Source organism: Teichococcus deserti (genome assembly GCF_001982615.1).
In the GTDB taxonomy this organism is placed as follows: domain Bacteria; phylum Pseudomonadota; class Alphaproteobacteria; order Acetobacterales; family Acetobacteraceae; genus Pseudoroseomonas; species Pseudoroseomonas deserti.
In genome coordinates this window covers 1-44487 of the sequence record NZ_MLCO01000173.1, presented here as the reverse complement: position 1 = coordinate 44487, position 44487 = coordinate 1, and the positions used below count along the sequence as shown (strand labels likewise).

Annotated in this window: 42 protein-coding genes and 1 pseudogene; 12 read left to right on the top strand and 31 right to left on the bottom strand. The window is 72.7% G+C overall.

Annotation, left to right across the window (positions count from 1 at the left end):
• Positions 1-79 precede the first annotated feature (79 nt).
• Complete coding sequence (locus BKE38_RS17130) at positions 80-649, bottom strand: YciE/YciF ferroxidase family protein (protein WP_076958489.1); 570 nt, start codon at positions 647-649, stop codon at positions 80-82.
• Between the two features lie 280 nt (positions 650-929).
• Between BKE38_RS17130 and BKE38_RS17125 the strand changes: the two genes are divergently transcribed.
• Positions 930-1235 (top strand): hypothetical protein, encoded by a 306-nt coding sequence (locus tag BKE38_RS17125; protein WP_076958488.1) that lies wholly within the window; start codon positions 930-932, stop codon positions 1233-1235.
• A 43-nt stretch (positions 1236-1278) separates the two neighbouring features.
• On the opposite strand, the gene BKE38_RS17120 is transcribed toward BKE38_RS17125, so the two are convergent.
• The 10 genes and pseudogenes from BKE38_RS17120 to BKE38_RS17075 all read right to left on the bottom strand — a co-directional run bounded on the left by BKE38_RS17120 (position 1279) and on the right by BKE38_RS17075 (position 12730).
• Positions 1279-1629, bottom strand: a complete 351-nt coding sequence (locus tag BKE38_RS17120) for a hypothetical protein (protein WP_076958487.1) — start codon at positions 1627-1629, stop codon at positions 1279-1281.
• Between the two features lie 121 nt (positions 1630-1750).
• Positions 1751-2779 (bottom strand): ABC transporter ATP-binding protein, encoded by a 1029-nt coding sequence (locus BKE38_RS17115; RefSeq protein WP_076958486.1) that lies wholly within the window; start codon positions 2777-2779, stop codon positions 1751-1753.
• Positions 2776-4509 (bottom strand): ABC transporter permease, encoded by a 1734-nt coding sequence (locus BKE38_RS17110; RefSeq protein ID WP_076958485.1) that lies wholly within the window; start codon positions 4507-4509, stop codon positions 2776-2778. The genes BKE38_RS17115 and BKE38_RS17110 overlap by 4 nt, the downstream gene beginning before the upstream one ends.
• Complete coding sequence (locus BKE38_RS17105; protein ID WP_083747620.1) at positions 4506-5846, bottom strand: ABC transporter substrate-binding protein; 1341 nt, start codon at positions 5844-5846, stop codon at positions 4506-4508. Before BKE38_RS17105 ends, BKE38_RS17110 begins: the two co-directional genes overlap by 4 nt.
• 104 nt (positions 5847-5950) lie before the next feature.
• Positions 5951-7300 (bottom strand): NADH-ubiquinone oxidoreductase-F iron-sulfur binding region domain-containing protein, encoded by a 1350-nt coding sequence (locus tag BKE38_RS17100; RefSeq protein ID WP_076958484.1) that lies wholly within the window; start codon positions 7298-7300, stop codon positions 5951-5953.
• On the bottom strand, positions 7297-8910 hold the full coding sequence (locus tag BKE38_RS17095; RefSeq protein ID WP_076958483.1) for an FAD-binding protein: 1614 nt from the start codon (positions 8908-8910) through the stop codon (positions 7297-7299). Before BKE38_RS17095 ends, BKE38_RS17100 begins: the two co-directional genes overlap by 4 nt.
• Positions 8907-9587, bottom strand: a complete 681-nt coding sequence (locus BKE38_RS17090) for a 4Fe-4S dicluster domain-containing protein (protein ID WP_076958482.1) — start codon at positions 9585-9587, stop codon at positions 8907-8909. The genes BKE38_RS17095 and BKE38_RS17090 overlap by 4 nt, the downstream gene beginning before the upstream one ends.
• 30 nt (positions 9588-9617) lie before the next feature.
• Positions 9618-11102, bottom strand: a pseudogene (locus BKE38_RS33325) (DASS family sodium-coupled anion symporter).
• 391 nt (positions 11103-11493) lie between these two features.
• Entirely contained in the window at positions 11494-11949 is a 456-nt protein-coding gene (locus tag BKE38_RS17080; protein WP_076958481.1) for a nuclear transport factor 2 family protein, read from the bottom strand.
• Positions 11950-11974: 25 nt separating this feature from the next.
• On the bottom strand, positions 11975-12730 hold the full coding sequence (locus tag BKE38_RS17075; RefSeq protein WP_076958480.1) for an SDR family oxidoreductase: 756 nt from the start codon (positions 12728-12730) through the stop codon (positions 11975-11977).
• Positions 12731-12826: 96 nt separating this feature from the next.
• Between BKE38_RS17075 and BKE38_RS17070 the strand changes: the two genes are divergently transcribed.
• Entirely contained in the window at positions 12827-13762 is a 936-nt protein-coding gene (locus tag BKE38_RS17070; RefSeq protein WP_076958479.1) for a LysR family transcriptional regulator, read from the top strand.
• A gap of 50 nt (positions 13763-13812) precedes the next feature.
• Here BKE38_RS17070 and BKE38_RS17065 read toward each other — a convergent pair whose 3' ends face one another.
• Positions 13813-14343, bottom strand: coding sequence for a cytochrome b (locus BKE38_RS17065; RefSeq protein WP_076958478.1), 531 nt, complete (start codon positions 14341-14343; stop codon positions 13813-13815).
• On the bottom strand, positions 14340-15443 hold the full coding sequence (locus BKE38_RS17060) for a catalase family peroxidase (protein ID WP_076958477.1): 1104 nt from the start codon (positions 15441-15443) through the stop codon (positions 14340-14342). Before BKE38_RS17060 ends, BKE38_RS17065 begins: the two co-directional genes overlap by 4 nt.
• A gap of 157 nt (positions 15444-15600) precedes the next feature.
• On the opposite strand from BKE38_RS17060, the gene BKE38_RS17055 reads away from it, so the two are divergent.
• Both BKE38_RS17055 and BKE38_RS17050 read left to right on the top strand, forming a co-directional pair.
• Positions 15601-16161 (top strand): sigma-70 family RNA polymerase sigma factor, encoded by a 561-nt coding sequence (locus BKE38_RS17055; RefSeq protein ID WP_076958476.1) that lies wholly within the window; start codon positions 15601-15603, stop codon positions 16159-16161.
• Positions 16158-16808, top strand: coding sequence for an NrsF family protein (locus BKE38_RS17050; protein WP_076958475.1), 651 nt, complete (start codon positions 16158-16160; stop codon positions 16806-16808). The genes BKE38_RS17055 and BKE38_RS17050 overlap by 4 nt, the downstream gene beginning before the upstream one ends.
• A 434-nt stretch (positions 16809-17242) precedes the next feature.
• Here the strand turns inward: BKE38_RS17050 and BKE38_RS17045 are convergent, their stop codons facing one another.
• The 5 genes from BKE38_RS17045 to coxB are packed head-to-tail and all read right to left on the bottom strand — an operon-like array spanning position 17243 to position 22710.
• Complete coding sequence (locus BKE38_RS17045) at positions 17243-18322, bottom strand: c-type cytochrome (protein WP_083747618.1); 1080 nt, start codon at positions 18320-18322, stop codon at positions 17243-17245.
• A complete protein-coding gene (locus BKE38_RS17040; RefSeq protein ID WP_242662435.1) occupies positions 18319-18918 on the bottom strand; it encodes a cytochrome c oxidase assembly protein in 600 nt (199 codons plus the stop codon). The genes BKE38_RS17045 and BKE38_RS17040 overlap by 4 nt, the downstream gene beginning before the upstream one ends.
• Complete coding sequence (locus BKE38_RS17035; RefSeq protein WP_076958473.1) at positions 18918-19322, bottom strand: hypothetical protein; 405 nt, start codon at positions 19320-19322, stop codon at positions 18918-18920. The genes BKE38_RS17040 and BKE38_RS17035 overlap by 1 nt, the downstream gene beginning before the upstream one ends.
• Positions 19323-19333: 11 nt before the next feature.
• Positions 19334-21847, bottom strand: coding sequence for a cytochrome c oxidase subunit I (ctaD, locus tag BKE38_RS17030; RefSeq protein ID WP_076958472.1), 2514 nt, complete (start codon positions 21845-21847; stop codon positions 19334-19336).
• Positions 21844-22710, bottom strand: coding sequence for a cytochrome c oxidase subunit II (gene coxB / locus BKE38_RS17025; RefSeq protein ID WP_242662433.1), 867 nt, complete (start codon positions 22708-22710; stop codon positions 21844-21846). The genes ctaD and coxB overlap by 4 nt, the downstream gene beginning before the upstream one ends.
• A gap of 572 nt (positions 22711-23282) precedes the next feature.
• Here coxB and BKE38_RS17020 point away from each other — a divergent pair.
• Positions 23283-24371 (top strand): catalase family protein, encoded by a 1089-nt coding sequence (locus BKE38_RS17020; protein ID WP_076958470.1) that lies wholly within the window; start codon positions 23283-23285, stop codon positions 24369-24371.
• A 194-nt stretch (positions 24372-24565) separates the two neighbouring features.
• On the opposite strand, the gene paoC is transcribed toward BKE38_RS17020, so the two are convergent.
• The 4 genes from paoC to BKE38_RS17000 form a co-directional block, all read right to left on the bottom strand.
• On the bottom strand, positions 24566-26761 hold the full coding sequence (gene paoC / locus BKE38_RS17015) for an aldehyde oxidoreductase molybdenum-binding subunit PaoC (protein WP_076958469.1): 2196 nt from the start codon (positions 26759-26761) through the stop codon (positions 24566-24568).
• A gap of 4 nt (positions 26762-26765) precedes the next feature.
• Positions 26766-27716, bottom strand: coding sequence for an FAD binding domain-containing protein (locus BKE38_RS17010; protein WP_076958468.1), 951 nt, complete (start codon positions 27714-27716; stop codon positions 26766-26768).
• Positions 27713-28366, bottom strand: a complete 654-nt coding sequence (gene paoA, locus BKE38_RS17005; RefSeq protein ID WP_076958467.1) for an aldehyde dehydrogenase iron-sulfur subunit PaoA — start codon at positions 28364-28366, stop codon at positions 27713-27715. Before paoA ends, BKE38_RS17010 begins: the two co-directional genes overlap by 4 nt.
• A 165-nt stretch (positions 28367-28531) precedes the next feature.
• Positions 28532-29317: an SDR family NAD(P)-dependent oxidoreductase gene (locus tag BKE38_RS17000; RefSeq protein ID WP_076958466.1), complete on the bottom strand. Its 786-nt coding sequence runs from the start codon at positions 29315-29317 to the stop codon at positions 28532-28534.
• Between the two features lie 669 nt (positions 29318-29986).
• On the opposite strand from BKE38_RS17000, the gene BKE38_RS16990 reads away from it, so the two are divergent.
• Positions 29987-31108 carry a glycosyltransferase family protein gene (locus BKE38_RS16990; RefSeq protein ID WP_106409242.1) on the top strand — a complete coding sequence of 374 codons (1122 nt, stop codon included), beginning with the start codon at positions 29987-29989 and terminating at the stop codon, positions 31106-31108.
• On the opposite strand, the gene BKE38_RS16985 is transcribed toward BKE38_RS16990, so the two are convergent.
• Together BKE38_RS16985 and BKE38_RS16980 are read right to left on the bottom strand one after the other, a co-directional pair.
• Positions 31093-31800, bottom strand: coding sequence for a PIG-L deacetylase family protein (locus BKE38_RS16985; RefSeq protein WP_106409241.1), 708 nt, complete (start codon positions 31798-31800; stop codon positions 31093-31095). The genes BKE38_RS16990 and BKE38_RS16985 overlap by 16 nt on opposite strands.
• Complete coding sequence (locus BKE38_RS16980; RefSeq protein ID WP_076958464.1) at positions 31794-32900, bottom strand: acyl-CoA dehydrogenase family protein; 1107 nt, start codon at positions 32898-32900, stop codon at positions 31794-31796. Before BKE38_RS16980 ends, BKE38_RS16985 begins: the two co-directional genes overlap by 7 nt.
• Positions 32901-33001: 101 nt before the next feature.
• Between BKE38_RS16980 and BKE38_RS16975 the strand changes: the two genes are divergently transcribed.
• Positions 33002-35293, top strand: coding sequence for an FdhF/YdeP family oxidoreductase (locus BKE38_RS16975; RefSeq protein WP_076958463.1), 2292 nt, complete (start codon positions 33002-33004; stop codon positions 35291-35293).
• Here BKE38_RS16975 and BKE38_RS16970 read toward each other — a convergent pair.
• The 5 genes from BKE38_RS16970 to BKE38_RS16950 all read right to left on the bottom strand — a co-directional run bounded on the left by BKE38_RS16970 (position 35290) and on the right by BKE38_RS16950 (position 39073).
• The gene (locus tag BKE38_RS16970; protein ID WP_076958462.1) at positions 35290-35514 is read right to left on the bottom strand and encodes a hypothetical protein; all 225 of its coding nucleotides are present in this window, start codon (positions 35512-35514) and stop codon (positions 35290-35292) included. The two genes, BKE38_RS16975 and BKE38_RS16970, sit on opposite strands and share 4 nt — an antisense overlap.
• A gap of 653 nt (positions 35515-36167) precedes the next feature.
• Complete coding sequence (locus tag BKE38_RS16965) at positions 36168-37064, bottom strand: SDR family oxidoreductase (RefSeq protein ID WP_076958461.1); 897 nt, start codon at positions 37062-37064, stop codon at positions 36168-36170.
• Positions 37061-37300, bottom strand: a complete 240-nt coding sequence (locus tag BKE38_RS16960; RefSeq protein WP_076958460.1) for a hypothetical protein — start codon at positions 37298-37300, stop codon at positions 37061-37063. Before BKE38_RS16960 ends, BKE38_RS16965 begins: the two co-directional genes overlap by 4 nt.
• 46 nt (positions 37301-37346) lie before the next feature.
• Positions 37347-38630 carry a PQQ-dependent sugar dehydrogenase gene (locus BKE38_RS16955; RefSeq protein WP_076958459.1) on the bottom strand — a complete coding sequence of 428 codons (1284 nt, stop codon included), beginning with the start codon at positions 38628-38630 and terminating at the stop codon, positions 37347-37349.
• Positions 38630-39073, bottom strand: coding sequence for a DUF2231 domain-containing protein (locus tag BKE38_RS16950; RefSeq protein WP_076958458.1), 444 nt, complete (start codon positions 39071-39073; stop codon positions 38630-38632). The genes BKE38_RS16955 and BKE38_RS16950 overlap by 1 nt, the downstream gene beginning before the upstream one ends.
• Before the next feature lie 517 nt (positions 39074-39590).
• Here BKE38_RS16950 and BKE38_RS16945 point away from each other — a divergent pair.
• Positions 39591-39875, top strand: a complete 285-nt coding sequence (locus BKE38_RS16945; protein WP_076958457.1) for a hypothetical protein — start codon at positions 39591-39593, stop codon at positions 39873-39875.
• Between the two features lie 70 nt (positions 39876-39945).
• Complete coding sequence (locus tag BKE38_RS32190) at positions 39946-40110, top strand: hypothetical protein (protein WP_165694212.1); 165 nt, start codon at positions 39946-39948, stop codon at positions 40108-40110.
• An 82-nt stretch (positions 40111-40192) separates the two neighbouring features.
• Here the strand turns inward: BKE38_RS32190 and BKE38_RS16940 are convergent, their stop codons facing one another.
• Both BKE38_RS16940 and BKE38_RS16935 read right to left on the bottom strand, forming a co-directional pair.
• Positions 40193-40963 carry a sulfite exporter TauE/SafE family protein gene (locus BKE38_RS16940; RefSeq protein ID WP_076958456.1) on the bottom strand — a complete coding sequence of 257 codons (771 nt, stop codon included), beginning with the start codon at positions 40961-40963 and terminating at the stop codon, positions 40193-40195.
• Between the two features lie 433 nt (positions 40964-41396).
• Positions 41397-42077 carry a FadR/GntR family transcriptional regulator gene (locus BKE38_RS16935; protein ID WP_242662419.1) on the bottom strand — a complete coding sequence of 227 codons (681 nt, stop codon included), beginning with the start codon at positions 42075-42077 and terminating at the stop codon, positions 41397-41399.
• 64 nt (positions 42078-42141) lie between these two features.
• Between BKE38_RS16935 and BKE38_RS16930 the strand changes: the two genes are divergently transcribed.
• The 3 genes from BKE38_RS16930 to BKE38_RS16920 all read left to right on the top strand — a co-directional run.
• The gene (locus BKE38_RS16930; protein WP_076958454.1) at positions 42142-43032 is read left to right on the top strand and encodes a fumarylacetoacetate hydrolase family protein; all 891 of its coding nucleotides are present in this window, start codon (positions 42142-42144) and stop codon (positions 43030-43032) included.
• Between the two features lie 91 nt (positions 43033-43123).
• Positions 43124-44104, top strand: a complete 981-nt coding sequence (locus BKE38_RS16925; RefSeq protein ID WP_207553592.1) for a tripartite tricarboxylate transporter substrate binding protein — start codon at positions 43124-43126, stop codon at positions 44102-44104.
• Positions 44105-44278: 174 nt separating this feature from the next.
• Positions 44279-44487, top strand: a 209-nt coding sequence (locus tag BKE38_RS16920; protein ID WP_207553591.1) for an aldo/keto reductase, incomplete at its 3' end; no start/stop codon positions are given.

Genomic DNA, 44487 nt, shown 5'->3' with positions numbered 1-44487 from the left:
CAGGTCGGGAGGACGCAGGGGGGAGAGGGGCGCGCGCCCGGTCGCCGCGGCCAGTGGCTGCGGCCGGGCGCGCGCGGGGTCAGGCCTTGGACTTGGCCTTCGACTTCGACCGGGGCGCCGCGGCGGCGTCGTCCGCGTCATCCTCCCCGGCGCCGTCCTCCTCGCCGGCGGCGCCATAGGGCAGCCCCTCGGCGAGCTCGGTCAGCAGGGCGTCGGTCCGCTTCTCCTCCTGCAGGGTCTCGTCGAGCAGCTGCCCGGCCTCGTCCAGGCCGAGCTTCTGCGCCCAGCTCTTCAGCAGGCCGTAGCGGGCGATCTCGTAATGCTCGACCGCCTGGGCGCAGCCGACCAGCACATGGTCCGCCGCCTCGGTGCCGGCGAAATCCTCGAGATCCTCCTCCATCTCGGCGCTCAGCCCCTGCATCGCCTCGCAGGTCTTGGCGCGGGCCGGCTTACCGAGCAGCTCGAAGACGCGGACCAGGCGCTCCACCTGGTTGGCGCTCTCCTCGGCATGGGTGGTGAAGGCGTCCTTCAGCGCCGGCGCCTCGGCGGCCTTGGCCGCCTTCTTCAGCGCGCGCACCGACTGCTTCTCGGCGTAGTAGACATCCTTCAGGGTCTCGTAGAAGGCGTCGTTCAGCGTCTTCTCGGCCATGCCGATGGGTCTCCTTCCGCGCCGGCCCTGATTGGCCGGGGATGAGGCGGAAACGCGCGGAACGGCGATCGGTCTAATAGTGACGTCGATTTTTAATCGATCTCTTCTTATGCCAGAGCTTCTGCTTCCAGTATCTTCGGCGAATTCTTTAACATATGTTGGACCAGCGCGGCGTCACCTTGGCGCTCTTCGTGAACAGCGGCCGGCCCCGGAAGACGCGGCGCCGCCGCGGCAGCCCGTCATCTGGCCTTCCGGGGGCCGCGCGCCTATCCTGCGCCGCATGCCCCGCTCCCCTGCCGCCGATCTCGCCCCCCTCATCAAGCTGATGCAGGCGGGCGTCCCGCCGAACCGCGCCGCCACCGAGCTGACCCGCGTCCTGGCGCTGTGGAAGGCCGAGCTGAAGGAGGATGGCGAGCAGTTCCAGGACCGCCTCGCCGGCCTTGCCGAGCAGATGCTGGCCGGCATCGAGGAGATGCACGAAGGCATCGCCGAGGCCAGCGACAAGGGCAAGCCCACGCTGCGGCGGATCCTGGCGACGCATGAGGCGGTGCTGCAGGTGGTGCGCGAGGCACAGGGGGCCGGCTGAGGCCCGCCTGCGCTTCGGCAGGCGGGCTGCCGCGCCCGCCCGGTCACCAGCCGCCGTGGCGCGGGCCGTAGCCGTTCTGGTGGCGCCAGGCGCGGCGCTGCTCGCGCTCCTGCTCGATGCGCCAGGCCTCGCGCCGCGCGGCCTCGGCGATGCGCGCCTCGTCCTGTTCCCGGCGCCAGGCGCGCCATTGCTGCCGCCGTTCCCAGCCATTGTCATAGCCGCGCGGGTCCCAGTACTGCACCGTCTGGTATTGCGCAGCCAAGGCCATGCCGGGCGGGACCATGCCGGGCGGGGCGACGAAGGGGAGCGGCGCCGCCGCGGCGCCGGGCGCCCCCAGGGTCAGCGAGCTGGCGACGAGGGTGGCGGCCATGGCCGCGATGACGATCCGACGCATCTGAACCTCCCCGGAGGAAAACTCCGATGCCGGCAGTCTCCGCGGGCAGCGTGTCCGGGATCAGGCCGAAGCAAGGCCGCCGCAAGGCAGCGGCGGACCGGCCGCGCCCGCCCCGCCGTGCCTAGATCACCGAGACCTGCCGCGGATCCACCACCAGCTGGATCGCCTCGCCCGGCGCCAGCGGCGCGCGGCCGCGCTGGTGGCTTTCCTCGGCGATCAGGGTCAGGCCGTCGAGGTCCAGCGTGTAGCGCAGATGGCCGCCCAGGAACTCGGCGCGCAGCACCCGGGCGGGCAGGGCGCCGGGCTCGGCGACCCGCGCCAGGCGCAGGCTCTGCGGCCGCAGCGCCAGGGTGGCGGGGCCGTCGGCGGCGGGCTCGGCCAGCGGCAGCACGGCGCGGCCGGCGCGGAAGATGCCGCCACTCACCTCGCCCTCGATCAGGTTGGCGGTGCCGAGGAAGCCGGCGACGAAGCGGTTGACCGGGCGGTCGTAGAGCTCCGCCGGCGGGCCCACCTGCAGCACCTTGCCGCCGTCGAGCACGGCCATGCGGTCGGCGGCGGCATTGGCCTCCTCCTGGTCATGGGTGACCAGGATGGTGGTCAGGCCGAGGCGTCGCTGCAGCGCCACCAGCTCCTGCCGGACGCCGGCCCGCAGCGCGGCGTCGAGGTTGGAGAGCGGCTCGTCGAGCAGCAGCACCTCGGGCTCGATCGCCAGCGTCCGCGCGATGGCGACGCGCTGCTGCTGGCCGCCCGAGAGCTGCGCCGGGCGGCGGTCGATCAGATGGACCAGCCCCACCAGGTCGAGGGCCGCGCGCACCTTGCGGTCGCGCTCGGCGCGCCCGACGCCGCGGCGCTCCAGCCCGAAGGCCACGTTCTGCCCGACCGTCATGTGCGGCCACAGCGCGTAGTTCTGGAAGACCAGCCCGACATTGCGGCTCCAGGGCGGGGTGCGGGTCATGTCGCGGCCGCCGATGACGATGCGGCCCTGATCCGGCGTGCCGAAGCCCGCGATCAGCCGCAGCAGCGTGGTCTTGCCGCTGCCCGAGGGGCCGAGGAAGGCGAAGAACTCCCCCTGGCGCACCGAGAGCGAGACATCCTCCAGCACCCGCGTGGCGCCGTATCCAAAGGACACGGCCTCGACCTCGACGCTCATGCGGCCTCCTGGGCTTCGGATGTTCTGGCGCGGCGGCTGCGCTCGCGCTCGGCGACCGCATGCGCGGCCCAGGTGCAGAGGGCGACGGCCAGCACGGCGATGACGCCGAGCGCGGCGCCCGGGCCGCGGCCGGCAGCACTCTGCATGTAGATGTAGATCCCGTAGGAGAGCGGCGCGTCGACGTCGCGCGTCACCAGGACCAGGGTGGCGGAGAGCTCCACGGCGGCGGTGGCGAAGCTGGTGACGAAGGCCGCCGCCAGCCCGCCGGCCATCAGCGGCACGGTGATGCGGGCCAGCGTCGCGGCCTTGCCGGCGCCGACATTCTCCGCCGCCTCCTCCAGGCTGCGATGCACCTGGCGCAGCGCGGCCGTCGCGCCGCGCAGGGCATAGGGCAGGCGGCGGATGGCGAGGACGATGATCAGCATGCCCCACCAGGTGGCCAGCGAATCACCGCCGGGCAGCCGGGTGTCGAAATAGGTGCGCAGGATGCCGATGCCCAGCACCAGCCCGGGCACGGCCAGCGCCGACATCGCGGCGAGGTCGAGCAGCGCTCGCCCGGGCAGCTTCGTGCGATGCACCAGCCAGGCGATCACCACCCCCAGCACCACGTCGATCAGCGCCGCGATGCCGCAGAACAGCAGGGTGTTGGTCAGGAATTGCGGCGTCTCGCGCAGCACGGTGCCGTAATGCGCCAGGGTGAAGGCGTCGGGCAGCGGGCTGAAGGACCAGATGGTGGCCAGGCTCAGCAGCAGGATGCCCAGATGCGGCGCCAGCACCAGGAACAGCACCGGCACGACGAAGAGCCAGGCGAGCAGCTTGCCTTGCCCCGTCATGCGCCGCTGCGACAGCCCGCCGCCGCCGCGCTGCGCCGTCGCATAGTCGCGCCCGCGCAGCAGCAGGCCGGAGCCGACCATGGCCGCCAGCGACACCGCGATCAGGATGACGCTGATCACATAGCCCATCGGGTCGGCCAGCCCGACCGAGGTGACGCGCAGATAGGCCTGCGGCGCCAGCATGTTGGTGACGTTGAGCAGCAGCGGCGTGGCGAGATCGTCGAAGACCTTGACGAAGACCAGGCTGGCGCCGGCCAGATAGCCCGGCAGCGACAGCGGCAGCACGATGGTGCGCAGCAATGTCAGGCCGCGCGCGCCGAGATTCTGCCCGGCCTCCTCCATCGCCACGTCGATGTTGGAGAGCGAGGCCGCGAGGTTCATCAGGATGAACGGGAAGTAGTGCAGCGACTGGACGAAGATGACGCCGTTCAGCCCCTCCATCAGGTCGAGGCGCAGGTCGAACCAGTCCATCAGCAGCAGGTTGACCGTGCCGTTGCGGCCGAAGATCAGCTGCATGGCGACCGCGCCGACGAAGGGCGGCATCACCAGCGGCAGCACGCCCAGCGTCGCGATCAGCGCGCGGCCGGGAAAGCGGTAGCGCGCCAGGATCACCGCCAGCGGCACCGCCAGGACCGAGGCGAAGACCACGCTCAGCCCGGCGACATAGAGGCTGTTCCAGAAGCTCTCCAGGAACAGGCTGGTGCGGAAGAAATCGGCGAAATGCACCAGGGTGAAGCCGCCCGCCGGGTCCAGGAAGGCGGTCAGGATCACCCGCCCCACCGGCACCAGCAGGAAGGCCAGCAGGAAGGCGGCGACCAGGAGCGCCGCGACGACCTGGCTGAGGCTGGCCTCGACGCGCAGCCGCGCCCGCCGGGGGCGCGCGATGGCGGCGCTCACCGGGCCCGCTGCGCCTGCTCGGCGAGGCGCTTGCCTTCGGCGTAGCCAGCGACGGCGGCGCGGTCCCATTCCTCCTCGAACTGCGCCTGGCGGCCGGCCGAGGGCTGGTCGGGCTTCGCCGCGCGGAAGGCGCCGGCGATGGCGCGGTCGGCGGCCTGGGCCTCGGTGACGGGGACGGTGGTCAGCTTCGCCCGGGCCTCGGCCAGCAGGCGCTGGCCTTCGGCGGTGCTCGACTTGGCCAGCTGCGCCTCGGCGGCGCGGACGGCCTTCCAGGCCTCGACCAGCTCCTTCAGCCGGAAGGTGATGACGCGGTCGAACAGGCTGTTCAGCAGCTCATAGCGGAGCTCGGAGACGTCGTTGTCGAAGCTCACCCGGGCGCCGAGGCTCGGATTGGTGAAGGGGTTGGGGAAGCCGGCCGGCGCCCTGGCATAGGTTTCGGCACGCACCGGCAGCCGCATCACCTTGGGGTCGAGCAGGATCTGCTGGCCCTCGGGCGAGAGCAGGAAGCGGATGAAGGCCTGGGCGGCATTCGGGTTCCGCGCCCCCTCGATCATCGCGATATTGGCCGGCACCAGGGTGGTGACGGAGGGATAGACGAACTCCACCGGGAAGCCCGAGGCCTTGGCCGAGAGGCCGAAGAAGTCGATGACGATGCCGAGCCCATACTGCCCGCTGTTCACCGCATCCGGCACGCCGAAGCTGCGGTCGGAGACCTGGGCGAAGTTGCCCGCCATCTCCAGCAGCTGCGCCCAGCCCTTGGCCCAGCCCTCGCCCTGCAGGATGGTCTCGACCGTCAAATGCGTGGTGCCCGAGCGGCTGGGGGCCGAGATGCCGACATGCCCCTGATAGACGGGCTTGGTCAGGTCGGCCCATTCCTTCGGCTCGGGCAGGCGGTTCGCGCGGAGGTAGCGCGTGTTGTACATGATGCCGTAGCCGCTGACCGCGAAGCCGAAATAGCGGCCATCCGGATCGTTGGTCGGCTGGCCGCCGATGCGCTCGGGGATGCCGGACGTGTCGATGGCCGGCTTCGCGAGCAGGCTGCCCTGCTTCAGCACCTCGAAGGCATCCGGCGCGCTGGCCCACATCAGGTCGGGCGGGCTGGAGCGGGTCTCGCGGATGAAGGCCACCGCGGCATTGGTGTTGCGGTTCTGGATCTCGACCTTGGTGCCGGGATGGGCCTTCTCGAAGGCGGTGGCGAAGGGCGTGGTTACGTCGCGGGAGAAGCTGGTGACCACCACCACCCGCTGCTCGAGCTGGGCGCGGGCCACCCCCGGCAGCAGGGCGGCGGCGCCGCCGGCGGCGAGCATGGCGCGGCGTGACAGGACTGGCGACAGCATGGCGGACCTCCCCCTCGGACAGGCCCTCCGGAACATGGGCCTGCCGTTATTTTACAGTAATGTGACACGGGGCCGCGGGCTTAGGAATGGGGTTGTGCCGGGCGTTACGCCCGCCGCGCCAGCGCGCGGGCATATTCCTCCGGGAAGCTGCGCAGCGACGAGGCCAGCACGGTCGCCGCCCCGTCGACCAGCCCGCAGCGCCCGCTGCCGGGCAGCAGCTGCGTCAGGTGGTCCAGCGCCTCGAGGTCGCCGGCGCGGCCGGTCCCGGCCTCGATCCGCGCCAGGATGCGCGAGGCCTGGTGCGTGCCGATCTTGCAGGAGGGGCACTGGCCGCAGGAATTGGCGGCGAAGAAGGCGACGTATTCCGCCGTCTTGCGCAGGATGCTGGTGCCCTCGCCGACGACGATCATCGCGCCGGTGCCGAGGCGGGAGCCGCGTTCGCGCAGGCTGTCGAAATCCAGCCGCACGTCGAGATCGGCGGCCGTCAGCAGCGTGTTGGACGGCCCGCCGGTGAAGACCGCCTTGAACGGCCGTCCGGCCAGCATGCCGCCGCCATGCTCGAAGACCAGCTCGCGCAGGGTGACGCCCATCGGCAGCTCGTGCAGGCCCGGGCGCAGCACGTCGCCGGACAGCGAGTAGAGCTTGGTGCCCGGGGCGTCGCCGCGGCCCAGCGCGCGATAGGCCGCGGCCCCGATGCGCAGGACGAGCCCCGCCTGGGCCAGGGTCTCGACGTTGTTCACCAGGGTGGGGGCGCCGTCGACGCCCTGCTCCACCGGCAGGGGCGGCTTCAGCGAGGGGAAGGGGAAGCCGCCCATCACGCTGGCGACCGCCGCCGTCTCCTCGCCGCCGATATAGAGGCCGGAGCCTTCGCGGACCGCGAGGCGCAGCGGCGCGCCGATGGCGTCGGACAGCTGCCGCAGCAGCGCATGGCCGTCCCAGGCCTGCACCGCCGCCCGCATCACGGCGACGGCGGCGGTCTCGCGCGGGTTGACGTAGAGCGCGACCTGCGCGGCGCCGACGGCGAGCGCCGCCAGCAGGGCGCCCTCGATCACCTGATGCGGCGTGCGCGTCAGCAGGAAGCGGTCCTTGAAGGTGCCGGGCTCGTCCTCGTTGCCGTTGCAGATGACCCATTTTTCCGGGCTGTCCCCTGGGCCGTTCCCTGGGCCGTTCCCTGGGCCGTTCCCTGGGCCGTTCCCTGGGCCGTTCCCTGGGCCGTTCCCTGGGCCGGGCTGCGCGGCCACGGCGGCCCATTTGCGGTGCGTCGGAAAGCCGGCGCCGCCCAGGCCGCGCAGGCCCGCGGCCTCGAGCGCGGGGATGATCGCCGCCGGGTCCTGCAGCCCGCGGCGCAGGGCCGCGCCGCCCCCCGCCGCCATCCAGGCCGCGAGATCGGCGCCGACCTGGACCTCCGTGCAGGTCAGCGGTCGCGTCTGGGAAGGCGTCTGGGGCCCGCTCATGCCGCGCGGCCCCGGTCGGCGGTGGCGTCGAAATTGCCGTAGGGCGGGAACAGGATCGGCGTCCTGCGCGTCAGCGGCAGGCCCTGCGCGATCAGCCCGCGCCGCCATTCGGCCAGGTGGTTCAGGCCGATGCTGCGCGGCCGCTCGCCGCGTGCATCCTCGGCCGCCGCCTGGCCGCCGCGGCGGCCGAAGACCACCAGCTCCAGCAGCGCATTGCCCATCATCCGGTTGCGCCCGTGCAGGCCGCCGGTCACCTCCCCGGCGCAGAGCAGCCCCGGCACCGCGGTGCGGCCGGCCGCGTCGATCGCCACGCCGCCATTCTGGTAATGCAGGGTCGGGCGCACCAGGAACGGCTCCTGCGCCGCATCGAAGCCGGCCCGCCCGGCCAGATGCGTCAGCGTCACCAGCCGCTGCGCCAGGATGCCGGGCTCGCGCGCCTCCAGCCCCGGGGTGTCGAGGAAGACGCCCTCGACGCCGTCGCGGCCGATGCCGCGGCCTTCCGCGATCTCGCGCAGGATGGCGGCGGCGACGACGTCGCGCGTCGCCAGCTCGTCGACGAAGCGGGCGCCCAGGCCGTTGACCAGGGCGGCGCCGGAGGCGCGCGCCGCCTCGCTGACCAGCGCGCCGGTCATGTGCGGCGGCCAGGCGATGCCGGTCGGGTGGTATTGCAGGCTGTCCATGTCGCGCAGCGCGGCGCCCGCGCGATAGGCGAGGACCAGCCCGTCGGCGGTGGCGCCATAGTGGTTGGAGGTGGGGAAGCCCGCCGCATGCAGCCGGCCGGCGCCGCCCGTCGCCAGCAGCGTGGCGCCGGCCCGGGCCAGCACGGGGCGGCCCTGCGCCAGGTCGTGCAGCACCGCCCCGGCGCAGCGGCCGCGGTCGTCGGTCAGCAGCTCCAGCGCCGGGTGGCGGTCGAGCAGGGTGATGCCGGGCTGCAGCAGCGTCGCCTCGCGCAGCGCGCGCATCATCTCGAGCCCGGTGAAGTCGCGATAGGAGAGCAGGCGCGCGGCCGTGGCGCCGCCGGGCTTGCGGCGCAGCAGCTGGCCGCCCATCCGGTCGCTGCCGGGGGCGAGGTCGAAGCTCATGCCCTCCTGGATCAGCCAGCGGATCGCCGCCGGCCCGTCCGACACCAGCGCCGCGACCAGCGCCTTGTCGGCGACGAAATGCCCGGCGCGCAGCGTGTCCTCGAAATGCCGCTGCAGGCTGTCCTCGGCGCCGATGGCGGCCTGGATGCCGCCCTCCGCCATCACCGTGTTGCTGTCGCCGAGGCGCAGCTTGGTGGCCAGCAGCACGCGCGCCCCGGCGCGCGCCGCGGTCAGGGCGGCGACGCAGCCGGCGCCGCCGCCGCCGATGACCAGCACGTCCGCCTCCAGCACCGGCGCGCCGGCGATGTCGACATCCTCGACCAGCGCATCGGCCTGCAGCAGCGCGGCCAGCTCGGCGCGGCAGGGCTGGCCGGCGCTGCTTCCGACCGCGAGCGTCACCATCGCGCTGTGCTGCCGGTCGGGATGGAAGCGCTCGAGCAGCGCGGGCACCGGCAGGGGGCTCGCCACGGCCGGGGCAGGGGCCGCGCCGCGCCAGGCGGCGAGCGCCGCCGGATAGGGCCGCGTCATGGCGACGGCGCCGCGGCCGGGTTGGCGCCGGGGGCCTCCGGATCGATCGGCTGGCCGCCCTGCTCGATCTCCCGCAGCCGCGCGATCAGATCGGCCGGGCGCAGCGTCAGCGCGGCGGTCATGCGTCGGACGAACTGGCCGAGATGGGCCGGGTCGATGTGTTCCGGGCAGGCCGCGACGCAGAGGTTGCAGAGCACGCAATGGTCGAACAGGGCAGCGGCGGCGAAGGCCTGGCCCTCGGCGGCCAGGGTCACCATGCGCTGCACCGCGATGCCCTTGGGGCAGGCATGGTCGCAGCCGCCGCAATGGCGGCAATGTCGCGCCTCCGGGAAGACACGGTCGATCTGCTCCAGCGCCGTCCAGCTGTCGGTCAGCGCATGCAGGTCATAGGCATGCGCGCGGCGCGCGGGGAAGTGATCGACGAAGGAGACCTGCATGCCCGCCTCGGCCTGCATCTCGCAGGCCAGGGCGGTGCCGGCCAGCCGCTCGCCCGGGCGGCGCACCAGGACGCGGCAGGCGCCGCAGACGCCCTGGCCCATGCAGCCGACATTCTCCGTCAGCGGCAGGCCGGCGGCGATCCAGGCCTGCAGCAGGGTCGCGCCGGCGCGGGCGCGGATCGGCTGGCCGTCGAAGGTGAAGGCGATCTCGGGCGGCGCCTCGGATCCCGGCTCGGTCATGGCGGCCTCCTCTGCTGGCGATGGGTCAGGCTACCAGAGTCCGAGGATCTTCCACCACAGCCCGCCGAGCAGGGCGAAGACCACCAGCTCCAGCACGCACATCACGAAGCCGACCTTCCACCACTCGCCGAGCGAGACATAGCCGCTGCCGAAGATGATCGGCGAGGTGCCGGTGGCATAATGGGTCAGCGTCATCATGATGGTGGAGCCTGCGACCATCATCATCAGGAACAGCACGACATAGTCGGCCGGCACCAGCTGCACGCCGACGGTCAGGAAGGCCAGCATCATGGCGCTGATATGCGCGGTGGTGCTGGCGAACATGTAGTGGGAGAACACAAACAGCAGCACCAGCAGCGCCGCCGCCAGCTCCCAGCCCAGGCCGGCGGCGGCGATGCCGCCCTGCAGCCCGGCCGAGAGCCAGGCGATGACGCCGACCTTGTTGAGCTGCTCGGCCATCATCACCAGGGCGCCGAACCAGATCAGCGTGTCCCAGGCGCTCTTCTCCGACAGCACGTCGTCCCAGTCGAGCGTGCCGGTGATGATCAGCGCGAAGAGCCCGACCAGCGCGACGGCCGTCGGGTCCAGGGTGAAGGCCGGGCCCAGGATCATGGCGGGCACATTGGCCCAGAGCACGAGGAGCAGGCCGAAGGTGCCGATCATCACCTTCTCCTTGCCCGAGAGCGGACCCATCTTCGCGAGCTCCCCGCGCGCATAGCCGACGGCGTCCGGCGTCGCCTTCACCTCCGGCGGCGACAGCAGGGCGATGACCAGCGGCATGGCCAGCAGGCAGGTGAGCGCAGGCACGACCATGTAGAGCGCTCAGTCGGTCCAGGAGAGATGGAAATTCCCCTGTGTCACCCGCGCGACATAGTCAACCACCAGCGGATTGGGGGCGGTCGCCGTGATGAACATGCCCGAGGTGATGGTGTTGGCATGGATGTTCACCAGCGACAGGTAGGTGCCCATCTTCCGCTCGGTGCCCTGGGCCGGGTCGGAGCCGAAGGTCGCGGCGATCGACTTCATGATCGGATGCACGATGCCGCCGCCACGCGCGGTGTTGCTCGGCGTGAAGGGCGCCAGCAGCAGCTCGCACACCGCCAGGCCGTAGCCGATGCCGATGGTGCGGCGGCCCAGCAGCGCGATGAAGGCCAGGCCGATCCGGTTGCCCAGCCCGGTCTTCTTCAACCCGCGCGAGATCATGATGGCGATGACGATCAGCCAGATCAGCGGATTGGACAGGCTTCCCAGCGCATCCGCCATCGCCCCGCGCGAGGTGGTGTTGGTCACCTGCGACAGCGAGACGATGACGATCGCCATCATCGCCATCACGCCGATCGGCATCACCTTCAGGATGATGGCCAGGATGGTGGTGAGGAAGATGGCGACCAGGCCCCAGGCCTTGGGCGTCAGCCCCTCGGGGACCGGCATCAGCAGCAGCGCGACGAGGAAGAGGGTCGTGATGATGGCGGGCTTCAGCCGGAAAGGCACGGCATCGTTGAAATACACCAGCATCGCTCGAAGACGCTCAGGCATCGCGGGCCCCTGTCATCCTGGGGATCGGGCCGTCACGGCCTCGGCGCCCGATCCTGTTGATCCTGCGCCCGGTGCGGCGCCGCCCGCGATCCGGCAGCCGGCCGGCCGGGCGGCGTAGCTTTGCCGCAGGATCGACCGGCCGGCAACCGCAACGAATTTTTGCGACACGCGCCGCCGGCCGCACCGAATCCAGCCACGGTCGCCGGGCCAGAAATCGCGACATCGACAGCCAGGAGTCTCGAATGTGCGGGGAATCCACCGCCGCGGCGAAGGCGGCGCTCAACCGCGACGTTGGATTTCTTCCAGATTGTATAAGGGGAGATGCATGCGGCCGCCACCAGGCGGCCGGCGTCGACCGTGCCCTGCCCGGTCAGGCGATCGAGCCTCGGGCGCGCTCCTGGCGGGGAGATGGTGGCCGCGGCGACGCCTGACCGATCCGCCGCGCGTCGGCGCCCGCAGCCGGATCTGTCGCCGGATCGAGGAAGGTGTAGAGCGCGGCGATCTTGCCCTCCCGCACCAGGATCACGTCCAGCCCGGTGACCCGCGGCGCCTCGCCGGGCGGGCCGAAGCCCCAGGCCAGGCGGCCCGCCTCCTGCACCGCCTGGACCGGCCCGGCGACCCGGAAGCTCCAGCCGGGGGCACGCGCCAGCAGGGCCTCCACCTGCCGGTCCAGCGCCGCATGACCGGTCGCGCGGCCATGCGGGTCGGCGAAGACCACGTCTCCGGCGAAGAGGTCCGCGATGGCGCGGCGGCGCCGGGCCGGATCCCGCTCGCCGAAGACCTCCAGGAGGTTGCGGGTCAGCAGGGAAGCGATGATGTCGTCCATCGGGGACCTCCCGGGCCGGGACGCGTCAGACCTGCGCCAGGCCGCCATCGGCGAAAAGCTCGGCACCGGCGACGAAGCTGCTGTCGTCGGAGGCCAGGAACAGCACCGCGCGGGCGATCTCCTCGGGTTCCGCCACGCGGCCGAGCGGCACCTGCGCGGCCAGCGCGTCCAGCAGCCCCTGCTGCTGCGCCGCGTCGTCGCCGGCGAGCTCGACCAGGCCGGTGGTGCGCACCGGGCCCGGGCTGATGACGTTGACCCGGATGCCGCGCGGCTTCAGGTCCAGCGTCCAGCTGCGCGCCAGGTTGCGCACCGCCGCCTTGGAGGCGCTGTAGAGGCTGAAGGCCGCCGTGCCGACCGTCCCCGCCGTCGAGCCGGTCAGGATCACCGCCGAGCCGTCCACCAGCAGCGGCAGCGCCTTCTGCACGGTGAAGACCACCGCCTTCACGTTGCGGCCGAAGATGTCGTCGTACTGCGCCTCGGTGATGGCGCCGAGCGGCAGCATGGTGCCGCCGCCGGCATTGGCGAAGAGCACGTCGATCCGCCCGGCCTCGGCCTTCACCCTCTCGTAGAGCCGGTTGAGGTCCTCGGCTTTGGTGGAATCCGCCTGGATGCCGGTGGCGTCGGGGCCGATGGCCGCGACCGCGCGGTCGAGCTCCGCCTGGCGGCGGCCGGTGACGAAGACGCGGGCGCCTTCGGCGGCGAAGCGCCGGGCGGTGGCGAGGCCGATGCCGCTGGTGCCGCCGGTGACGACCGCGATCTTGCCTTCGAGCTTGCGAGCCATGTCTGCAACTCCGTTGCTGGTTGATGGCCGAAGCCTATGGCCAGCCCGGTCCCGGCAAAATAGAAAGGGTTGAAAGCCATCGTTGCAGGATTGTCGATGTCGAAGCTGCCGGATTTCGAGGCCCTGGCCATGGTCGCCAAGGTGGCGGAGGAGCGCTCCTATGCCGGGGCGGCCCGGGCGCTGGGCGTCTCCGTCGCCACGGTGTCGCGCGCCGTGACGCGGCTGGAGGAGCGGCTGGGCGGCCGCGTCTTCAACCGCAGCTCGCGCCGCCTGGCGCTGACCGATCTGGGCCGGGGCCTGGCCGAGCGTGCCACCCGCGTCCTCTGGGAAGCCGAGGCGGCGGAGAGCGCGGCGCGCGAGCTGGCCAACCGTCCGCGCGGCACGGTGCGGCTGGCGGTGCCGATGTCCTTCGGGCTGCGCTGGGTGGCGCCGCTGCTGCCCGAATTCTTCCGGGCCTATCCGGAGATCGCCGTCGACCTGCATCTGAGCGATGCCAGCGTCGACCTGATCGGCGAGGGCTTCGACGCCGCGCTGCGCATCGCCGTGCTGGAGGATTCCTCCCTCGTCGCCCGGCGGCTCTGCCCGATGACGCGGCAGATCGTGGCGGCGCCGGGCTATCTGGCGCGCTATGGCAGGCCGCAGCATCCCGGCGACCTCGTGGCGCATCACTGCCTGGGCTATGCCTACCGGGCGCGCGGCGAGGCCTGGCGCTTCACCGGCCCGGACGGCGCGGCGCAGGCGGTCACGCCCTCGGGCCCGCTGCGGGTGACCAATGTCGATGCCCTGCTGCCGACCCTGCTGGCGGGAATGGGCATCGCCGAGCTGCCGGAGTTCATCGCCGCCGGGCATCTGGCCGCGGGCCGGCTCGAGGCGCTGCTGACCGACTGGCAGCTGGCGCCCGGCGGGCTGTATTTCGTCACCCCCACCGCGCGGAACCGGCCGGCGAAGGTCGAGGCGCTGGCCGATTTCCTGGCGGAGCGTCTGTCGCGGCCGGGCTGGCGCGAGGGGGGTTCCCAGAGCGCGATGGCTTGAGCTGGATCCGCGGAAGCGCCGGGATCACGGGCTGCGGCAGCAGGCCGGATCTAAGGCGCCATGCTGCGGAAGACGCCGTCGCGGCGCAGGAGGCGATGCATCAGCGCCGCCCCCAGATGCAGCAGGACCAGCAGGAACAGGCCATAGGCCAGCAGCTGATGGGCCGAGCGCAGCGCGGCATGCAGGCCCGGCGAGGCCGGCAGGATGGCGGGCAGGGCGAGCTGGCCATAGAGCACCACCGGCACCTGGCCGGCCGACTGCATGGCCCATCCGATCAGCGGCAGCCCCAGCATCAGCCCGTAGAGCAGCCAGTGCGACGCGCGCGCCGCGAAGCCCTGCCAGGCCGGCAGATCCGCCGGCAGCGGCGGTGCCGGTTTCCGCAGGCGGTTGGCCAGGCGCAGCGCCGCGAGGCAGAGGATCGCCACGCCCAGGGGGCGGTGGATGGCGACCAGCATCGCGTAGCGCTCCGACACGGTCGAGACCATGCCGACGCCGATGAACAGCATGGCCAGGATCAGCGCCGCCATCAGCCAGTGCAGCAGCCGTGCCAGGGGATCAAAGCGGGGATCGGAGCGGGTCATGGCGCGTTCCTCGGGCTGGCGGCAGGGGGCGCGATGGCGCTGGGCGACTTCGCCTCACCGTCGCGCAGCCGGGCCGAGCGGGCATAGGCGGCCGAGCGCGCGCTCAGCAGCGGGTCGTCGGAGGCGGCGATGCCGTCCGGCAGGGTCAGCGGATCGAAATTGATGTCGCGGCAGGCGCCGTCGTCCTCGCTCTCCACGCCAGCGATGGTCAGGACACCGAATTCCACCTGGCGCCGCTCCGGCGGCCAGATCGCCGTGGCGTCGCTGGTCGGGTCGCCGGGCTCGGCCAGGGTGACCATCAGCCGCCAGCGCAGCGGGGCCTGGGCCACCGCCGCGGCCAGGCCGTCGAAGACCGCGTCGCGGCCCTGGGCGGCCCGGGCGTCGAAGGGGGCGAAGGGCTGCTCCGGCACCATGGCCCAGCGCACCGGCGTCTCGCGCCCCGCGCCGTCGACCAGCAGGAAGGCGTTGACGCTGTGATAGGTGCCGTTGCCGAAGCCGGAGGCGGGCGGGAAGGACCGCCCCAGGGCCAGCGCCCGGACGGTTTCCGGGTGATCGGCCAGGAAGGCCTGCAGCTTCGCGGGATCGGGTCGATGCGTGGCCGGATCGGGCGCGCTGGCCTGCTGCAGGGCGAAGAAGTCGGCGGCGTTGCGGACCGGGAAGGCGGGCGAGCTGTTCATGCCGGTCCGCCAGACGGCGCCATCCGGGCTGGTCAGCTGCAGGGCCATGCTGCGCACCGGCACCGCGGCATCGGGTGCGGCCGGATTGCCGCCCGGCAGCGCGAAGCGGCCCAGCACCGGCACCGTGCCCGGCCGGAAGACCGTGGCGCGCGACCATTCCTGCCCGGCGCCGCTGCTGGCAAAGCGGCCGGTGACGCAGACCCCCTTGGCGTGGTTGCGGCGGAAGCCGGGATGCGGCCCGGCATTGGCCTCGAGCTGTCCGACCAGCCGCGCGGGCGACAGCCGGTCCGGGGTCAGCCAGCCCCCCGCATAGGCGAAGCCGCCGGCGGCGGCCGCCAGCACCGCGCCGATCCCCGCAAGCCGCAGCAGGGCCGCGATGCCGGTGACCGGCACGCCCCCGCGCTGCCCTTGATCCTCATCCATGCTGCGCCTCGTGGCTGTTGCTGCCCTGTCCTACGCAGCCGCCGCGCGCCGCATTACGGCGCCCGGCCGGATTTTCGCGCCGGCGGATTTCTGCGCCGCCGGCCGTAACGCCCGGGGCCGCGGGGCCGTAGAAGGGAGGGATGAGGCAGGGCGAGGCGTGACCACCGGTCGCCGGGAAGCGGATTGGGCGGAGTGGATGCGGGCGGCGCGGGCGGGCGATGCGGCGGCGTATCGCCGGTTCCTGCTGGGCGTGGCGCCCTATCTGCGCGCCCTGGCGCGGCGCAGCTGCCAGCGGGCCGGACTGCCCCGGGAGGAGGCGGAGGATGTGGTGCAGGACGTGCTGCTGGCGATCCACCTGAAGCGGCACAGCTGGGACGCGGCGCGGCCGATCGGCCCCTGGCTGGCGGCGATCACCCGCAACCGGCTGATCGACGGCTTCCGCCGGCGCGGCGCCCGCCCGCCGGAGGTGTCGCTCGCGCTGGTCGCCGAGACGCTGGCGGCCGGGGAGGGCGAGGCGGCCGATGCCCGCCACGATGTCGGCCGCCTGCTGGCGCAGCTGGCGCCGCGCCAGCGGCAGGTCGTCGAGGCGGTGTCGATCGAGGGCCGCTCGGCCGGCGAGGCGGCCGCCCGGCTGCGCATGAGCGAGGGCGCGGTCCGGGTCACCCTGCACCGGGCGTTGAAGCTGCTGGCGGCGCTGCACCGGAAGGAGACCGCATGAGGACCGAGGATTTCATCGCCGCCCTGGCCGCGGATCACCGGCGGCCGCGGCTCGGGCCGGCGGTGACGCCCGGGCTGGCATTGGGGCTGGCGGTGGCGTCGGGGGGCCTGGCCGCGCTGCTGCTGCTGGCCCTGGTCGCGGGCTTCCGTCCGGGGCTGGGCGCCGCGCTGGGGACGCTGCGGGTCGGCTTCAAGGTCGCCCTGATGCTGTCGCTGCTGGCGCCGGCGCTGGGCCTGCTGCGCCGGCTGGCGGAACCGGGCGCGCCGCTCGGTCCCTGGCCGCGATGGCTGCTGCTGCCGTCCCTGCTGGCCCTGGCGGCCCTGGCCCTGGAAGCCGGCGCCATCCCGGCCGCGACCTGGCGCGACCGCATGATCGGGCAGAGCGCCGCCTTCTGCCTGGTCATGATCCCGCTGCTGGCCGCGGCGCCCATGGCCGCCCTGATGCTGGCCCTGCGGCAGGGGGCGCCGACGCAGCCTGGCCTGGCGGGGCTGGTCGCGGGCCTGGCCTCCGGCTGCCTCGCCGGCGGCATCTACGCCTTGCGCTGCGGCGATGACAGCCCGTTCTTCGTCATCCTCTGGTTCGGCCTGGCGATCGGCATCGTCGCCTCGGCCGGGTGGCTGATCGGGCGCCGCTGGCTGCGCTGGTAGGACGCCGTTCCGGCGCGGCGCAGGCGCGCCCGCACGGGAAGCCGGGCGGGGGGTCCCGCAGGCCAGCCGCCTCCGGCGCCCCCCCTCGGAGAGGGCGCGGGCAGCGCCGCGGCTCCATCGGCAGGACCGGACGGGGACGGCCTGCCGGCCCCGCAGCCTGATCCTCGCCGGCCCGCAGATCCTTCACGGCCTCCCGCGGCAGCAACCGGCGACAGCCGGCGGACGTTCGTCTGCGCATGAGCAGCACACTGATCGCGATCCTGATCCTGGCCTTCCTGGCGCTGGTGATCCTGCTGGCGGACCGCCTCGAATTCCTCGCCGTGTTCAAGCGCAAGCGGTGACGCCGGGGCGCCGCGACGGACCGCGCCGGCGGGCGGGGACCGCCTGCGTGGCGGCCGTGCCGCGCCGCCACCCGCGCGCTTCAGCCCTTCCGCTCAGGGTGTCGCCGCCTGGCCGGCGAACCAGGCGGCGACCGCCTTCGCCTGCGCCTCGGTCAGCCGGTCGCCGATGGTGCGCATGACCGGCTCGCGCCGCTGGCCGTCGCGGAACAGGCCGAGCTGCGTTTCGAGATAGGCGGCGTGCTGGCCGTCCAGCCGCGGCCAGAGCGGGTTGCGCGCCCGGGCCGCGCCGCCATGGCAGGACAGGCAGGCCGGAACCTGTGCCGCGGCGATGCCCTCGCGGGCGATGCGGCCGCCCAGCTCGAGGACCGCCGGGGCCACGGCGGGCGCGCCGGGCGCGGCTGCCGCGGGCTGGGAAGCGTAATGGCGGGCCAGCGCCTGCAGCATGGCATCGTCCATCCCCTGCACCGGCACCTGCATCAGCGCGCCGGGCCGGTCGCCCTGCGCGAAGGCGCGCAGCGAGGACAGCAGGGCCGCCTCGCTCAGCCCGGCCAGGCGTGGGAAGGCGGCGCCGTCCCGGCCCAGCCCGTCGCGGCCGTGGCAGCGGGCGCAGCTGGCCAGCGCCGCCTCGAACCCGTCGCCGCCCTGCGGCCGGCCGGCCATCTCGCCATCGGCCAGCAGGCGGTAGTCCTCGGGGGCGAGCTCCGGCAGCAGCCTGAGGAAGGCGACCATCGCCCAGATCTCGTCGTGCCGCTCGGGCGCCAGCCAGCCCGGCATGCCGGTGTAGCGCACGCCGTGCTGCACGATGCGGAACAGCTGCTTCGGCGACCAGTCCTCGATGTCCCTGGAAAAATCCGGCGGCGGCGGGGTGCTCCGCTGCATGACCGGGTTCTGCGGCGCGCCGGGGGCACCGTGGCAGGGCGCGCAGCCTTCGGCATAATGCCCGGCGCCGCGGGCCTGCAGCGCGCGGTCGTCGAGCGGGGGCGGCGCCTCGACCAGCAGCGAATAGGTGCGGACCGAGCTGCGCATGGCGCCATGCAGCAGCCAGTCGGTGACCGCCCAGTGGCCGCCGGTCGCCGCCACGTTGAACAGGCCGGAGAAGACGAACAGCAGCCCGCCGAGGCCCAGCCCGGCGAGGCCGAGGAAGACCCGACGCCAGGTGACCCGCAGCATCATGCCGTCTTCTCCTCGCGCAGCAGCCGCGCGGCGAGAACCAGGCCGCCGGTCAGATAGGCGGCGCCGCCGACCAGCAGCATGACCACGCCGCCCAGGCTCTGGTCCTCCAGCACGGTCAGGCCCAGGCAGGCCTCGTGGTCGTAGAGCGGGCGCGGGGCGAGCGTCAGCAGGGCGCCCAGCAGGGTCATGTGCATCGAGGTCAGCAGCAAGGCCAGGATGCCGCCCGCCCCGCGCGCGCCGGGGCCGATGCTTGCGAGCCAGAGCAGCAGGCCTGCCGCGAGGAAGCAGCCCTGCTCCAGCGCGCGGACACCCAGCGAGCCTGATGCCGCATTGTGCGGCCCCGGGAGATGCCAGCCCCAGACCGCGGCGAATTCGAGCACCGAGGCGGCGATCGGCCCGGTCCGGCGCGGCCGGCGCGTCGTCACGTCGAGGCGGCTGCCGGACAGGCCGATGGCGATCAGGGGCGCGGCGACGGCGACGACCGCCATGTGCCGCACCATGCCGCCGGTGAAGCTCGGGCCGAGGGCGGCGTAGAGCGGCCCGCCCCAGGCCAGGGCCAGCACGCCGATCCCCGCGGGCAGCGCGACGCCGCGCATCAGCGGCAATCCCGGATCAGGAAGGCGGGCAGCGCGATGAAGATGACGCTGACGAAGCTCAGCGCCGAGAGCAGCAGCGTCGCATAGCCCAGGAAGCGCTGCCGGTCCTCTGGTGTCGCCGCGTCATGCGGCAGGTCGTGGAAGCCCCCGCCGGTATGGCGCCAGGCCTGCCGCGCGCCGATGACGATCAGCAGCAGGGCGACGGCGGTGCCGGCGGCGACCAGCGGCCGCACCATGCCGAGCGCGGCGAAGGCCTGGCCGCCCTCGGGCGCCGTCAGGCTGATCCCCGCCTTGGCGCATTGCACGGCGGCGACGACGTAGCAGTAGAGGAAATGCGTGGCCCAGACGGTGGGCGGCATCAGCAGGGTCCAGAGATCGGCGCGGTCGCGCAGGCGGAGAACCATCGGCCTGCCCCTCAGCTCAGCAGCGGGAAGAGCGCGGTGACGGCCAGCGTCACCGCGCCGGTCAGCGTGGCGAAATGCCCGTAGAGCACGACGTTGTGGATATCGATGTCGTAGGCTCGGGTCAGCTTGCTCGCCAGGCTGCGCGCCAGGCAGTAGGCCTGCATGAGGACGCCGAGCAGCAGGTGCAGCGCGGCCCAGCCCAGCAGCACCCAGACGGTCGCCGGATAGGCATGGCTGACCGGGTCCAGCCCGGCCTGCCAGGGCGCCCAGAGCATGGCGCCGCCGCTGGCCAGGCCCAGCGCCATGCCCGCCAGCAGCCCGAGCCGCAGGCCCAGCGGGCTGTCCGCCGCGTTGCGCTCCCGGGCCCAGAGCATCGCGCCCCAGGAGGCCGCCAGGGTGACGGCCGCGACCGCCGGCCAGAGCAGCCCCGGTCCCATCGGGCTGCCATCGGCCAGCCGCGGCGGAAACACCTCATGGATGGTCCAGAAGTAGAAGAAACCGAAGACCAGGCTGGCGAAGGCGGTCATGTCGCCGAACATGGTGATGAACATCGCCCACCAGCCGACCGAGCGCGGCCCGGAGACATAGAGCGGCAGGCGCAGGCCCCGGCCGATATCCTTGTCGTCGGCGTCGGGGATGACGGCGGTGCCGCGCCACAGCCAGACCATGATGGCGAGGATGCCCGCCACCCCGATCGCCAGCGAGCTCCAGTAGTAATGGAAGGCGGTGCCGATGAAGCTGGCGCCGATCAGCACGGCGCAGAGCATCGGCAGGAAGCTGTTGCCGGGGACGCGCAGGCATTGCTCGGGCTCGGCATCGAGCACGGAGGTGACCAGGGTCTCGCGCTTGCCTTCCTGCGCGTCGGGCAGGTACCAGCGGCCTTCGGCGACCTCGCGCGGCAGCTCCGGCTGGTCCCAGAGCGGATAGCGCGACGACACCGCGGGGACGCTGCGGATGCCGTAATCGGGCGCCGGCAGCGGCCCGACCCATTCCAGCGTGCCGGATTTCCACAGATTCGCCGGCGCGGCGGCGCGGCGACGGACACCGATGAACAGGTCGATGGTGAAGATCAGCACGCCGGCGGCGAACAGGAAGGCGCCGCAGGTGGAGACCAGGTTCAGCCAGTCCCAGCCGATCCCGGCCGGATAGGTGAAGACGCGGCGCGGCATCCCGCGCAGGCCGGTGAAGTGCATCGGCAGGAAGGCGATGTTGAAGCCGGCGAACATCAGCCAGAAGGCGCGCTTGCCCCAGCGGTCGGACAGCGGCCGCCCCAGCACCAGCGGGACATAGTAATAGGCGCCGGCAAACAGCGGGAACAGCATGCCGCCGCCCAGCGTGTAGTGCAGGTGGGCGACGACGAAATAGCTGTCATGCGCCTGCCAGTCGAAGGGCGCGATGGCCACCATCACGCCCGTCAGCCCGCCGCACACGAAGATCGCCAGCGACCCGGCGGCGAAGAGCATCGGCACCGACATCACCATCCGCCCTGCCAGCATGGTGGCGAGGAAGACGAAAAGCTGCACGCCTGTCGGGATGGCCACGGCCTCGGACGCGGCCGAGAAGAACCCCAGCGAGATCGCCGGCAGCCCCGTGGTGAACATGTGGTGCACCCAGAGCCCGAAGCTCAGGAAGCCGGTGCCGATGGCGGCCAGCACGATCCAGGAATAGCCGATGATCGGGCGGCGGGCGAAGCTCGGCACCATCATCGCCAGCAGGGCGATGGAGGGCAGGAAGACGATATAGACCTCCGGATGGCCGAAGATCCAGAACAGGTGCTGCCACAGCAGCGGGTCGCCGCCGCGCGCCGGGTCGAAGAAGGGCCAGTCCGCCAGCCGCTGCAGTTCGAACAGGATGTCGCCCGCGATCAGCGGCGGAAACGCGAAAAGGATCATGCCGCCGACGATCAGCACGTACCAGCAGTAGAGCGGCATGGTGTTGATGCGCATGCCGGGGGGGCGGCATTTCAGCACGCCGACGATCAGCTCGACGGCCGCGGCGATGGAGGCGACCTCGATGAAGGACAGGCCGAGCAGCCAGATATCGGCGCCGATCCCGGTCAGCTTCGGGTTGGTGGTCAGCGGCGGATACATGAACCAGCCGCCATCGGGCGCCGCATTGAAGAAGATCGAGCCGCAGACGAAGACGCCGCCGATCAGGAAGCACCAGTAGCCGAAGGCGGACAGCCGCGGGAAGGGCAGGTCGCGCGCCGCCAGCATGGTCGGCAGCAGCAGGATGGCCACCGCCTCGAAGATCGGCACGGCGAAGAGGAACATCATCGCCGTGCCGTGCAGCGTGAAAAGCTGGTTGTAGCGGCCGGCCGGGACCAGGTCGTTCTCGGGCACCGCCAGCTGGGCGCGGACCAGCAGCGCCAGGACCCCGGCAAACAGGAAGAAGGCGAAGGCGGTCGCGGTGTACCAGCGGCCAACCTCGGTGTTGTTCACCGCCGACCAGTAGCGCCAGCCCGGCGGCGAGGCCCAGACGCGGCCGAGGCGTTCTTCCTGCTGCGCGCGAAGCTCGTCGCTCATCGCAGGCTCCCCAGCCAGGCGGCGATGGCGGCTGTCTCGGCCGCGGGCAGCATGGCGAAGCCCGGCATGCGCGCGCCGGGCTTGATGACGTTCACCTCGCGGATGAAGCGGTCGATCGTCGCGGCGTCGTTCGGCAGGATGCCGGCGCCCAGGCTGTGCCGCCCGGCCAGATGCGTCAGCTCCGGCCCGATGCGCCCCGCCGCCGCCGTGCCGCGCACCGTGTGGCAGGCGCCGCAGCCGCGCGCCATGAACAGCGCCGCGCCCTCGCCGCGCGGGGTGGCGGCGGGGGCGAGCTCGGCCGCGACCCAGGCGTCGAAATCGGCCGGCTCCATCACCTCGACGCTGAAGGCCATCAGCGCATGGGAGGATCCGCAGAACTCGGCGCAGACGCCGCGGAACTGCCCTGTTCTTTCCGGCTCCAGCACCAGGCGGTTGGTGGCGCCGGGGATCATGTCCATCTTGCCGCCCAGCGCCGGGATCCAGAAGGAATGGATGACATCCTGCGCGGTCAGCAGGAACTCGCTGCGCTGGCCGCGCGGCAGGCGGACCTCATTGGCCGTGGTCAGGCTGCGGCCATCGGGCAGCGTGTAGCGGATGCGCCACCAGAACTGCTCGCCCTGGACCTCGATGCGCAGGCCGTCGCCCGGGGCGCGCAGCGTCGGCATCAGCCCGAGGCCGAAGACCAGCAGCGCCGCCAGGATCAGCGTCGGCGTGACGGCGCCACCCCAGAGGATCAGCCGTGCCGCGCTGCGATCCGACCATGGTGCCTGGCGGCGGCGGGAGGCATGGAGCGCGAGCAGCATCATCGCCAGCCAGATGACGGCGCCCGCCACCAGCATGACCCAGAACAGGCGCGCGACCACCCGCGCCTCCTGCCCGGCGGGATCCAGCGCCGACTGAAAGCCGCTGCAGCCTGCCAGCGCCAGGGCGGACGCCAGGACGAGAAGGGGCCGTCGCCCTGGCCATCGGCGCCTTTCGTCCAAAGCCATCCCCGTTGCTCCGTGGCGCGACAATGCGCGGGAGGCACGAAGGTTGCGGGGTGTTCATGATCGGAGGACGACAGGTCTGCCGCGCCGGGCCGCCTGGCTTGGAGACCGCCGGGGCGTGGCGTGGTCGTGCAGGCGCGGCAGCAGGGTCGCGTCTGGGCCATCGGCGCAGACCGGTCCGGCCTGGCGGACGGTGAAAGGGAAATGCAACGGCGCAGGGTCCGTCCGAAAGTACCACGAGGCAATGGCGCCCACGCTGGGACTGAGCGTTTGTTATGCTGTCTTCGCGGCGTCTTGCCTGTCCGAAACTTGTCCGACGGGCGGGATTTATTGATATCGGCGTGCCCTGCCGCACGCGCCCCGCCTTCCAATCCGCCCCGGTCCTGCGCGCGAGCCAAGCGGATGGCCGGAGCTGCGCCGCCTGCGCCCTCCCCTGGAGACATGCGACCATGGTTGCTGCAAAGCCCGTCCGCTACACCGCGGCCGTCGAGGACGTCCAGCCTGGCGAGGCGGAGACGGTCCAGGCGCTCAACGACGCGTTCGATACGATCCTGGAGACCACGGCCAGGGACTACGGTCATGCGGTTCGCTCGGTGCATGCCAAGGCGCATGCCATCCTCGAGGGTCGCATGGCGATCGCCGGGGATCTGCCTCCCGAGCTGGCGCAAGGCCTCTTCGCCCGGCCGGGCGAGCACAAGGTGTACATGCGCATCTCGACCAATGCCGGGGATATCCTGCCGGATGCGGTCTCGCTGCCGCGTGGCCTGGCCATGAAGGTGCTGGACGTCGAAGGCGCGCGACTGCCCGGTGCCGCGGGCACCACCCAGGACTTCATCCTGGTGAACGGGCCCGTCTTCCAAACGCGGACCGCCGACCAGTTCCACGGCAACCTGAAGCTGCTGGCGAAGACCACCGACCGCATGGAGGGCACCAAGAAGGTCATGTCCTCCGTCCTGCGGGGCGTGAACACCGCGCTGACGGCGGTGGGCGTCGAGAGCCCGAAGCTGCAGGCGCTCGGCGGCGCCCCGAATGTCGATCCGCTGGGCGAGACCTATTACAGCGTCACCCCGTTCCGCTACGGCGACCATATCGCCAAGTTCAGCATCGTGCCCGTGGCGCCGGCCCTGCTCGCACGGAAGGACAGCATCATCGACGCCTCGGGACGGCCGGACGCGATCCGCGAGACGGTGCGATCCGAAATGGCAGGCATTGGCGGTGTCTGGGAGATGCGGGTGCAGCTCTGCCGGGACCTGGAGCGGCAGCCCGTCGAGGATCCCACCGTGGCGTGGGACGAAGACGAAGCCCCGTTCCAGACGGTCGCCACCATCACCGTGCCGCCGCAGGACAGCTGGGACGCCGACCGGGTGCGGGCGGTGGACGAGCAGATGCGCTTCAGCATCTGGACCGGCCTGATGGCGCATCAGCCGCTCGGCAACATCAACCGGGCCAGGCGGGACACCTACCGGCATTCCGCGCAGTTCCGCGCGCGTGTCAACGGCTGCCCGATGCACGAGCCGGGCGCCCGCTCCGGCGCGTGAGCGCCGCCAGGCGCCGTCGCCTTCCCGGGCGTGCCGCCGGCTCGCCTCGCCGCTCCAGCCTGTGGCCCCGGGCGGCGGACCGCCACGCAGGCGACGGTCCGGGGGCCGCCGCGGAAGGGACGGCGCCTGCGGACCGGGCGGCGGCTGCCGTCCTCCGGGGGCGCCAGGAGGACGGGCCTGGCGCCCCTGCATCCTCAGGCCAGGGCGGGCAGCCGGTCGAGATGCTTGTCCAGCGTGACCGGGTAGTCCCGCACCCGCACGCCGGTGGCATTGTAGACGGCATTGGCGATGGCCGCCGCGACGCCGCAGATGCCGAGCTCGCCGACGCCCTTGGCCTTCATCGGCGAGGAGATCGGGTCGACCTCGTCGAGGAAGATCACCTCCTGATGCGGCACGTCGGCATGCACCGGCACCTCGTAGCCGGCCAGGTCGTGGTTGACGAAGAGGCCGTGGCGGGTGTCGACCGCCAGCTCCTCCATCAGGGCGCCGCCGATCCCCATGGTCATGGCGCCGATCACCTGGCTGCGGGCCGTCTTCGGATTGAGGATCCGCCCGGCGGCGCAGACCGCCAGCATGCGCCGGACCCGCGTCTCGCCGGTCGCCGCGTCGACCGCCACCTCGACGAAATGCGCGCCGAAGGTCGACTGCTGGTACGTCTCCGCCAAGTCGCCGAATTCGATGCTGTCCTCGGCCACCAGCCCGTCGGGCCCGGCCGCCTCGGCCAGGTCGGCGCTGCGGTTGCCCGCGCGGATCTGGCCGCCCTCGAAGACCGCATCGGCCGAATTGAAGCCCAAACGCTGGGCCACGGCATCGCGCAGCTTGACGCAGGCGGCATAGACGCCCGCCGTCGCGCTGTTGGCGCCCCATTGCCCGCCCGACCCGGCCGAGACGGGGAAGCTGGAATCGCCCAGCCGCACCGTGACCCGGTCGATCGCGACCCCCATCATCTCGGCCGCCGTCTGGGCGATGATGGTGTAGCTGCCGGTGCCGATATCGGTCATGTCGGTCTCGACCGTGACCCGCCCGTCGCGGTCCAGCCGCAGCCTGGCGCCGGATTGCGTCACCAGGTTGTTGCGGAAGGCGGCCGCGACGCCGAGGCCGGTCAGCCAGCGCCCGTCGCGCCGGCTGCCGGGCCGGCCGTCGCGCCGCTCCCAGCCGAAGCGCGCGGCGCCCTGCCGCAGGCATTCGACCAGCTGGCGCTGCGAGAAGGGGCGCTCCGGGTCGTTCGGATCCACCTGGGTGTCGTTGAGGATGCGGAAGGCGACCGGGTCCATGCCGAGCTTTTCCGCCATCTCGTCCATGGCGATCTCCAGCGCCATCAGCCCGGGCGCCTCGCCGGGGGCGCGCATGGCATTGCCCTCCGGCAGGTCGAGCACGGCGAGGCGCAGCTGGGTCAGCCGGTTCGCCCCGGCATAGAGCAGCCGCGTCTGGTCGACCGCCGTCTCCGGCCCGCCGCCCTCCTGGTCGCCCGACCAGCTTTCATGCCCGATGGCGGTGAGGCGGCCGTCGCGGCCGGCGCCGAGGCGGATGCGCTGGATGGTGGCCGGCCGGTGGGTGGTGTTGTTCATCATCAGCGGCCGCGACAGCGCGACCTTCACCGGGCGCCCCGCCGCCCGGGCGCCGAGGGCGGCCAGCAGCGCATCGGCGCGCAGGAACAGCTTGCCGCCGAAGCCGCCGCCGACGAAGGCCGAGACCAGCCGCACCTTCTCCCGCGGCAGCTTCAGGGTCCTGGCCAGGTCGCCGGCGCCCCAGTCGATCATCTGGTTGGAGGTCCAGACCGTCACCCGGTCGCCGTCCCAGGCGGCGACGGAGGCATGCGGCTCCATCATCGCGTGGCTCTGGTCGGGGGTGGTGTAGGTGGCGTCGAGCCGCACCGGCGCCGCGGCATAGGTGCCGGCGAAATCGCCGGTCGCGGTCGCCGACTGGTCGACCTTCTTCGCGGTGTCGCGCGTGGCGGCCAGGTCATAGGCGCCCTCGGCCACGGCATAGTCGACCCGGATCAGGGCGGCCGCGGCGCGCGCCTGCTCGAAGTTTTCCGCCACCACCAGGGCGATGGCCTGGTGGTAGTGATCGACCTCTGGCCCGCCGAGCAGCCGCACCGTGTTCATCTTGCCCTTGTCGAGCGGCCCGGCATTCGCGGCGGTGACGATGGCCAGCACGCCGGGCGCCGCGCGGGCGGCGTCCAGCTCCATGCCGGTGATGCGGCCTTTGGCGATGCCGGCCCCGACCACATGGCCATAGGCGGCATCGGCCACCGCCTGATGGCGATGCTCATAGGCATAGGGCGCCTGGCCGGTGGTCTTCAGCGGGCCGTCGATGCGGTCCAGCGGCTGGCCGACGACGCGCAGCCGGTCGATCGGGTTGAGCGTGGCGGGCTTGTCAAACTTCATCGGCTCAGCTCCTGGCCTCGGCCAGCACCGCCTGCAGCGTGCGCGCCGCCAGCGTGACCTTGAAGGCGTTGTCCTGCGTGGGCCGGGCCCCGTCCAGGATGGCGTCGATCGCCGCGCGGGCGCCGCGGGCCAGCTCGGGCTCGGCGGCCTCGACGCGCCAGGGCCGGGCCGCGACCCCGCCAAGCGCCACCCGCGCCGTGCCGTCCGGCTGCACGACGGCGCCGACCGAGACGAGGGCGAAGGCATAGGAGGCGCGGTCGCGCACCTTGCGGTAGATCTGGCGGCCGCCGACCGGCGGCGGCAGGGTGACGCCGGTGATCAGCTCGCCCGGCTGCAGCGCCGTCTCGTGTTGTGGCGTGTCGCCGGGCAGGCGGTGGAATTCGGCGACCGGGATGGCGCGCGTGCTGCCATCCGCCGCCACGGTCTCGACCACGGCGTCGAGCGCGCGCAGGGCCACCGCCATGTCGGACGGATTGGTGGCGATGCAGGCCTCGCTGTGGCCGATCACCGCAAGCTGGCGGGTGACCCCGCCCAGGGCGGCGCAGCCCGCGCCGGGCTGGCGCTTGTTGCAGGCCATGTTGCCGTCATAGAAATACGGGCAGCGCGTCCGCTGCAGCAGGTTCCCCGCCGTCGTCGCCTTGTTGCGCAGCTGCCCGGACGCGCCTGCCAGCAGCGCGCGCGACAGCAGCGCATAGTCGCGGCGGATGCGCGGATCGGCGGCCAGGTCGGTGTTGCGCACCAGGGCGCCGATCCGGAGGCCGCCGTCCGGCGTCGCCTCGATCCGGTCGAGCGCCAGGCCGTTCACGTCGATCAGATGCGACGGCGTCTCGATCTCCAGCTTCATCAGGTCGAGCAGGTTGGTGCCGCCGGCGATGAAGCGCGCATCGGGATGGCGCCGGGCGGCGGCCGCGGCCTCGGCCGGGGAGGCCGCGCGCTCGTAGGTGAAGGGCTTCATGCCTGGCGCTCCGCGACCTCGGTGATGGCGTCGACGATGTTCGAATAGGCGCCGCAGCGGCAGATGTTGCCGCTCATCCTTTCGCGGATCTCCTCGGCGGTGACCTGCGGCGTGGCGGTCAGGTCGGCGCTGGCATGGCTGGGGATGCCCGCGCGGATCTCGTCGAGCATGGCCGCGGAGGAGCAGATCTGCCCCGGCGTGCAGTAGCCGCACTGGTAGCCGTCATGCCGGACGAAGGCCGCCTGCAGCGGATGCAGCCGGTCGGGGCTGCCCAGCCCCTCGATGGTGGTGATCGTGTCGCCCTCGTGCATGACAGCAAGCGTCAGGCAGGCATTGATGCGGCGGCCGTCGACGAGGACGGTGCAGGCGCCGCACTGGCCGTGGTCGCATCCCTTCTTGGTGCCGGTCAGCCGCAGATGCTCGCGCAACGCATCGAGCAGGGTGGTGCGCGTGTCGAGCTCGAGGCGGCAGGCCTCGCCGTTGACGCGGAAGGAGACCTTGGCCAGGGCAGCCGCTGCGGCGCGTGGCGCCGCCGCAGCCTGCGCCGGCGCCCGTGCCTCCGAAGCCGAGGGGGCCGCCATCATCGCGGCGGTCGCGGCCGTGCCGGTGACCAGGTCGCGCCGGGTGGTCGCGACGTCAGGTGCTCGCATGGTCGACTCCAGTTCTTCTGTTGCTCGCCTGGGCCCAGGGGGAGGGGCCCGGCGCTTCCCGTCCATGTCGGACGCGGCCCGCAGGCCGCGCCAGCTGGAGGCTCAACGCGCCGCGCGGCGCGTCATGCCGGTGCTCCGCCGAAAGTGAGAAGGGCCTGCCGGCCGCTACAACGCCAGGCTGGCGACCGAGCCGCCATCGACGCGCAGATTGGCACCGGTGACGAAGCTGGCGGCGCTGGAGGCGAGGAAAGCGATCGCCGCCGCCACCTCCGCGGGCTCGCCGCGCCGGCGAAGCTCCAGCGTGGGGCGCTCCTCCTGCAGGAAGCTTGCGACCGCCTCGTCAACACTGCAGCCCATGGCCTTTGCGCGCTTCTGCATCATCGCATCCGTCATCGGCGTGTGAATGAAGGCGGGCGAGACCGTGTTGACCAGCACGCCCTTGCGCGCATAGGCCTTCGACAATCCTTTCGCGAGATTGAGGATCGCGGCCTTGGCGGCGCAATAGGGCAGCTCGTCGGCATAGGGCTGCGCGGCATCTTCCGAGGCCAGCAACACGACGCGGCCCCAGCCCCCGGCTGCCATGCCCGGCAGCACCGCCCGCAGCAGCCGCACCGCAGCCATCAGATCGACGTCGAGCGCCAGCCGCCAGTCGTCGTCGGACAGCGTCTCGAAGTCACCGGTCGGCCCGGTGATCCCGGCGGCGTGCACGAGGATGTCGACGCGGCCCGCGGCCTCCGACAACCGGGCCACGGCCTTGGGATCGGTCAGGTCGGCGGCGATTGCGACAACGTCGCCGACAATCCCGGCGGCGGCGGCCTGCAGCTTGGCCTCGTCGACATCCGACAGGATGATCCGGGCGCCGGCCGCCGCCAGCTGCTGCGCCGTGGCCAGGCCGATGCCGGAATCGCCGCCGGTCACGAGGGCCACGCGGCCGGTGATGCCAAGATCCATGGGAAATCTCCAGAATGCAGCAGAAGGACGCGGCGGTGGGGGTCGAGGTTGCGCAGCACCCCGCAGCATCAGGCGACGCCGGATCGGCAACCTGCGGACAGGCGCGTCGGTTCCCGCCCTGGCAGAGACATGGCAGGAGGCCGAATTGCCCCGGGGCGACAAACCCGCCCGTACCGGCAAGCAGAAACGCAAGGCCGCGCAGACCGAGGCGGGCTATGAGGCCCGCGGCGTGTCGCAGGAAGAGGCCGGGCGCCGCGCCTGGGCGACGGTCAACAGGGACAGCGGCGGCGGCAACAGGAGCGGGTCGCGACGTGGCAGGCCGGACAGCCGGGCGGGCGCAGGTCGCCAGCAACGGGCCGGCGGGGCGGGCAGGGCATCGCCCCGCTCGCCAGCGGCCGATGGATCGCCGCGCGGCTCTGCACGGCTTCGTCGCCATCTGCATCATGTCCCTTGGCGCCGGGCCCGGCGGGAAGGTGGCAGGCCGGATCGTCTGCCCTGACCTGCTGGCGGGTCCCGTCACGCCGCGGCCGCCTGCACCGGCTCCCGTCCTCGCTGTTGTCCGGGGATCATCCCTCCGGCAGCCATCGCCGGGACCGCATCGGAGATCCCGCAACCCGGCGGCACGATCCTCCGTTCTGATCCGGCCCCGCCGGGTCGAGGAGATGCCTGTTGCTGCACCAGCCGCTTCTCGACCTGCCTCTGCATCCCGGACCCGGGCTGCTCGACGCGGTCGTTGCCATCCCGGTTCGCGATGAGGCGGATCATCTTCCGGCCTGCCTGGAGGCCCTCGCGCAGCAGCAGCAGTCTGCCGGCCTGGCCGTCCTCCTGCTGCTCAACGACTGCCGCGACGGCAGCGCCGGCATCGCCCGCCGCTGGGCCGCCAGCGCCGGCATTCCCGTCCTGCTGCAGGAGGTCCGCCTGCCGCCCGCGGCGCGCCATGTCGGCGAGGCGCGCGGCCAGGCGCTGGATGCTGCCGCGCTCTGGCTGGAGGCCTGCGGACCGTCCTCCTCCGGCGAGGCCCTGTTGCTGACCACCGATGCGGACAGCCGGGTCGCACCCGACTGGCTGCAGGCCAACCGGCGCGCCCTCGGCGCGGGCGCCGATGCGGTCGCGGGCTTTGTCGAATACGACCTGGCGGCCGCGCCGGACCTGCCGCCTGCCCTGGCCGCGCGGCTGCAAGCGCAGGCTCGCTACGCCGCCCTGCTCGCCCGGATCGACAGCCTGGCCGATGCCGAGCCGCATGACCCCTGGCCGCGGCACCGCATGGCCTCGGGGGCCAGCCTGGCGCTGACGCTGGCGGCCTATCGCCGGATCGGCGGTCTGCCCCGCCTGCCGGTCGGCGAGGATCGCGCGCTGGCGGCCGCCGTCCAGGCGGCCGGGCTGCGGCTGCGCCACGCGCCGGAGGTGCGCGTCGCCACCTCCTGCCGCCGCCTGGGCCGCGCGGCGGGCGGCGCGGCGGCCACCCTGGCGCGCTGGCAGGCAGAGCCCGAGCTCACCGGCGACCCGCAGCTGGAGGCACCCGGCGCCGCCTGGCGCCGGGCGGTGTTGCGCGGCCAGGCGCGGGCCGCCCATGCCCGCGGCGGCCTGGCCGGCCTGGCGCCGCTGCTGGGGCTGGAGGCTGCTATCCTGGACCCGCTCCAGGGCCCGCCCTTCGCGGCCGCCTGGCAGGAGGTGGAACGGCGGTCCCTGCGGCTGGCGGCGCGTGCCGTGCCCCCCGCGCTGCTGCCTTCGGCCATGCTGGCCGCCCAGGCGCTGATCCTGCGGCGCGGCGGCGTTCAGGCCTGGAGATAGAGCTCGGCGGGACGTTCGGCGCGCGCCAGCATCGTGGCGTCGAGCGCGAAGCCGCCCGGCAGGTCGCCAAGCTGCGACCGGTGGGCCTGCACGGCGGCGCGCTTCTCCGGCAGCCAGCGCGTGATGTCCAGCCAGGCGCCGCGCGGCGGCTGGGGCAGCACGGTCTCGCCGGGCAGCGCATGGCCCCAGACCGGATAGGCGAGATGGCGGCGGCCGGGTGGCAGCGCCGCCTGCATCGCCGCGCAGGCCTGATGGTCGCAATGCGGGTCACCGCCCCAGGTGGCCAGGACCGTGCCGGCATCGATATCCGCAGCGATGGCGCCGATGCGGTCGACCGCCTGCCGGAACGCGGCGCCGGTGTCGGGCACCCGGCTGTCCGGCAGGCGGAGGAAGCTTGCGGCTTCGGGCCCGGCGCCGAGACGGCGCAGCGCCTCGAGCGCCTCGGCTTCCCGCCTGTCGCGCAGCGCGGCGCCCGGATGGTCCGGATGGGAGGCGGCGCCATCCGACAGGAAGACCACGCGCAGCGCCCGCCCCGCCGCCAGCGACGCGGCGATCAGGCCGCCGCAGCCCAGGCTCTCGTCATCCGCATGCGGCGCCAGCACCAGCACGCCGCCGGGCGCCAGGATCTCGTCCAGAGGCCGGACAGGCAGCGCCCCGGCCTGCGCCCAGAAGTCGCGCGCGCGGATCACCACGGCAGCGCCTCCCGGCGCAGCAACTCCGCCGCGCCGAGCTCAAGCGCCCGGTCGGGCGCGGGCTGGCGCAGATAGGTGGCCAGATCGCGGGCGATGCGCTCGACCGGCGCGGGGCGCATGAAGGCGGCCAGGCCGATCGAGCGCTGCACCAGCTCCAGCAGGGTCAGCGCCGCCTGCTCCACGGCGCGCCGCGCCAGGTTGACGGCGGCGACGGCCGCCTCGACATCCGCGGGCCCGGCCGAAAGCCGCGCCGATTGCAGGATCCAGAGGCGCGCGGTCTGGGCGGCGATGGCGGCCTCGCCGAAGCGCTGGCGCTGCGCACGGTCCTCGTCGCGGCCGCTGTCGCGCAGGTGCTGCCGCAGCAGGTCGAGCAGCGCCGCCATGCCGCCGCCCTGCACCGCCAGGCAGCGCCAGGCGCCGGTGGAAAAGGCAGGCTCGCGCAGATAGTCGCCGGGGCTCCCGATCGGCGGCGGCGCGATGACGCCGTCGAAGCTGACCCGGCCGGTCGCCGAGGCCTGCATGCCCTGCGCGGTCCATCCCGAGAGGTCGGCGCCCTGGCCTGGCGACAGGCGCGGGATCAGCATGACCGCGCCCCCGGGCGAGGCCGCCGTCACCAGCGGCCGCGTCACATGCCCGGCGCCGGAGGCGAGGATCTTCGCGCCCTGCAGCCGGTCCTGCCGCAGCTGCAGCGGCTGCGCCCGGTCATCGGTGTTCCAGACGCCGAAGAGCGCGCCCGCCGCGGCGGCCTCAGCGGCCTCCGCCAGCTGCGCCGCGCTGCCGTAGCGCCGCACCAGCTGCAGCGCGTTGACATGGCCCTCGTAGAGACGGCCGAGCGGCAGGCTGCCCTGGCCGATCGCCATCAGCACCTCGGCCAGCTCACGATGGCCGTCGAGGCCTTCGCCGAGATCGCGCCCGCCGAGCGCGGCAGGCAGCGGCGCGGTCAGCAGTCCGCTGCCGGCCAGGGCGGCGACATCCTCGGCGGGGAAGGCGCCGGGGGTATCGAGCGCGGCGGCGTGCAGCGTGGCGATCCCTGCCACGGCCTGGGCCCGGCTGAGCAGGCTGCCCCGGTCGCCGGAGGTCAGGGGAGAAAATGTGTCCATCCTCCGGGTAATGCCGCGGCGCATCAGGAGTTTGCCGCATCCCCGCTGCAACGGCGCGGCTCACCACGGGTTGTCTGCGGGCAGGCAAGCAGGAGGCGATCATGGGCAAGGACGGCAGGCTGCGCGTGGTTGCCTATGACGGTCCCTCCGGCGGCTGGGGATCCGTCCGCTCGCTGGGCAAGATCCTGAAGCGGGAAGGCAATCCGCTGAGCGCGCCGCTGCTGCTGACGCAGCAGAACAAGCCCGGCGGCTTCTCCTGCGTCTCCTGCGCCTGGGCCAAGCCTGCCACGCCGCATCTCTTCGAATTCTGCGAGAACGGCGCCAAGGCCACGGCCTGGGACATGAGCAGCGCCCGCATCGAGGCCGATGTCTTCGCGCGCCACACGGTGACCGAGCTGGAGCGATGGAGCGACCATGCGCTGGAACAGGCCGGGCGCCTGACCGAGCCGATGCGCTGGGACGCCGCATCCGACCGCTACGTCCCCGCCTCCTGGCAGGAGGCCTTCGACGGCATCGGCGCAGGCCTGCGCGGCATCGCGCCGGACCGGGCGGTCTTCTATGCCTCCGGCCGCGCGAGCAACGAGGCCGCCTTCCTGTGGCAGCTGATGGCGCGGCTGCATGGCACCAACAACCTGCCCGACTCCTCCAACATGTGCCATGAGAGCACCTCGGTCGCGCTGCCGAAGACCATCGGCGTGCCGGTCGGCACCGTGCATCTCGACGATTTCGAGCAGACCGACTGCATCCTGCTCTTCGGGCAGAACACCGCGGTGAACAGCCCGCGCATGCTGCACCAGCTCGACGCTGCCTCCCGGCGCGGCGTGCCGATCATCGTGATCAACCCGCTGCGCGAGCCGGGGCTCGAGCGTTTCACCAATCCGCAGAGCCCGGCGGGCATGCTGGGCGGCGGGTCGCAGCGCATCGCCTCGCAATACCATCAGCCGCGGGCGGGCGGCGACCTGGCGCTGCTGGTCGGCCTGTGCAAGCTGCTGCTGGACTGGGACGACGCGGCGCGTGCCGCCGGGCGCCCGGCGGTGCTCGACCACGGCTTCATCGCCGAGCACTGCCACGGCTTCCCGGCCTTCGCGGCGACCATCCGCGGCCATGGCTGGACGGCGCTGGAGCAGCGCTCGGGCCTGTCGCGCAGCGCCATGGAGCAGATCGCGCAGAGCTATGCCGGCGCCAGGGCCACGCTGGGCATCTACGGCATGGGGCTGACGCAGCATCGCGAGGGCGTCGAGAATGTCCAGATGCTGGTCGCGCTGCTGCTGATGCGCGGCAATATCGGCCGCCCCGGCGCGGGCATCTGCCCGGTGCGCGGCCATTCCAACGTGCAGGGCCAGCGCGCCGTCTGGATCACCGAGAAGCCCGAGCTGGCGCCGATCGCCGCGATGGAGGCCCGCTACGGCTTCGCGGCTCCCCGGCAGCAGGGGCTCGATGCGGTCGGTCTCACGCAGGGCGTCATCGATGGCAAGGTCGATGCGGTGCTGCAGCTCGGCGGCAACCTGGTGCGCTCGCTGCCGGAGACCGGCCTGCTGGAGCCGGCCTGGCGCCGCCTGCCACTGACGGTGATGATCACGACCCGGCTGAACCGCAGCCATCTGGTGCATGGCCGCGCCGCCTGGCTGCTGCCCTGTCTCAGCCGCATCGAGATCGACCAGCAGGCCAGCGGCCCGCAGGTGGTGACGGTGGAGGACAGCACCGCGGTGATCCATCCGTCGCGCGGCATGCGCAGCCCGGTGAGCCCGGCGCTGCTCTCCGAGCCTGCGATCATCGCCGGGATCGCCAAGGCGGTGCTGCCCGCCAATCCGCGGGTCGACTGGGATGGCTGGGTCGGCGACTACGACCGCATCCGCCAGGAGCTCGCGGCCCTGCATCCGACCTGGTACGCGAATTACAGCCAGCGGATCTGGCAGAAGGGCGGGCTCGCCCGAGCCAATCCGGCGCGCCAGCGCCAGTGGCAGACCGAGACCGGCAAGGCGACCTTCCTGGCGCCCATGGCGATCGAGGCCGATGCCGACATGGCGGAGGAGGGCGGCGATGTCCTGCGGCTGATCACGCTGCGCAGCAACGACCAGTTCAACACGACGGTCTATGGCTACGACGATCGTTTCCGCGGCATCCATGGCAGCCGCGAGGTGGTGATGATGCACGCCGCCGACATCGCCCGGCTTGGGCTGGTGGAGCAGCAGCGGGTTACCCTGGAGACCGTCGCCGGGGATGGCGTGACGCGCCGTGTCGATGGCCTTGCCGTGGTGCGCTACGATCTGACGCCTGGCTGCATCGCGGGCTACTTCCCGGAATGCAACCCGCTGCTGCCGGTCTCGCACCACGCCCGGGAAAGCCATGTGCCTGCGGCCAAGGCGATCCCGGTGCGCATCCTGCACCGCTAACGGGCGCGGCGGCTGGCCAGCAGGATGCCAAGGCCGAAGGCCAGGGCCAGCCATCCCGCCGGGCTGTCGCGCACCGTTCCGCGCAGCGCCGCCAGGCCGTCCTGCGCCCGCTGTTCCAGCCGGGCGGCCGCGTCGGAGGCGTAGGGGACGGCATGCTGCAGCGGCCCGCCGAGCGGGCGGAAGGCGGCAGGGGGTGGCGGCAGGCGGCGGGAGGTCGGCATGGGGCGGGCGTTCCTTGCAGGGACGGGAGAGGCCTGTGGTCGAAACTGCGATCCGGCCTCCTTCGTTGCCGCGGGCGGGGAAGCAGCTCGGACGGCAGCCATGGCGGCGATGTCGAGCGCGATCAGACCACCTCGCTGATCGCCCCAAGGCAGGCCCGGGGCAGGCCCGGAGCAGGCCCGGAGCAGGCCCGGAGCAGGCCGGGGGGATCTCGGTCCGTGACATGGCCGGGGACAAGCCCGGCCCGATCCTCGGTGTCATGATCGGCGAGGGCGATGGAAGGATGTCCTGAGCCACGCCGCCCTTCCGCCGCGTCCCGGGCATCGGGGCCGATGACCCCGTCCCCTGGGCGAAGCTGAACCACGATCACCGATCGGACGGCTCGGTGTTCGCCCCGGGCAAGGAGCAGCGAAGGCCTGCCCCGCTGCCTCTCGGCGAGGGACCGGCAGGGCGCCCGGCGCGGTGGAACGGGCGGTGTCGACCGCCAGGATGCTGCCGCGGCTTCTCCCGCGCCCGGCGCTCCGCCGAGGCCTGATGGCGCCGGAGCCTTCGCGGCAAAGGGGGCCGGCCGTCAGGCCCGCCCCCGTTCCTGTGCCCTTCGCCGGCCGCGGTCGGGCCTGGAGCGTCTCACGCGGGCGGCGCTGTTCGATGCCGCCTAGGCGATGCCTGCGCCCCCCGTCACGCCATAGACCTCGCCGGTGATGAAGCTGCCCTCCTGCGATGCGAGCAGCACATAGACGGGCGCCAGCTCGACCGGCTGCCCCGGCCGTCCGAAGGCGCTGTGCGCGCCGAACTGCTCGACCTTCTCCGGCGGCTGGCCGCCGCTCGGCTGCAGCACCGTCCAGAACGGGCCTGGCGCCACGGCGTTCACGCGAATGCCCTTCTCGATGAGCTGCTTGGCCAGAGCCTTGGTGTAGGCAACGATGCCGGCCTTCGTGGTGGCATAGTCGATCAGGATGGCGGATGGCTCATAGGCCTGCACCGAGGCCGTCGTGATCACCGCGCCGCCAGGGGGCAGCAGCGGAACGGCCGTCTGGACGATCCAGTGCATGGCATAGAGATTGGTCTTCAGCGTGCGGTCGAAATCCTCCGAGCTGACCGCCTCGACATTGGGCCGCGTCTGCTGGCGGCCGGCGTTGATGACCAGCGTGTCGAGGCCTCCCAGAGCGTCGCTCGCCTGGGCCACCAGCGCCCGGCAGAACGCTTCCGAGGTCACGTCGCCAGGCAGCGCGACGGCCTTGCGCCCGGCGGCCTCGATCAGCGCCACGACGTCCCGGGCGTCAGCCTCCTCGCTCGGCAGGTAGCCCAGCGCCACATCGGCACCCTCCCGGGCGAAAGCGATGGCGACGGCGCGGCCGATCCCGGAATCCGCGCCAGTGATCAGCGCCCGACGTCCAGCGAGCCTGCCATGGCCGCGATAGCTCGCCTCGCCATGGTCGGGCTTCGGCTCCATCCTGGCGGCCAGGCCGGGGGGGGATTGCGGCTGCCGGTCGAAGGGCGGGCGAGGATACTGGAAGCGGGGATCCTGCATGGTCAGGCGGTCTTCGCTCATGCCTTGTCCTCCGCTGAGGGTTCTGCGTCGCCGGAGCGCTTCGGCTTGATGTTGACCGGCGCATCGGCCCCGGGCTGCGGCGCCGGGACGCGATCATAGGCTTCCGGGTCGATGCCCTTCTCGCCCGGCACGAGCTGGTCCCGCCTGACATCATGCGGGCCGACGCTGCCGGGCCTGCCGCTGGAGGGGCCGTGGCCCCAGTTCTTCAGCCCTTCGCGGGCTGCCTTGTCGGCCATGCCAGTTGCTCCTTGCTTCGTGGGAAAGCTCGCCAGGCCGGCGGCCTCAGCGACGTGGCGCGATCCGCCACACGGTGTTGGAAAGGTCGTCGGCGACGATCACCGCGCCGCGCGGATCGACGGAGACGCCGACCGGACGCCCCCGGGCCTTGCCTTCGCCGTTCAGGAAGCCGGAAGCGAAGTCGACCGGCGCCCCGGCGGGCCGGCCGTCCCTGAAAGGCACGAAGACGACCCGGTAGCCGGTGGGCGTGCTGCGGTTCCAGCTGCCATGCTCGCCCACGAAGACGCCGTCGGCGAAGCCTCCGCCCAGGGCTGGCGTGGAGAAGGCGACGCCCAGCGCCGCGACATGGGCGCCCAGGCTGTAGTCGGGCTTGATCGCCGCTGCGACCTTCGCCGGGTCCTGCGGCTGCGCCCGGGGATCGACGGTCTGGCCCCAGTAGCTGTAGGGCCAGCCATAGAAGCCGCCCTCGCGCACCGAGGTCAGGTAGTCGGGCACCAGCTCGGGGCCGATCTCGTCACGCTCGTTGACCACGGCCCAGAGCTGCCCCGTGCCGGGCTGGATCGCCAGCGCCGTCGGATTGCGCAGGCCCGTGGCATAGGGCCGGTGCGCGCCGGTCGCGATGTCGATCTGCCAGACCATGGCGCGGCCGATCTCGGCTTCCATGCCGCGCTCGGTGATGTTGCTGTTGGAGCCGATGCCCACGTAGAGATACCGGCCATCGGCGCTGGCGGTCAGCGACTTTGTCCAGTGATGATTGATCGCCGAGGGCAGCTCCGTCACGCGGACCGGCGGCCCGCTCGCCTCGGTCTGCCCGTCGCGGTAGTCGAAGCGAACCAGCGCATCCTGGTTGGCGACGTAGAGCGCGCCATTGACCAGCGCCAGGCCGTAAGGCGCGTTGAGACCGGCCGCGAAGACCCGCCGCATCTCGTAGGTGCCATCGCCATCCGCGTCGCGCAGCAGGGTCAGCCGGTTGCCGCTGGCCGCGGCGCTCTTGCCCAGATTCTTGATCAGCCCGGCGATGAAGTCCTTGGGGCGGAGCGTTGGCGCGTTGCCGCCGGTCCCCTCGGCCACCAGGATATCGCCATTGGGGAGCACCAGGGTCTGACGCGGGATCCCGAGATCCGTCGCGATCGCCTGGATCGTGTATCCCTGCGGCACCGTCGGGCTCTCGCTGCCCCAAGCGGCGGGCCGGGGAACCGTCATCTCCGGCAGCAGGCCTCGCTGCGGCGCGGGCAGGTCGGGGTCGGGGCCGCGCTGTTGCGCAGCAGGCTCGCCGTCACAGGCGGAGAGCGCGAGGGCAGCACCACCGATCAGCAGCATTCTGCGCATCACCGCGCCTCCCTCGACGGCATGCCGGAATACCCGATCCAGGCCGCGAACAGCGCCAGCAGCGCAGTTCCTGCGGAAAGGTAGAGCCCTTCCGGCATGGTCGCGAAGGCATCCTTCGCGTGGACCAGAGCATTGATGAAGCCGAGGGCCCACATCGCGGCGATCGCCGCGAGGTAGAGCGCCGCTCGGCCTCTGCGCATCGCGGGGCTGCGGACAAAGCCGACCAGCGCCCACAGGAGAACGAAGGCGCCGACGAGCAGGCCGCCGGCGATCAGCCAGGCCGAGAAATTGGCCCACTGCACCTGGAAGGTCGCCTGGTAAGCCAGGTCGCTGAGCAGGGCGCCAGCGAACAGCGACGAGGGGAAGCCCAGCAGGATGGCATGCAGAGGATGCAGCTGCGCCAGGGGTACGTTGCGGGGCACGTTGCGGGCGATGGCGTCCACGGCAGCTCCTTGTCCGTCTTGGCGTGCGGTGCCCTGCCTTGTCTCCGTGCCCGGGCGGCGATCCGGGCAGGGCAGGATCAGGCGGGTGTGCGGCGCGACAGCTGTCGACGACGACCTCGATGGCCTGGCGACAGCCGCAGGGTCATCGCCGGGCCGACGCAGTTCCCGCCGGCCTGGCTCATCGGCAAGGCTGCCGCCCGCCTGCCCTGGCCTGGCTTCCACCGGCCGATCCACGCCTGGCGGGGGCCTGGCTGGGACCGGGCGGGGGACGGTGCGCAGCAGCGGTTCGTGTCACCATGCAAAGATGAACACGGGATGCGGGAAAAGGTTCTCCGCAAGACGGGCTTTTTGCCAATTACTTGCCGGGAGGCGGCGACGGTCGAAATATAACCTAAGTGAATTATTGAGGGGTTCGTTCGCCTATTATCCTTCAACCGCTCTGACGGGTTGCCCTGGCGATCGCGCAACGGCGCTGCCCTCATCGCGTTCTCCAAGGCAGATCGAGGAGAAGAAAGCCATGGCTACGCAACGCATCACCGCCAGCTTCGCCACGCGCCGGGACGCCGAGATGGCGGTCGAGACGCTGGTGCAGGAGTATGGTGTGCCGGTCGGCGCGGTTGAGACGCATGCCGAGGGCAGGGACAACAGCTCGGGCACCCGGGCAGCCGGTGCCGACGGGAGCACGGCGGATGGCGAATATGCCGGCCGCGTCCGGGTGGCGGCGACGGTCGAGGCCGGGTTGGTCGAACGCCTCCGCGACAGCTTCCGGCAATATGGTGGAGGGGTGGAGGTGCAGGGCTGATCGGCCGTGACGATCGTGCCGATCGCAAGCCTGTATTGGCGCGGGGCTGCGGGCTGATTATCCTGTCGGCATGAGCAACGAAACCCCCGAGCCCGACAGCCTTCCGCCGCAGCCCGGCGCCGCCGTGGAGCCTGCCGCTCCGCCTGCCACGATGACGGTGGAGGAGGGCGAACTGGATGACGCCCTGCTGGACCAGGTGGCCGGGGGCGGCCCGCGCCAGGCCCATTTCAGCTGAGACCGGCTCCGCCCGGCGATGGCCGCTGCGCCTTGCCCGGCGTGGTGGCCTCGATGGCCGCCGGCCTTCCCCCTCGGCGTCGTCAGCCGGCCTGGCGCAGCAGGCCCGGCACCGAGGAGGCCAGCAGCGCCACGCCGGATGCGGTCAGCAGGCCGAGCACGATCTTCCGGAAGCTCGCCTCGCTGATGCCGATATAGAGGCGTGCGCCGATCAGCGAGGGGATCAGCATCGCCGCGGCGGCGATCCCGATCTGCGGCAGCATCGCCCGGGTGATCGAGCCCGAGGCGGCATGGACCGCGAGCGCGCAGCTCAGCATGGCTAGGTTGAAGTTCTGGATGACGCTGCGCTGGGTGTCCTTGTTCATGCGCCGCAGGGTGCACCACAGCGTCGGGATCACGCCGGAGAAGCCGCCCAACCCGCTGAGGAAGCCGCCGGCCAGCCCGGCGACGCCGTTGGCGACCCCGTTGGCGACAGGGCCGCCGACGGTGACCGGCGGCAGGCTGGGGGCGAGCAGCATGAAGGGGCACCAGACGACCAGCAGCGTGCCGAGCAGCGCCCGGAACAGCTGGATGTCGAGCAGGGGCAGGATCAAGACGCCGAGCGGCAGGCCCGCCAGCCCGCCGATGACGAAGGGGGCAAGCTGGCGCAGGTCGAAGCCCCTGCGCACGGTGATGGCGGCCACGACCTGTCCGGTCAGCGCCCCGGACAGGGCCAGCATCGCCGCCAGCTGCGGCTCCAGGGTCCAGGCCCAGACCGACATCGCCACCAGCCCGAAGGCGAAGCCGGAGAGGCCCTGCACGAAGCCGGCCATCGCCGCGCCGAGGACGATGCTGAGAATCGTGGATCCGTCCATGGCGGTGATGCTGTCTCGATTGTTGGCGCCTGACGGCCGCAGCCCTCCCTTGCCGCATGGGCGCCGGGTCTGTCGAGGCCCGCTGCGCCGATCCCCCGCGCCGCGCGACCCAGGCGGCGGCGAGGCGAGCGCTTCAGGCGAAGCCCCGCCGATCGTCTTCCGCCTCCAATCCCAGTAGCAGGCGCAGATCGATGTGGCGGCCGGCCCCGGGCAGGGGATCGCCGAGACCCGCGGCGAGGCCAGGGATCCCCCGCCGCCGCCGACCTGATGACGGTGCCGGAGGCGCGGGCCGAGGGAGGGTGGCGATCGCGGCCGGCTGCCCGCGGGGCGGCAAGACCGGCGCCTGACGCTTCTGGCACGGCGATGGCGGCCGCCGGGCCGCGTCATCGCCAGGCGGCTCGGCCGCGTGCTCGGAGCGGAGCGGGTCCGACCCTCACTCGCCCGCCATCACCGCCTGGATCAGCCGCAGATGCGCCTTCATCGCCTGCCGCGCCCGGTCACGGTCGCGCCGCCGCAGCGCCTCGACCATCTCGTGGTGCTGCGCCTGCAGCCGCGCCCGATGCGCGGGCGTGTCGCCGCGCGCCTTCAGCTGCCCCCAGTCGCTGCGCTGCCGCACCTGCGCCAGCGACCGGCTCATGCCGAGCACCGCGGCATTGTGGGTGGCCAGGGCGAAGGCGTCGTGCAGCGCCGCGTCCCATTGCTCGAATTCGGCCAGCGACCCGGCCGTGTCGCCGCCGGTCAGGCAGGCCTGCATCCGCGCCAGATCCGCGGGTGTCGCGCGCAGCACGGCCAGGCCGATCAGCTCCGGCTCCAGCAGCAGGCGGCATTCCATCACGGCGGCGGGGCTCAGCGCCTCCTCCTCCAGCCCGGCGGGCGGCGGGGCGGTGCGGCGGAAGGTGCCGCGGCCGACATGGCGCTCGACCAGCCCGGCGCGCTCCAGCCCGTCCAGCGCGCGGCGCAGCGTGTTGCGGGCGACGCCATAGGTGGCGCTCAGCGCGCGCTCGGTGGGCAGCCGGCCCCCCTCCGGCCAGGCGCCCGAGAGCAGCGCCTGCTCCAGAAGGGATTGCAGCCGGGAGGCGGCGGAGGCGTCTTCGGCCTTGACGGGGTCAACCATTGGATGAACCATAACCGCATATTGGTTCAGTGATAAGCCAAATTGGTATAGGGAGAAGGCATCGATGCGCCTGGCCATGCTGCTGATCGAGGGGCTGCCGCAGCCGGTGCGGGTCGATGCGGAGGGGCAGCACTTCTGGCCGCTGTCCAGCCTGGCGCCGGCGCTTCCCGGCGACATGGCCGGCGTGATCGCGGCGCTGGCCGGCGGCGCCACCATCCCCGCGCCCGTCGAGCCCGGGCAGCCGCTGCAGGAAAGCCAGCTGCTGGCGCCGCTGCCCAACCCGCCGCGCAACATCTTCTGCGTCGGCAAGAACTACCACGCGCATGCCAGGGAATTCGCCAGCAGCGGCTATGATTCCTCCTCGACCAGCGCGGCGGATGCGGTGCCGCAGGCGCCGATCATCTTCAGCAAGCCCTTCTCCGCGATCTCCGGCCCCTGGGACGACATCCCGCTCTGGCCCGGCATCGACCAGGGCGTCGATTACGAGGCGGAACTGGCGGTGGTCATCGGCGCCGGCGGCCGCGCCATCGCGCGGCAGGACGCGCTGCGGCATGTCTTCGGCTACACCATCGTCAACGACGTCACCGCGCGCGACCTGCAGGGCACGCACAAGCAGTGGCTGCTGGGCAAGGGCATCGACGGCTTCTGCCCGATGGGCCCCTGGATCGTCACCGCCGACGAGATCGGCGACCGGCCGATGCGCATCACCTGCCAGGTCAATGGCGAGGCGCGGCAGGATGCCTCGACCGCCGACCTGATCTTCGACGTGCCCGAGCTGATCGCCACGATCTCGCGCAGCATGGCGCTGCTGCCGGGCGACGTCATCGCCACCGGCACGCCGGAAGGCGTCGGCATCGGCTTCAGGCCGCCGCGCTTCCTGCGCGACGGCGACGTCGTCGAATGCGCTGTCGAGGGCATCGGGCGCATCCGCAACCGGCTGCGCCGCAGGGGCTGACGACCGCCCGGCCGCCGGCCGGGCGCAGGGAGCGGGGCGGCAGCGCGGCGACAGACCGCGCGCCCACCCCGGCAGAAGCGGGAGGAAGGTCATGCTGTCTCGTCGAAGGGCGCTGGCGGCGGCGGGCGCCATGGGCCTCGCGGCACCCGGCGCGCGGGCGCAGGAAGGCTGGCCCGCGCGGCCGGTGCAGATGGTGGTGGCCTTCCCGCCGGGCGGGCAGGCCGATGTCGCCGCCCGGCCGGTCGCCGCCGCGCTGGAGCGGGTCTTCGGCCAGGCCGTGCCGGTGGTGAACCGCCCCGGCGCCGGCGGCATCCTGGGCAGCGCCAGCGTCGCCCGGGCGGCGCCCGACGGCCACACGGCGCTGATGGCGCTGTCCTCGCTCGGCGTGCTGCCGGAAAGCGAGCGCATCATGGGCCGCGCCCCCGCCTACACCATGGAGCAGCTGGTGCCGGTGGCGCGGATCACCGCCGACCCGACCGTCCTGCTGGTGCCCGCCGGCGCGCCGTGGCGGACGCTCGACGACTTCGTCGCCGCGGCCAGGGCGCGGCCCGGCGCCATCACCTATGGCTCGGCCGGCAACTACTCGACGCTGCATGTGGCGATGGCGATGCTGACCGGGGCGGCGTCCATCGAGCTGCTGCATGTCCCCTTCCAGGGTGGCGGCCCGGCGCTGACCGCCCTGCTGTCGGGCACGATCGAGGCGCTGGCCTCGGGTCCCGGCCCGGCCCTGCCGCATGTGAAGGAAGGCCGGCTGCGCGCGCTGGCCTGCTGGGGGCGCGAGCGCATCGCCGGCTTCGAGACGGTGCCGACCTTCGTCGAGCTCGGCCATCCGGAGGTCGAGTTCTACATCTGGGCCGGCGTCTTCCTGCCGGTCGCCACGCCGCGCCCCGTGCTGGAGCGCTGGGGCCAGGCGCTGCGGACCGCCTGCGGCCAGGATGCCGCGCTGCGCCGCGCGCTGGAGGCCGCCGGCAGCCCGCTGGCCTACCAGGACAGCGAGGCTTTCAGCGCCTTTGTCGAGGCCGACACGCGGCGGCTGACCCGCGCCGTCCAGCGGATCGGCCGGGTGGAATGACGGGCCGCCGGCGGCGCCGTCCGGGCCAGGGGTCGCGCAGTGCCAGGGCGCGGCGCGCGGCATCCCGGCGGGGGGCCGCCCTGCCGACGGACATGCCGCGGCCGGAGCTTCAGGGAGACGAGGCTGGCGGCAGGCGATGGCCGCGCCCGCCTGCCGCGTGTCACCGCGGCGGCGATGGCGAAGAACCAGGCGCCGGTCGATCTGCCCGCCGGAATCGGCCGTGCCAAGGGCGCCACCCCGGCGCGGATCGCGCTTGCCTGGCGCCTCGCCCGGAAGCCCCGGATCGTGCCGATCCCCGGCACCACCAGGCTGCACCGGCTGGAGGAGGATCCCGGCGCCGCCGATGTCATGCTGAGCGCGGACGACCTGGCGGCGATCGCGGC

Coding starts and splice junctions, on each gene's coding strand:
- BKE38_RS17130 (WP_076958489.1), bottom strand. CDS start 649: ATGGCCGAGAAGACGCTGAACGACGCCTTCTACGAGACCCTGAAGGAT.
- BKE38_RS17125 (WP_076958488.1), top strand. CDS start 930: ATGCCCCGCTCCCCTGCCGCCGATCTCGCCCCCCTCATCAAGCTGATG.
- BKE38_RS17120 (WP_076958487.1), bottom strand. CDS start 1,629: ATGCGTCGGATCGTCATCGCGGCCATGGCCGCCACCCTCGTCGCCAGC.
- BKE38_RS17115 (WP_076958486.1), bottom strand. CDS start 2,779: ATGAGCGTCGAGGTCGAGGCCGTGTCCTTTGGATACGGCGCCACGCGG.
- BKE38_RS17105 (WP_083747620.1), bottom strand. CDS start 5,846: ATGCTGTCGCCAGTCCTGTCACGCCGCGCCATGCTCGCCGCCGGCGGC.
- BKE38_RS17100 (WP_076958484.1), bottom strand. CDS start 7,300: ATGAGCGGGCCCCAGACGCCTTCCCAGACGCGACCGCTGACCTGCACG.
- BKE38_RS17095 (WP_076958483.1), bottom strand. CDS start 8,910: ATGACGCGGCCCTATCCGGCGGCGCTCGCCGCCTGGCGCGGCGCGGCC.
- BKE38_RS17090 (WP_076958482.1), bottom strand. CDS start 9,587: ATGACCGAGCCGGGATCCGAGGCGCCGCCCGAGATCGCCTTCACCTTC.
- BKE38_RS17080 (WP_076958481.1), bottom strand. CDS start 11,949: ATGGACGACATCATCGCTTCCCTGCTGACCCGCAACCTCCTGGAGGTC.
- BKE38_RS17075 (WP_076958480.1), bottom strand. CDS start 12,730: ATGGCTCGCAAGCTCGAAGGCAAGATCGCGGTCGTCACCGGCGGCACC.
- BKE38_RS17070 (WP_076958479.1), top strand. CDS start 12,827: ATGTCGAAGCTGCCGGATTTCGAGGCCCTGGCCATGGTCGCCAAGGTG.
- BKE38_RS17065 (WP_076958478.1), bottom strand. CDS start 14,343: ATGACCCGCTCCGATCCCCGCTTTGATCCCCTGGCACGGCTGCTGCAC.
- BKE38_RS17060 (WP_076958477.1), bottom strand. CDS start 15,443: ATGGATGAGGATCAAGGGCAGCGCGGGGGCGTGCCGGTCACCGGCATC.
- BKE38_RS17050 (WP_076958475.1), top strand. CDS start 16,158: ATGAGGACCGAGGATTTCATCGCCGCCCTGGCCGCGGATCACCGGCGG.
- BKE38_RS17045 (WP_083747618.1), bottom strand. CDS start 18,322: ATGATGCTGCGGGTCACCTGGCGTCGGGTCTTCCTCGGCCTCGCCGGG.
- BKE38_RS17040 (WP_242662435.1), bottom strand. CDS start 18,918: ATGCGCGGCGTCGCGCTGCCCGCGGGGATCGGCGTGCTGGCCCTGGCC.
- BKE38_RS17035 (WP_076958473.1), bottom strand. CDS start 19,322: ATGGTTCTCCGCCTGCGCGACCGCGCCGATCTCTGGACCCTGCTGATG.
- ctaD (WP_076958472.1), bottom strand. CDS start 21,847: ATGAGCGACGAGCTTCGCGCGCAGCAGGAAGAACGCCTCGGCCGCGTC.
- BKE38_RS17020 (WP_076958470.1), top strand. CDS start 23,283: ATGGTTGCTGCAAAGCCCGTCCGCTACACCGCGGCCGTCGAGGACGTC.
- paoC (WP_076958469.1), bottom strand. CDS start 26,761: ATGAAGTTTGACAAGCCCGCCACGCTCAACCCGATCGACCGGCTGCGC.
- BKE38_RS17010 (WP_076958468.1), bottom strand. CDS start 27,716: ATGAAGCCCTTCACCTACGAGCGCGCGGCCTCCCCGGCCGAGGCCGCG.
- paoA (WP_076958467.1), bottom strand. CDS start 28,366: ATGCGAGCACCTGACGTCGCGACCACCCGGCGCGACCTGGTCACCGGC.
- BKE38_RS17000 (WP_076958466.1), bottom strand. CDS start 29,317: ATGGATCTTGGCATCACCGGCCGCGTGGCCCTCGTGACCGGCGGCGAT.
- BKE38_RS16980 (WP_076958464.1), bottom strand. CDS start 32,900: ATGGACACATTTTCTCCCCTGACCTCCGGCGACCGGGGCAGCCTGCTC.
- BKE38_RS16975 (WP_076958463.1), top strand. CDS start 33,002: ATGGGCAAGGACGGCAGGCTGCGCGTGGTTGCCTATGACGGTCCCTCC.
- BKE38_RS16970 (WP_076958462.1), bottom strand. CDS start 35,514: ATGCCGACCTCCCGCCGCCTGCCGCCACCCCCTGCCGCCTTCCGCCCG.
- BKE38_RS16965 (WP_076958461.1), bottom strand. CDS start 37,064: ATGAGCGAAGACCGCCTGACCATGCAGGATCCCCGCTTCCAGTATCCT.
- BKE38_RS16960 (WP_076958460.1), bottom strand. CDS start 37,300: ATGGCCGACAAGGCAGCCCGCGAAGGGCTGAAGAACTGGGGCCACGGC.
- BKE38_RS16955 (WP_076958459.1), bottom strand. CDS start 38,630: ATGCGCAGAATGCTGCTGATCGGTGGTGCTGCCCTCGCGCTCTCCGCC.
- BKE38_RS16945 (WP_076958457.1), top strand. CDS start 39,591: ATGGCTACGCAACGCATCACCGCCAGCTTCGCCACGCGCCGGGACGCC.
- BKE38_RS32190 (WP_165694212.1), top strand. CDS start 39,946: ATGAGCAACGAAACCCCCGAGCCCGACAGCCTTCCGCCGCAGCCCGGC.
- BKE38_RS16940 (WP_076958456.1), bottom strand. CDS start 40,963: ATGGACGGATCCACGATTCTCAGCATCGTCCTCGGCGCGGCGATGGCC.
- BKE38_RS16935 (WP_242662419.1), bottom strand. CDS start 42,077: ATGGTTGACCCCGTCAAGGCCGAAGACGCCTCCGCCGCCTCCCGGCTG.
- BKE38_RS16930 (WP_076958454.1), top strand. CDS start 42,142: ATGCGCCTGGCCATGCTGCTGATCGAGGGGCTGCCGCAGCCGGTGCGG.
- BKE38_RS16925 (WP_207553592.1), top strand. CDS start 43,124: ATGCTGTCTCGTCGAAGGGCGCTGGCGGCGGCGGGCGCCATGGGCCTC.